The following is a 57,671-nucleotide window of genomic DNA, read 5'->3' as shown; positions in this document are numbered from 1 at the left end:
GTTCTTCGACTACTACGAGGGGACGGCGTCGGAGGAGCTGCTCGCCCTGGCGTCGGAGGTGGTCGACGACGGTCTCCGCCGCGGCGACGACCCGGACGAGGCCGTTTTCTCGGCCCGCCTGCTGGAGGCCAACATCGGACAATTCTGGCGCGCTGCCGCCGAATCCTGGTCCTGACCACGTGGACGGGAGGGGATCACCATGCGCGTCGGCATCGTCGGGGCCGGGATCGCCGGCCTGGTCACCGCCTGGCTGCTCGACCGGACGTGCACCGCGACCGTGCTGGAGGCCCGTTCCCGGGTCGGGGGGAACGCGCGGTCCGCGACGGGGTGCGTCGACGGCGTGGCCGGGGTGTTCGACCTGGGCACCCAGGAAGTCGCGGCGGACGAGTCCTCGCTGCACACCGCCCTGCTGACCGCCGTCGGCCTCGATGAGCGGCACCTGGCCGACGTCCCGTCCTCCCACACGTTCTCCGCAGCGGGGCACGCCTTCCCGCTGCTGGTGGGCAACCACCCCGACCGACCCGTTCACGTGGGCCGCGGGCCGGCGTGGGAAACGGTGCGGTCATTCCTCGAAGGCGTGGGGGAACCACCGGACTGGCACGTCCCGTTCGGTGCGGTGGTGGAGCCCTTCTCCCTGCCTCCGGAGGTGCGGGACCACGTCCTGTACGCCCTGCCCGCCAGTCTGTTCGGGTGCCCGGTGGCGGACGTGCCCGCGCTGTCGGCGCGTGTCGTCCTGACCGATCTGCTGGGTGTCGCGGACGACACGGTGCCGCGGGCGCGCATTCTGCGCAGCGGCATGGAAAGCCTCGCCTGGGCGCTGGCCGCGCAGCTCACGACCGCCGAGATCCGCACCGGGGCGGAGGTCGACCGCGTCGAACGCACCGACGACGGGTACCTGCTCATCGACACCACCGGCCGCCGCTGTGCGGTGGAGCAGCTGGTGCTGGCCGTACCGGCGCCGACCGCGCTGCGCCTGCTGCCCCCGTCGATGACCGGCCCCGGCACGCCGCTGCACGTGTTGCGCCGGTTCACCTACCGGCCGCTGCGCTACGCCCTGCACCTGGACCCCGCCTACGTGCCGCACGACCGCTCCCTGTGGTCCACCCAGAACCTGGTCAGCCACGACGGCTGGGCGGAGGCCAGCTACTGGTACGGACCCTCCTACGGCGTCGACGTGTTCAAGAGCCAGATCACCCACCGCTCCGCACCTCCGCGCCGGGTCCTGGCGACGAGCACCTTCCAGGCCCTGTCACCCACGACCGACGCGATCGGCGCGAGACAGGCGCTGGCAGCGCTGCAAGGACACGACGGCCTGCACTTCGCCGGCCACTACACCACCGGACCGGGTGACCAGGAGAGCGCGATCGCCTCGGGAGTCGACGTGGCCCGCCGGATCGCACCGGACAGCACCCGTCTGCGGCTACTGCCCACACCCTGACCCACTAGGGAGGACCTCATGTCCGGCACCGACTCCCCGACGCTCATCGACGTGCTCATCCCGTGCGTCGACGTGTCGGTCGGGCGTTCCACGGAGGCCACCGGCATCTCCGGCGTACAGGACCCGTGGAACCCGGTCGAGCTGGTCAGGCGCTACGCCGAAGCGGGCGTGCGACGGGTCCTGCTCGACTTCATGGACACCTGGGAGCGGGTCGACGAAGCGGTGCGGATCATCGCCGGCGTGGCCCCGTCCGTCGAAGCCGTGGTGTCGCTGCACCACGGCCGCATCCCCTCGGTCGAAGCCTGCGGGACGCTGCTGGAGGCCGGCGCCGCGGCGGTGTCGGTCAGCACGAGCGTGGTCACCGACCCGGACACCGTCTCGGCCGCCACCGCGCGCTTCGGATGCGACCGGGTGGTGGGCACGGTCAACGCCAGGGTCCGGCACGACGGGCACGGCGGGCACGACGGCTGGACGGTCTACGTGGACGGCGGCGAGGAGGCCACCGGGATCGACGTCGTCCCGTTCGGGCGGACGCTCGCCGAACTCGGCTGCGGGATGGTGATCGCCAACTGCGCCGACCGCGAGGGCACCGGGCTCGGCTTCGACCACGCGCTCACCCGCGCCCTGGTCGACGCCACCGGGCTGCCCGTGGTCGCCTCCGGCGGCAGCCGGAGCATCGAGGACCTGCACCTGGGCATCACGGCGGGCGGCGCTTCCTACGTGCTGGCCAACAGGATGCTGCACTCCGGCAGGGTCTCGCTCCAGGACGTCCGCCGCAGCCCGTTGCCCGGCGGGCGGTGACCCGTGCGCAGCGTCGTCTTCTCCCGCCACGGGCCCGCGTCCCGCGTCGTCGCCCTGACCGGGCGGCCCCGCCCCCGGCCCGGCGCCGGAGAGGTCCTGGTGAGAGTCCGGGCGCGCCCGGTCAACCCGTCCGACGAGCTGTACGTCGAGGGACGTTACGGCCGCCGGCCCGCCCTGCCCGCCGTGCCGGGCTTCGAAGGCGTCGGCACCGTCGAGGAGACCACGACCGGAAGCCCCGCCGTAGGGCAACGCGTGGCCGTGTCCGCGCAGGGAACCTGGCAGGAGTACGTGGTGGTGCCGGAAGCGGATCTCATCCCGGTACCCGACCGGCTGCCGGACCACGTGGCCTGCCAGCTCACCGTCAACCCCCTCACCGCGCTCCTGCTGACCCGCCGACTCGCGTTGCGCGCCGGCGACTGGCTGCTGATCACCGCGGCAGGCTCCGCGCTGTCCCGGATGGTCCTCCACCTGGTGCGCCGCGACGACGTCCGGTGCGTCTGCGTCGTCCGCGACGACCGTCACGACGACCTCACCCGCGCCGGAGCGTCCGCCGTGGTCAACGCCGCCACCGACGACGTGGTCGGTCGCGTGCGCGAAGTGACCGGCGGAGAAGGCGTGCACGCCGTGCTCGACGCCGTCGGCGGGGAACCGGGCAGCACGGCCCTGCGCTGCCTCCGCAGCGGCGGACAGGCGGTCGTGCTCGGCATGCTCGACGGCGGGACGATCGGCGTCACGCCCCACGCCCTGGTGTTCTCCGACCTGACCATCCGCGGCTTCTGGCTCCCCTACCACCTTTCCCGCCAGTCCCCCGAAGTCCGTGCCGAACTGGCGGAACGCGCCATCGACCTGCTGAGCGCACCCGGCTTCGCGGCGCCCGTCGCGGCCACCTACGACCTGGACGACGTCGCCGCCGCACTCGACCACGTCCACCGACCAGGCCGTCACGGCAAGGTGATCCTCACCGGCTGACCCGCTCCCACCTTCCCGGGGTCGACGGCCCACGCGGTTTCCACCTGTGGCACCAGCGGGCCAGTGCGATGAGTCCATTGGCAGTCGGGCCAAGGGCCGGAAAACTCGGGACAGCGGCTGTCAGGACTCCGGTCGGCAGCAGCCGGCGGGGTGGACGACATCCGTCCACCCGGCAGGCGGTACGAGCGGCACCGCGGCTCGGACCGCACCGGTGGAGGAGGCTGTACGGACTGGTTTGTAAGGCAGTGGTTCGCGAAGCGGGTCGGGAGGGCGGCGGTGCGCGCCACCGGGGTCACGCCCCGCGCATCAACTTGATGACCGCCTGCGTGCGATCGTTGACCGCGAGCTTGTAGAAAACCGCGTGCAAGTGGTTTTTAACAGTGTGTTCGGAGATTCCAAGGGACCGCGCGATCTGCCTGTTCGACAGCCCCTCGACCAGCAGTCGGGTGACGTGCTCTTCCCGGTCCGTCAGATTCCACTCGACCGGCGCTTCGCCTTCCGGGGACGGCTCCGCGCCGTTCCGCGGGTTGATCGCCTCCATGCGGTCGAGCATTTCCCGCGCGATACCCTGTTGGGCGCGGGCCAGGCGGATCAACTCGTCGATCGTCGACGCTCCGCTCGCGTCGCCTCGAGCAGCTTCGTGGTACAAGGGCAACTCCCGCCTGCTCACCACCACTTACGAGTCCTCACTGACTAGAAACTAATTTAGGGATCGTCCGCCGACGACAATATCGGCCATTCAGGCTGCTTTCCGGTGGGCGGGACAACCGCCGGTGACAACCGTGCCGATCACCACCGGCGGTTGTTCACACCGGTGCACGACGCCACCGCGCGGTTTCGTGGCGACTTCGTCCGCCACTCGTCGCACGGCATTCGCCGGCCCGGTGGCGGGACGTGGAACCGTTCGGGCGGTGCGCAAGCGAAGCCGTTCGGGCGGTGTCCGAGCGAAGCCGGCCGGGACGGCACGAAGGATCTCCGCCGTGCGAGCCGGTTCCTCCGGTTCAGCCCGTGCGTACCGGGCTTTCCGGTTCGGCCCGTGCGGGCCATTGCCGTGGGTTCGGCCATCACAGATGGTCGAGGTGCTGCCCGCGGCGAGAGGAGCATGCATGAGTGACGTCGGGGGCAGGTCGCGACGTGGCGGCCCCGATGAGACCGACCTGGCCGCGACGCCCACCCGACCGTCGCACGCCTACACCACCGGGGGACCGACCGTCCCCGCCCGTGAGGAGACCTACCGCGCCGTCGTCGTGGGCAGCGGCTTCGGTGGCTCCGTCGCCGCCCTCCGGCTCGCGCAGGTCGGAGTGCGCACGCTGGTGCCGGAACGCGGTGGCGCCCCTCCCCCGTCCCGACGACGTGCTGGCCCACGCCCGCTTCACCGCGGCCAGGCGCTTCCTGTCCGACGCCGGCGCGGGCCGTCGTCACCGGTCCGGTCATCGCTGCCCCGCTGCAGGTCGTCTGGGAAGCGGCGATGACGGGCGGAGGGCGCGCGGCACGCCGGCCGGGCCACTTCCTCACCTCCCGGTGGAACGGCGTGCGAAGAAGACCAACTGCCCGGACTGGACCACTTCGCCGGCACGGTCGCACAATTCGACGCGCCGCCTGACCAGAGCGGTTCCGGGCCGGGTCCGACCCGGTCGGCTGTCGAGCACCTCCATGCGTGCCCGCACCTCTTCACCGACGAGGAGGGGCTTGTGGAAACGCCATTCTTCGACCGCGAGGAGTGCGACTTCGTCCTCGGTGAGCATTCCGGCCGCCACCAGCAGACCGACGCCGACACCCATCCCCAGCAGACCGTGCACCACCCCGTGCGACCCGGCGTGCACCGGGTTCCGATCACCGGTGAGATCGGCGAACGCGGCGACGTCATCAACCGAAATTCTCCGGAATCCGGTGGACGTGCGCGGGATCGGCGTCGGCGCCCAGTCGGCGGAAGACATGTCACACCCATTCCCGGGCGGCCACCGCAACGGGTTCCCGCCCGACTCCGGAGGTTATTACCACATCCTTTCACAGCCCACCCCCCGGTGCTACAGTGGGAAACCAGCAGAGTACGCCGGGTTCATGATTGGAGTAACCTCCATGGACGGCGCCCACTCCGGTGCTTTTCCCGGCTCGCCCCCGGCGTTCCGACAATCGGGTCCGACGACTTCGAGCCGCGTATTCGGCCGCTGGTTGGAGGCGGCCGGTCTGACCAGAGGCGAATTGGCCCGCGTGCTGATCCGCCAGGCCCGCGTGCGCCGGTGGAGCGCGGAGGAGCTGTCGTCGTGCCTGTGCTGGGTCGGCGACGCCGCTGACGCCGGAGCGGTGCCGCCGAGGCTCGTCGAGGCGGTCTTCGAGCACACCGAAGCGTCCCTGGACGACGCCAGCACGACGATGCACCGGGCCGGGGTGCTGTACCAGCGCGGCGTGGAACTGGCGGTCGTCGCGATGAGGGAGCGGAAAGGCGCAGCGGGACAGGCGATCCCCGGACCCCGAGCGGGTGCCGGCGACGCGCCGGTCACCGGGCGGCCCGCGGTGGGGCGACCGGGCACCGCCCACCGCCGGTTCGACTTCCTCACCCGCCGCGAACGGCAGGTCCTCCAACTGCTGGGCATCGGCCAGTCCAACCGGCAGATCTCCCGGACCCTGGGTCTGGCCGAGAAGACGGTGAAGAACCACCTGAGTTCGCTGTTCGCCAAGCTCGACGTCGGCGATCGGACCACCGCCGTGCTCGTCGCCCTCCAGCACGGCCTCATCTCGGTGGCGTGACGGCCACTCCCGCCGACACCGACCGGCCCGCGGCGGGACTGCGTGTCAGGTGGGGAAGCCGGCGACGACCGCAGCCTGGAGGTGCGCCGTCTTGAGGAACAGGTAGGAGGCTTCGCCGTAGACACCGCCCGACACCCCGGTGCCGCCGTGGCTGGGCAGCGGTGGGACGAAGTCGAGGTGCGGCTGGTTCACCTTCAACATCGCACCATTGTGGACAGTGGCCAGGAACCTCTCCGCGATGGCGGGATCGGCGGTCCACAGGGAGTTGCGCAGACCGTAGGGGTTGGCGTTCAGGAAGGCGATCATGTCGGACAGCAGCGCGTCGTCGTCGCGCCGACCCGGGACGACGACGCTGAGTACCGGGCAGAAAGTCTCCTCCCGGGTGATCGGCAGCGACGCGGCGGCGTCCAGGCCGTCGACTCGCAGCACGGTCGGTTCCAGGAACGCACCGTCGCGATGAGGCTCGCCCGACACCGTCGAACGCCTGCCGCCGCACACCAGTGACGCGCCGCCGGCCACCGCGGCGCGCACTTCGGCCAGATGTCGCTCCGCCGGCACTGGGGTCAGCACCGTCACTCCGTCGTCGGAATACCCCGGGCGAAGGGCTGATGCCCGCTGCCGCACCGCCTCGACGATCTCGTCGGCGACCCGGGGGTGCACCAAGGCCCGGTTGGGAGCGATGCACAGCTGCCCGGATGCGTGGAACGCTTCCGCGAGCGCATCGGCGGCCGGCGCCACGGGGGCGTCGTGCCACACCACGACGGTGTCGTTGCCCGACAGTTCGAGCACGGCTTTCTTGCCGTGGCGCAGACATGCCTGCTGGAACCGCAGTCCGCGTTCACTGCTGCCGTAGTACAGGATGTCGTCCACCCGCGGATCGGCAAGCCATGCCTGCAACACCGGTCCGGCTTCTGCCCCGAAGAAGTTGAGCGCGCCGGGCGGGGCGCCCACCTGTTCCATCGCCGGCACCAGCACGTCGCGGAGGAGGAACGCGGTGCTCAGCGCGAACTTCCGGGGAATCCGGACGACCACCGCGTTGCCCGCCAGCAAGCCGTGCAGTGCGCCGGTCGTCGCGCTGAAGACCGGGGCGTTGGACGGCGGATGCACGGCGAGCACCCCGTCCGGCTTGTACCGCAGCACCAGCCTGCGATCCCCCTGGCGCCACTGACGATCCACCAGACCGCGGTACCACCGGCAAGCTTCGTCGCCGAACAACCCGAGCAACGAGTCCAGCTGCCAGTCCGCGATACGCGCCGGGCACCCCTCGGCGGTCATCAGCGACACCAGTTCCCCACGCAGGCGCTCGAGCAGCCGGCAGAACCGGCCTCCCAGCGCGAACCTCGTCGTCGTGGGTGTGTCCGCCCATCGGCGGGCCGCTGCGTGGGCCGCGGCCGTCGCGGCGCTCACGTCGTCCGGCGAAGCGATCGCGCAGTACCCGAGGATCGCGGGGTGGTCCCCGGGGGCGGTCGTCCCGCTCAACCGCTCGCAGGTCGCCGGGTCGTCCAGCGACAGCCGCGCCGACAGGACCGGTTCCTGTGCCACTCCCACATCGTGTCCGGCGATGTAGGACCGGGCGGTGCGCCGTTCCTCGCGGTTCACCGAGTCGTCCATGCCTGCTCCAGGATGCCCGCGCGGTGGCGTCCGTCCGCGAAGTCCGTGTGGTCGAGCACCGCCGTCACAGCAGGCGCGTTGTGCCGCACGCCGACACAGGTGAACTCGCCCACCGCCCCGAGCAGCCGCCGCCGCGCGGTCTCGCGATCCGGTCCCCAGGCGGTCACCTTGGCCAGCAGCGCGTCGTAGTGGGGCGGCACGCGAGTGCCCGGCGTCAGCCACGTGTCGACCCGGATGCCGGGCCCGCCGGGCAGTTCGAGATCGGTGACCGTCCCCGCCGACGCCGCCCAGTCGCGGCGGGGGTCCTGCGCCGTGATCCGCGCTTCGATCGCGTGCCCCCGGAGCTCCACCCGGTCCTGGTGCAGCGGCACGTCCGCTCCCGCCGCCTCCGAGATCATCCAGGTCACCAGGTCGCAGCCCGAGCGCGCCTCGGTGACCGGGTGCTCGACCTGGAGCCGCGGGTTGACCTCGGTGAAGAACGACTCACCGGCTTCGGCCACCAGGAATTCAAAGGTGGCGAGGTTGCGCAGGCGGAGGTGGCGCGCCCCCTGGACCGCCCAGTCGGTCAGCCTTCGCCGGTGCTGCGTGGAGAGCCGCGGTGCCGGTGACTCCTCGATGACCTTCTGGTTGAGGTGCTGCGTGGTGCAGTCCCGCTCACCGAGGTGGACGACGCCACCCCGCGCGTCGGCCAGAACCTGCACTTCGACGTGACGGGCGCCTTCGACCCACTTCTCCAGGTAGAGCCGCTCATCGCGGAACAGTGCCCGTGAGGCGTCCCGGATCCGGGGGAAGGCCTCGGCCAGCGCGTCGGGGGTGTCCGAGCGCGTGATCCCACGGCCTCCCCCTCCGGCCACCGCCTTCAACGCGACCGGGAAACCGAGGTGACGCGCGTGCCGCAACGCGTCGGCCACGTCGGTCAGCGGGCGGTCCGTGCCGGGCAGCACCGGCAGTCCTGCCGCCCGCATCTCGCTGCGGGTGGCGATCTTGTCGCCGAGCAGGGCGATGTGCTCGGGCGGTGGGCCCACCCACACCAGACCGCTGTCGCGGCACGCCGCGGCGAAGTCGGGGTCCTCGGCGAGGAACCCGTAGCCGGGGTGCACGGCATCGGCGCCTGCCCGAGCACAGGCGTAGAGCAGTGCCGGGATGTTGCGGTAGCTGTGATCGGGCGGCGCGGGGCCCACGCACACGCTGTCGTCGGCCAGCCGCACCGGCAGGCTGCGCCGGTCGGCGGACGAGTGCGCGACGACGCTCCGGATGCCGAGTTCACGGCAGGCCCGGACGATGCGCAGAGCCACCTCGCCCCGGTTGCAGATCATCAACGTGCCGATCATGTGCCGCTCCGCGGTGGAGCGGCCTCGTCCGGGACCAGTTCCACCAAGAGCTGTTCGTACTCGACCACCTCACCGTCACCCGCGTGGATTCCGCTCACCGTGCCGGCGTGCGGAGCGATGACCGGGGTGGACACCTTCATCGCCTCGACGAGGCCGAGGCGGTCACCGGCCGCGACCCGGCTACCCACGTCCACGAACGGCGGTTCGCCCTGGGCGGGACAGCGGTGGAACACCCCCACGGCGGGCGCTGTGACCGAGACGGACTGCCCGACCGGGGTCGGGAGGTGTCCGGGAGCGTGTCCGTTGCCCACGGCCACACCATGGCTTGGTGCCGGCCTCTCCCAGACGACGTCGACGTCGAACTGCCGGGTCCGGATCCTGACCCGCCGCACGCCGGTCGGCCTCACCAGGCCGAGAACCTCGCCCAGGACTTCGACCGCTGCCGCACCGGCCTCTCGCGGGTCGGGCAGGCGGGGTTCCGCGGCGTCACCGCACGAGTTCACGCCGATCCCCCTCCCGGTCGACGGGTCCGGTGACGTCGTCACCGGGCAGGCACCAGTCCCGGCCGAGGGCCCGCAGGCGGCGAGCGCGGGCGGCGACGATCGTCCGGACGGGCCTGGCCCGCAGCTCGTCGAGGTGGCGTCGCAAGGCGTGGCGCAGGAGATCGGCAGCGCGGGCGGGGTCGGTGTGCGCTCCACCCGGCGGCTCCGCCACCACCTCGTCCACCACCCCGTGCCGTCGGAGGTCGACGGCGCGCAGGCCGAGCGCACGAGCCGCGTCCGGGGCCTTGGCGCTGTCGGAGAACAGGATCGCCGCGCAGCCTTCCGGGCTGATGATCGAGTACGTGGCGTTCTGCTGCATCAGCAGGCGATCGCCGATCGACAGCGCGAGGGCACCGCCGCTGCCGCCTTCACCGATCACCGCGCACACCACCGGCGTGGCGAGCCCGGCAACGGTGATCATCGTCTCCGCGATCGCCTCCGACTGGTTGGCACGCTCGGACCCGGCACCGGGATGTGCTCCCGGGGTGTCCACGAGCGTGACCACCGGCAGGCCCCATCGCGCCGCGAGCACCATCAGCCGCGTCGCCTTCCGATAACCGCTGGGGCGCGTCATCCCGTTGTTGCGTCCCTCGGGAGGGCCGCAGGTGATCCGGTCGTGTCCGATCACCACGACGGCTTCGCCGTGCAGTCGGGCGAACCCGCCGAAAACGACGGGGTCTTCGCCACTCCGACGATCGCCGTGCAGCTCGAACACATCGGTGAACATCGCATCGAGGTAGTGGCGCAGCCGCGGCCGGTGGGTCGCGCGCACGCGCCGCACCGCCTCCCAGGGGTCGATGTCCTCGTCACAGGGCGGCATCGCGGGCGCGGGCGCCGGTTCCACGGTCGGAGGTGCGACACGCGTCCCCGCGTAGGAGACCAGTCGGCGCAGCACCCGCGGCAACTCCGGCCTGGTCGCCACCGAGTCCACGTGACCGTGCCGGAGCAGGAAGGACGCGCTTTGGAACTCCGGCGGGAGCTGCTGCCCCGACGTCTGTTCGATCACCCGGCGCCCGGCGAACCCCGCGCGTGCGCCGTCCTCCGCGATCACCACGTCACCGGCGCTGGAGAACGACACGTGCACCCCACCGAGTACCGGGTCGGTCAGCACGCTGATGTAGGGAATCCCGGCGTCCCGCAACGAACGAATGGCTGCCGCTGTCTTCGCGCCTTGCTGCAGGGCCAGGACGCCTTCCTGCATACGCCCACCACCGGACGCCGACACGGTCAGCAGCGGGATGCGCTCGGCCGACGCGATCTCCGCTCCGCGAGCCACCTTCTCCCCCACCACCACGCCCATCGATCCGCCCATGAAGTCGAAGTCCAGGACCACCAGTGCGACCCGGGTACCGCCGATGCCGGCGGTACCCAGCACGGCGGCTTCCGACAGGCCGGTCCGCGCACGGGCCTGCTCGTACCGCGTCGGGTAGGGAACGCGGTCGGTGAAGCGCAGCGGGTCGCCCGGTCGGAGCGTCGCGTCGTGTTCGACGAAAGTGCCCGCGTCGACGAGGAGAGCGATCCTGCGGCGCGCCGACATCCGGAAGGGCGACGCGCACCCGGGACAGGTCCAACAAGGCTCCAGCACCCGTCGCGACCACCAGCCGCCGCACGTCGGACATCGACGCCAACGGTCGGCGGTGGCCCGGATCCGGGCGAGCAGTGCGTCGGCCATGATCACCGCTCCTCGCCGTCGTCGTGGCGGAAGTCGCCGGTCCGATCGTCCCCGTCACGAGGAGGTCGCGCGAAGGGCGAAGGTCCTGGGTCTGCGGGCCCGCCGACCGCCGGGAGGCAGTGGTCCACTGCGTACTGCGCACCACCTCTTCGGTACGTCGAATCGAGGTAGCACGTGGCAGCAGGCAAGGACGGCGAGCCGATCGCGGTGGTCGGGATCGGCTGCCGGTTCCCACGGGTCCGAGGCCCCCGTGAGTTCTGGCGGGCGTTGTGCGACGGTGTCGACGCGGTGGACGACATCGGCGATGAGCGTCCCGGTTTGGCGGCGTTGCTGGTGCCCGACGCCCAGAGCCGACACCGGCCGGCCCACCGCATGGGCTTGTTGGAGGACGTGTCGGCGTTCGACGCGGAGTTCTTCGGCATCAGCCGCCGCCAGGCCGCCCACATGGACCCGCAACAGCGCCTGATGGTGGAGACCACGTGGGAAGCGTTCGAGGACGCCGGGATCGTTCCCGGCACGCCCGCGGTGACCGGGGTCTGCACCGCGCAGCTCGCCGGCCACTACTGGCCGTCGCTGGTCCGCGACGGGGTGCTGGACATGTACGGGTCGCTCGGCGGCGGCATGCGCGGCGCGTTGAGCGGGCAACTGTCATTCTTGTTCGACCTGCGCGGACCCAGCTTCGAGGTCGGCAGCGGCTGTTCGGCCGGCCTCGTGGCCGTGCACCTCGCTTGCCGCAGCCTGCGGGACGGGGAGTGCGACACCGCGCTGGCCGGCGCGGTCCACCTGATCCTGGGCCCGGACGAGAACATCGCCTACGCCCGATCGGGAGTCCTCAGCAGGTCGGGGCGGTCCGCGTTCGCCGACGCCTCGGCCGACGGGTTCGCGCGTGGCGAGGGTTGCGCGGTGGTCGTGCTCAAACGGCTGTCGACCGCGCTCTCGGACGGCGACCGCGTGTACGCGACCATCCGCGGCACCGCCGTCAACAACGACGGTGGTGCCGCGGCGAGCATGCTCGCCCCCGCAGGGGTGACGCAGGAGCAGGTTCTGCGGAACGCGTATCGCGACGCGGCTACAGCTCCGGCGGAGGTGTCGTTCGTCGAAGCGCACGGTGTCGGCACACCGGTTGGCGACCCGGTGGAGATCGGGGCCCTCGCAGCGGTTCTCGGTGCGGGAAGACCACCCGACCGACCGCTGTTGTTGACCTCGCTCAAGGGCAACTTCGGACACCAGGAGCCGGTCTCCGGGCTCGCGGGATTGGCAAAAGCCTGTCTGTCACTCCACCACCGTGTGCTTCCCCCGACCCTGCACCACTCGACTCCCACACCGGCCATCGAGTGGGACGGGCTTCCGTGCTCGGTCGCCGTTGCCGCCACGCGTCTCTCCGGGAACGGTGAAACGCTGGTAGCCGGAGTGAACTCGTTCAGCGTGACCGGCACGAACGCACACGCCGTGATCGCCTCCGCACCGCGTCGGGCACACCGTGACCAGCGCCGTCCCGGACCTCACCTGCTCCCCCTGTCGGCACGGCACCGCGACAGCCTGACGCAGTTGCTCCTGGCATACGCGGACTTCGTGGACGAAGCGCGGGACGTGCCGTTGGCCGACATCTGCCACACGGCGGCCGTTCGCCGGGCACACCACAAGCACCGGCGTGCGGTGTGGGCCTACGACCACGCGGGGATGGCCGTTGCCCTTCGACGCGCCTCGGAAGACCTTCGTGCTCCGACCCCACCTCGGGATGTGGTGTTCGTGCTGCACCACGGTCAGTCGGATCCGCACCTGGTCGCGGAGTTGAGCCGACGCAGCAGGCCTTTCCGTGAGGCGTACGAGACCGGGGCGGCACGAGGTGCGGGCTCCGGCGTCGGCCGGTCGCCGCTGTCGGATGGCCTCGTCGCGCTGTGGCGCAGTTGGGGCGTCGAGCCCGCTTCTGTGGTGGACGACGACTCCGGACCGGTTCCGGGGACCACTGGTGAACTCGTGCTTCGGCTCGGGCCTTTCGGAGCGTCGGTCGGCGAGGTGCCCGGACCAGGTTCCAGTCCGCTTGAGTCCCTTGTGGACAATGCCGGTTCGCTCTACGAATCCGGGTGTGAGTTGTCGTGGGATGTGGTGTCGGGTGCGGGCGAACTGGTCGACGTACCGCTCTATCCGTGGCGCAGGACTCGTTACTGGGCTCCCACCACAGGCGGACCGGCCGAGCGCCCGCATCCCTTGCTGCCGGATCACGGCACCGAGCACCGGTCCGTGGAGTGGTGTGCGCCGCTGCCCGCCGATGCGGGACGCACACCGCTGACACCGGGTGGTCTGGTGGAACTGTCGATCGCCGTCGCTCAGCGGCTGTGCGGGGGAAGCAGCCCGCAGGTGCGCGACCTCCGCGTGGTGCACAACCCGAGACTCGTCGCGCCGACCGAACTGCGGGCGATGGGAACGACTGACGCACCAGGCAGATGGCGGTTCAGCATCGGCATCGCCGCCACCGGGTCCAACGGCGGAACGCCTGCGGTCGCGTCATCCGCGGTCGGCGTCGCACATGTCCTGCGCGCCCGCCCGTCGAACCTCGCATCGGAACGGGAGGACCTGTGGAAGCGGTGCCCGGAGCACGTGCGACCGGACGAGTTCGAAGCATGGCTGCGCCACTCGGGTGTGCCCCAGGGCCCCGGCGTGCTGAGCTTGAGCCGTGGCCCGGTCGATGCGCTGGTCGACATGACGACCGCACATCCGAACGCGCATCTCTTGCGTTTCGCAGTGCTCGACGTGCTGCTCGCAACTGGTGCCATGCTCCGTGGACTGCCCGGCGAGGAGACCACGGAGGTGTTCCTCGAACACGTCACCATGGCCGAGCGGCTGCCGCACAGGGTGCAGGGTCTGGTGTCGTCCGCCGACGACCACGTGGACATCCGGGTCTGTGACGACAACGGCACGCTGGTGACTCACTTGGCTGGTGTGCGGTGGGTGAACGCTTCCGTCGATCAGCGATCGACGGAAGCCTGAGCCAGGCGGCCGCGTCATCCTGCTCCCGCGTCACCCCGGTTTCGTGTCACCCCGCTTTTGCGTCATCCCACTCTTCGTGGAAGCAGTCGAGGAACAGCGCCGGGTCGGTGACCGCCTCGGGATCGAGGTTCACCCCGATGTGGCAGTTGCCGGCGTAGGACACCATGACAGTGGTGGCCGCACCCCGGATGACCGGCGCGAACGGCAACACCTCCAGCACCTCCGCGTCCCCCAGGCGCACCCGGCGAGGCACACCGGGGAAGTTGGACGCGAGCAGGTCGTTGCCCTGGAACAGCGACTTCGCGACGAGGACCACCAGCGCCGGGGGCAGGGGCCGGGTGGAGCGGGCCAGCACCTCCAGCGCCCGCAACGTCCCGGCCCGCCGCACGATCGAGATCTCCGCGCGCACCAACCGCACCCGTTCGCCGAAGTCGCCGGTGTGCATCGGGCCCGACACCCGTGAGCTGGCGAACTCGTTACCACCGCGAGCGGAGGTGGCGGAACGCGTGCTGATGGGTATCAGGACCGGTAGGGAAGCGGGAATCGGGCCGAAGTGCTCGTGGTAGCGGCGGAAGGCGCCGAGCAACAACGCGAGGTAGACGTCGTTCATCGACCCGCCGGTGCGCTTGCCGATCAAGCGCAACTCGTCCGCGGGCAGTGTCAGCGACTCGAAGCGCCAGGACCGGCCACGTCGCGCCAGCAACGGGGACGGCGGTGCCACCGGCACGACGGTCGCCCTGAGCACAGTCTCGCCGAACCGCACCGCCGCGCCGATCGACCGGACCGGGTGGGCGACGCGACTCCGGACGCTCACCGCCTCGTCCCGCTCGGGCACCCGGGGAAGACCGGGCAGCTCGTACTCCGGCCTCTCGGCCGGTTCGCCCGGCATCCCGCCACCCGGCACGGGCGTGTGCAGCATGGCGAGGAGCTGCGCCGCGGCCAGGCCGTCGCACAAGCTGTGGTGCAGCTTCATCACGTACGCGGCACCGTCGGCCAGGCCTTCGACCAGGGTCGCCTCCCACAGCGGCCTGGCCCGGTCGAACGGTGTCATCGCCCACGTCTGCGCCAGGTCCAGCACTTCCCGGCGCGTTCCGGGCGCCGGCACCCGTACCCGGCGCAGGTGGTAGTCCAGGTCGAAGTACGGGTCGTCCTGCCAGACCGGCCCACCCGTGCGCGAGTCGACCACTCGTCGCCGCAGCCCCGGTGCCGCCTCCACGAGTCGCCGGTGCGCGCCCAGCACGTCATCCCAGTCCGGGGCGTGGTCGAGCAGTTCGACCGCCATGACGACCGGCCGCATCAGGGGGTCGCGCTCGGCTCGCCAGAACATCGCTTCGAGCGCGTTCATCCGCCGGGAGGCTCCCCACAGGGGCGGCGACGTGTCGGCGTTCGGCATGCGTCCTCACTCGGTTCCGGGCACCGGCTGCGCACCAAGGGACGTCAACAACACGTGACGCCCCCGTCCACCGACCAAGCGCTGCCGGTGACCGCGGCGGCGGCGTCCGAGGCGAGGAAGACTGTCGCCATGGCGACTTCGTCCGCCGTGGTGGCCCTGCGGATCGCACTCCGCTCGGTGAACACCGTCACGAGCTGGTCGAAGGTCATGCCCATCGCCGCCGCGATGGCCCCGCCCTGCGACCGCAGCAGGTCGGTGAACACCATCCCGGGACAGACGCAGTTCGCCGTGACCCCCGACGGGCCTACTTCACGTGCGAGCGAGCGCATCAAGCCGATCACCGCGTGCTTCGCCGCCGCGTATGGTCCCATTCCGGGGTCGGCGTGCTTGCCCTCCATCGAGGAGATGGTGATGATCCGGCCGGATCCCTGCGGCACCAGGTAGGACAACGCACGGCGCGTCGCGTAGAAGACGCTGTGCAGGTTCAGGGCAATGGTGTCGTGCCACGCGTCGTCGGTCATCTCGGCCAACGGTGCGAACGCGGCTCCCCCGCCCGCGTTGTTCACCAGCACGTCCAACCGCCCGTAGGCACCGATCGCGCTGTCCACCATGCGCTCGGCATCGGACCGGGACGTGACGTCACCCTCGACGTACAGGGCGGGTCCGTGAACGCCCAACTCCTTCTCCGCCCGCTCCCCCGCGTCCCGCCCGCGACCGGTCACCACCACCGAAGCGCCGTGCTCGACGAACTTCCCGGCGATCTGCCGCCCGATCCCTCTGGTACCACCCGTGATCACCGCAACCTTGCCGCCGAGGTCCACGACCGCGCTCCTCACCGATTAGTCCCCGCCACGATTATGTGAGGACCGAGTCGACGAGCCTGCGACCTCCGACCCAGGACCAACGGGCCGCCGACCCGAGTCCGCGACACCGTCCGGCGATTGCGCCCCGCGGCGAGCGGGTAGCACTTGCTGGACGTGGGTGCGTGGGTCCTGATCTGCTGTACGGCTTGGCGTCCCCAGCGTGGGGATGTCGGCAGGTAACGGTGATGGGATTCAGAGTGGCGATTCGTGAGCCCGAACGGCCGTCCGACATCGTGACGGGTGCCCAGTCCGAGCTGCCTGCGGGCAGTGTGGCCGGTCGTGGTCGCGAGGTGCGCAACGAGTTGACCGCAACCGTCGGCGGCGACGTTCTACAGGCCGGGGTTGTGCACGGCGGGGTGCATTTCCACCAGCGGTCGGAGGTGACGCCGCCGCGACAGTTGCCCGCGATGCCTGCCCTGTTCACCGGGCGGGCGCGGGCGCTGGTCGCCCTCGACGACACGTTGCACGGTGCGGCGTCGATCGAGTCGACGGGGCGTGCGGTGTCACCGCCGATGATCTCGGTGATCGGCGGAGCGGGCGGGATCGGCAAGACGTGGCTGGCTCTGTGTTGGGCTCATCGGCGACCGGACTGGTTCCCGGACGGGCAGCTGTTCGTGGACCTGCGCGGGTTCAGCCCGGAGGGTGAGCCGATGTCGCCGGGGGTGGCGGTGCGCGGCTTCCTCGACGCCTTGGGCGTCGACCCGGGCCGCATTCCCCCGGACCTGGACGGACAGGCCGCGCTGTACCGCAGCTTGACGGCGGACAAACGCGTGCTGGTCGTCCTGGACAACGCCGCCTCCACCGAGCAGGTGGAGCCCTTGCTACCCGGCGGGCGGTCGTGTGCCGTGGTGGTCACCAGCCGTCGGATCCTCAGGGGGTTGGTGACCCGGCACGGCGCCCGGCACCTCGCGCTCGACGTGCTCTCCGACGACGAAGCCCGCGCGGCGCTGGAACTGCGGCTCGGGAGCCGGCGCCTGAACGCGGAACCAGACGCGACAGCGCGATTGCTGGCACTGTGCCGCGGCTTCCCGTTGGCGTTGGCGATCGTGGCCGGACGTGCCCACACCAATCCGGGGCTGCCGCTGGCACACCTCGTCCTGGAGCTTCACGAGTCCGGTGTGGGCGCCTTGGACGACGACGATCCCACCGCCAGTCTGCCTGCGGTGTTCGCGACCTCGTACCGCGCGCTGACTTCCGGACAACAACACATCTTCCGCCTGCTTGCCATCGCACCCGGCCCGCACATCGGCCTTGACGCGGCCGCGTCCCTGACCGGGTTGCCCAGAGCGGAAGCATCACGGAGCCTGCGCGCCCTCCACGAGGCCTCCCTACTGGACCAGAACACGCACGGTCGCTACACCATGCACGACCTCATCCGCCGCTACACCAACGAATCCGTCCACCACCTGCCGGAAGCCGAGCGCACACGGGCACTGTCGCGCGTGGTGGACCACTACCTGCACACCGCCCACGCCGCAGACCAACTCCTGTACCCCCACCGAGAACCGATGCGGTTGACGCCTCCGTCGCCCGGAACCCGACTCCACCGATTACCCGATGCGGAAGCGGCGATGGCGTGGTTCGACGCCGAACACCTCAACCTCCTCGCCGCGTTGCACACCGCCGCGGGCCAGAAACGGCACGAGGTCGTGTGGCAGCTTGCCTGGGCTTTGGACACCTTCCACTACTGGCGCGGCCACCTGAACGAACGCGTGCTCGTCTGGCAGGCCGCGCTGGACGCCGCCCACCACTTGGTCGACCCCGCGATCCGCATCAGCACTCACCTGAACCTCGGTATCGCCCACGCCGTCCGGGAGTGCCCCGAGGCCGCGGTCGAACACCTCCACCAGGCCCTCGTCCTGGCCGAGCGGCACGACGACCCCGCCCAGCAGGCCCGAACCCACCAGATGCTGGGCTGGGCCTGGCAATGGCGGGGGAACTCCCGACGCGCCCTGGACCACGCCACCCGGGCCCTGGCGCTCCACGACACCCTCGACCAGCCCGTGCGCCGGGCCGACACGCTGAACCAGATGGGCTGGTACGCGACCCGCCTCGGCGACCACGACATCGCCCGCGCCCACTTCCGGGCGGCACTCGCCCTGCAGCGGCAGCACCACAACCCCGATGGCGAGGCCACCTCCCTCGACGGCCTGGGTCACATCGCCCACCACCTCGGCCGACACCGCGAGGCCGTCCACCACTACGGGCAAGCCCTCGCCCTGCGCCGCGAACTCGGCCACGTCTACGGGGAAGCCGACACCCTCGAACGTCTCGGCCACGCACACGCCGCTCTCGGCGAGCAGGATCGGGCCGAAGCTTTGTGGCGGGAGGCACTGCACGGGTACCGACAGCAGAAACGGGACTTGGACGCCGCGCGGATCCGGCGACTACTGGACACGACCCGGTACCCACCCGACCACCGTCCTACCGAGTCGGCACGGTGAACCGCCTCTGGGGTGGACCGGCCGCTGAGTTGCACCGGCCGCTGGGTCGAACCGGCCTCTGGGCCACGAACCGACACCACCCGACCGGGCGGCTGTGGTCACACGGGGGTCCTGGGCGCCTGGTCGGGATCGCCGTGCCGGCTTCGTGCCTTGCGCACCCGGATGCGGTCCAGCAGCCGTATGGACGGGGTCGCGGTGATCCCGTGCAGGATGATCGAGCCGATCACCACCAGGCCGACCACCCGCCATATCGCGTCCTGGTCGGCGAACTGCCCGGACTGGAGCGCGTACGCGACGTAGAACAGCGATCCGACTCCCCGCACGCCGAAGAACGAGATGACGGCTCGCTCGCGGGGGCCGGTCTTGCCGCGTGCCAGGCCGATCAGCCCGGTCAACGGCCGCACCACGAGCAGGATCGCCAACGCCACCAGCACGTCCCGCCAGCCGGTGCCCGCCAGCAGGCCGCTGACGGCCGCCCCGCCGAGCAGGAAGATGATCAGCACCGTGAGCATGCGCTCGATCTGCTCGACGTACTGGTGCAGGACGCGGTGGTAGCCGTGGGACCGCTCGCCCGCCCGGATCGTGCAGGCGCACACGAAGACCGCGACGAAGCCGTATCCCTCGGCCAGTTCGGTCAGGCCGTAGGCCAGGAACGTGGCAGCGAGCGCGACGAACCCCTCCGCGTGCTCCGCCAGCCGGAACTTCTCCGACGGCGCGGAGAAGAACAGCTTGCGCAACGCCCACCCGGTGAGCAGGCCGACCAGCAGACCACAGGCCAGTCGCCACAGCAGGTCCACGGCGAACCAGTGCGACAGCCAGGCGTCCGGGGCCGCGCCGACGAGGCTGATGGCGATCGCGGCGTAGGTGAACGGGAACGCCAGCCCGTCGTTGAGACCGGCCTCGGAGGTCAGCGCGAACCGCGCCTCGTCCTCGGCCTCGCCGGGGTCGTCCGGGTCCTCCGCGGGCTCGGCCACCTGGACCTCGCTGGCGAGCACCGGGTCGGTGGGCGCCAGCACCGCGGCGAGGAGCACCGAGGCGGCCACGCCCCAGCCGAGCAGGCCCCGTCCCAGCGCGCCGACCGCGAGCATGGACAGGGGCATCGTGATGGCCAGCAGCCGCCACGTGGTCGACCAGCGGCGCAGACCGACCGGCCGGTTGAGCGCGAGCCCCGCGCCCATCAGGGAGATGATCACGCACAGCTCGGCGAGGTGCAGGGTGATCGAGTTGTACCGGACCGGATCGGGATCGGGCAGCGGGCCGATAACCGTGAACGCGATCGCTCCCGCGGCCAGGAACACCATGGGCATCGAGATCGGTGCCCTGCCCAGGATGCGCGGCAGCAGCGCGGCCAGCAGGGTCGCGACGCCGACGCTGGCGTAGACCACGGCGCCCGAACCCACCACGAGGCTCCTCTTCGCTCGTTGACCGGTCGGACGAGGATTCGGCCGCCTCCACCGGGCCAGATACCCGGCGTGGAGGGGCCCTAACCCAGTCCGGCGGATTCGGCAACGAGCGGAGCCGCGGCACCTGTGCCGGGCTTGACCAGGCGATGCGGGCCTGACGCGCGCTCGGTCGCGGTCAGGCGCCGGCGATGAGGCCGAGGCGGGCGTCGTGGAGGTGGGCGGTGGGCAGGACGGCGACCACCGTGTTGCCGCCGACCTCGGTCACGACGCCGGTGTGGTCGCGGCAGTGCACCGCGACGACTTCGCGCACCCCGTCGGCGACGTGCAACCGCACCGTCGTGCGCTCGGCCGCGTCGATCTCGGCCCGCACGGTGTCGCCGAATTCCATGAACCGCGCTGTGGCCCGCAGCGCGGCGTCCACGTCGAATTCCTCGCGCGTTCCCGGCGGCGCGTCGGCACCATTCCGGTTGGTGAGGAATTGCCCGAGCGCGGTGGCCAGCAGCGAATCCGGATCGGTGTCCTCGACACGCACACCGAGTCGCCGGATCGTGCGCGCGACGGCGTGCGACTCAAATCCCCGGACGCTTTCCGCGTCCACCGACCACAGCCGGCCGTCGATCCCCTGCCAGCCGAATCGGTGCGCCGCGCCGATGTGCGGCAGCTCCACAATGGCCACCGGTGCGTCGAAACGACTCAAGAGGTCGGACAAGCCGGGTAGCACGATTGATGCACCCGACTCGTCCAACCACATGAATCCGAGATTACCCATCCGGCCAGTTCATGTCAACGGGATTCAATTGTCGGCAGATCCGGCCGTCAGGAGACCCAACCGCTCTCGGCGTGGGTCGCGGACCTAAACAGACCCAGATCATCCTGACAATTCTCCGGTCCATCCCGATCGCAACAGGCACCACCGGACCTGCCTCTCGATCGAACCGTCCCTGCGTCCAATCGGGGCCATCCAGCCACGTAGGCTCGGCGACTGGGGAAGTGAAGCGGGACACTTCGGCAATGGAGCGCAACCCTGGTGTTCCGTCGATCGGCGTAGACAACATGATCGCCGGCGACGCGCCCGGCTTTTCCGTCCAGGCCGGCATCGTCGAAGGCGGTCTGCACCTGCACTGCTCCACACGGTCCGCCGTGCCGCGGCAACTTCCGGCCGGTACGAGGCACTTCACCGGCCGCGACGCCGAATTGCGAGCGTTGACCAGGCTGTTGGGACAGGCCGATGGAGCACGCGGCACGCTCGTCATCTCCGCGATCCAAGGGACGGCGGGGATCGGCAAGACCGCGTTGGCCGTCCGGTGGGCACACCAGGCGGCGAGCCACTTCCCCGACGGCCAGCTCTACGTCAACCTGCGTGGCTTCGACCCCGCGGGCAGCGCGATGAGCAGAGCCGAGGCGATACGCGGCTTCCTCGACGCGTTCGAGGTTCCGCCGGAGCGGATCCCCGTCGGCCTCGACGCCCAGGTCGGCTTGTACCGGAGCTTGACAGCCGGTCGACGGGTGCTTGTCGTGCTGGACAACGCGCGCGACGCCGATCAGGTTCGTCCATTGCTGCCCGGTGGCGCTACGTGTCTGGTCGTCGTCACCAGCCGCAATCGCCTCACCGGTCTCGTCGCCGCGCAGGGCGCTCGTCCACTGACCTTGGACCTGCTCGGCGACGACGACGCGAGGGCACTGCTGCTCGAACACATCGACTCCGAGCGGGCCGACGCCGAACCCGAAGCTCTCACGGAGATCATCACCTTGTGCGCGGGCCTGCCGTTGGCCCTGAGCATCGCGGCAGCCCGCGCGGTCATCCACCCGGAGTTCCCGCTCACCGTGCCGGCGGAGGAATTGCGCAACGCCCACACCGACCTGGAGGTGTTCGGGACGGGCGACGGCTCCGTCGATGTCCGAGCCGTGTTCGACTGGTCATACCGCCGACTGCGCCCCGATGCGGCGAGGTTGTTCCGCTTGCTCGGCATCCACTCCGGACCGGACATCACCACAGCTGCCGCAGCGAGCCTTGCCGGTGTGCCGATGAAGTCGGCGCGACGCTTGGTGTCCGAACTCGACAGAACGCACCTGCTCCAAGAACTCAGCCCCGGCCGGTTCGCGTTCCACGACCTGCTGCGCGCCTACGCCCGTCAACGGTCCACCACACTCGACACCGGACCGCAACGGCACGCTGCGACAGGCCGGATGCTGGACCACTACTTGCACACCGCACATGCCGCCGCGCGTCTTCTGCACCCCCGCCGGTTACCGGTCGCCTTGGCCGTCCATCGCGAAGGAGTGACCCCCGAGCGCTTCGCCGACCTCCCTGCGGCGCTGGCGTGGTTCGACCACGAGCACGCCGTCCTGATGGCCGCCATCCAGGTCGCCGCCGCCGAGCACCCCACGCACACCTGGCAACTGGCGTGGACGCTCGGCGAGTTCTTCGAAAGACGCGGACACTGGCATGACAACGCGACGACGAACGAGAGCGCCCTGTCCTCGACGCTGAAGCACGGCGACCGACTGGGACGTGCCCACGCCCACCGCGGCCTCGGCCGCGCATATCCGTGGCTCGGGCGCTACGACGAGGCTCGCGAGCACTTCGAATCAGCGATCGACCTGTTCACCGAGATCGGGGACCCGCACGGTCTGGGGCACACGCACGTCGAATTGAGCTGGCTGTTCGAACACCAGGACCTCTGCACGGAATCCATCCGCAACAGCACACGCGCACTGGCACTGTTCGATGCCCTCGGTGACCGCACCGGCCGAGCCGCGGCCCTGTGCCGAACCGCCTTCGACCACACCGCCCTCGGAAACCACCACGACGCATTCGCCCACTGCCAGGAAGCCCTTGGCCTCTGCCGGGAACTGGGCAACCGTCGCAGCGAATCGCACGCGCTGAGCATCCTCGGGGTGATCCACTACAACACCGGTCACTACCGCGAATCGATCACCCACTACCTCCAGGCGATCGCCTTGCACCACCAGTTGGACGACCGCTACCACGAGGCCAACGTGCTGAACCGCCTCGCGGAAGCACACCTGGCCAACGGCGACCCCGGCGCCGCCCGGCGCGCATGGCAACGAGCACTGCCCATCCTCGAACATCTGGGCCATGCCCTGGGTTCGAGCGTCGGCTACCCGGACGCGACCCAGATCCGTGCCCGACTTCGCCAACTCGACCGAACGGCGCGGTGACTGCGAGGGTCTCCGAATCCTGCGTCGAGCCGTCGCGATGTGCAGGCCCCGCGGTACGGGCTCACCTCGCTGCGGCGGGGTCGCATCTGGCGCTGCGACGGATGCAGGCCCCCAAGGGTGTCGTCCAACACGCGGCGTCCTCGGAGCTTGCCGAACCGGCAACTTAGTTTGCGCGATCGACCGGGTTGTCCGCATCGTGTCCACAGGAGGTGGTCATGGTGACCGAACAGCTGGAGAACAGCTACGACGTGGTGGTGGTCGGCGGTGGAGCTGCGGGGTTGAACGGGGCGTTGATACTGGCCCGGTCACGGCGGTCGGTGTTGGTGGTGGACGCCGGGGCGCCCCGGAACGCGCCGGCGGATGGCGTGCACGGGTTGCTGGCCCGGGACGGGATGCCGCCCTCCGAGCTGGTGGCGCGCGGTCGGGAGGAGGTTCGTCGCTACGGCGGCCAGGTGTCGAGCGGTGAAGTGCGGGGTGTGGTCCGCGAGGCCGACGGGTTCGCGGTGGCGCTGGGCGACGGTCGGTCGGTCCGCGCGCGGCGGCTGCTGGTGGCCACCGGGTTGGTCGATGAACTGCCGGACGTCCCGGGGCTGCGGGAACGGTGGGGGCGTGACGTGCTGCACTGCCCGTACTGCCACGGGTGGGAGGTCCGCGACCAGGCCGTCGGCGTGCTCGCGACCGGCCCGATGTCGGCGCACCAGGCGCTGATGTTCCGGCAGTTGAGCGACGATGTCGTGTTCTTCGCCCACACCGCCCCGCCCCTGTCCGACGAGCAGGCCGAGCAACTGGCCGCGCGCGGCATCCGCGTCGTCACCGGTGAGGTGGTGTCGGTGGAGTCCGCCGGCGACCGGCTCGCCGCGGTCCGGCTCGCCGACGGCACGGTGGTCGGCCGCGAGGCACTGGTCGTCTCACCGCGCATGGTGGCGCGCGGCGGGTTCCTGGCGGATCTCGGCCTGCGGCCGGTGGAGCACCCCGCCGGGATCGGCGAGCACTTCCCCGCCGACGCGACCGGCCGCGCCGACGTGCCCGGCGTGTGGCTGGCGGGCAACGTCACCGACCCGGTCGCCCACGTCGGGGCCTCCGCCGCAGCGGGCGCCGCCGCCGGTGCCCAGATCAACGCGGACCTCGTCGCCGAGGAGACCCGGCTGGCCGTCGCCGCTCATCGTGAGCCGATCCCGGCGGGTCCGGGGCGCGGCTGAGCGAGGCCGCAGCCGGACCCGCCGGCAGGGCTGGCACCCGACGAAGGGTCGAAGGTCAGGCGCGAGCGGGTCGGGGAAGGAGGAAGTGGACGGCGAAGGCGGCGGCGGTGGTGAGAACGGCTTGGTACAGGGTCGAGAGTTCACGTTGCGGGGCGACGACGAACAGCGAGTCGAGCCCGGTCGTCACGATGCCCGCGAGGGTGACCAGGCCGGTGACGTGCCAGCCGAAGAAACCGGCCGCCCACGCGGTCAGGGGCCAGCGGCTGTGGGTCGGGCGGCGCAGGAGCCAGGTGGCCGAGCCGACGGCCGCGGCGTCGAGCGCCAGCGCGATCACCATCGGGCTTCCGGCCGGACCGGCGAGCACCACCGCCAGCGCCTGAACCGTTGCCAGGGTGATCATCAGCCACGAGCCGAGTCGGGTGCGGTCCACCGCGCGGATGCTAGTGGCAGGTCCCGGAAGACCGATCGCGCGGTGCGGACGCCGTCGGCCGGGGTGGCGAGGAGGTCCGCCACTCGACGGACGTAGGTCCCCGCACGGCAGGCGCGCCGGCACCAGGACCGGCAACCCCTGCCGCGCAGGTCGGCTTCCGCCAACCTGATCCGATCAGCCACCGTGATCCGATCAGCCACCGATGCCGGCCCAGCCCAGGGTGCGACTGGACGGGTCGACGACGGCAGAGTCGGCCCGCACATCGTCCCATCGGCGGCTGTGGTCGGCGGGGCTCACCGGATCACTGCTGGTAGCAGCTCGACTGGATGATCGTCTTGCGCTCGATCTGGCCCACGGTCCCGTCGTAGCGGGCGAGGTAGTGGACCGGCCCCCGGTAGTCGAGGATTCGGACCAACGCGCCCTTGGGGACGTGGATCCCCGAGGTCGGGCTCGTGTAGAGGGTCGTGGCAATGTTGGTGCGGCACAGATCGTTCGGAACGGTCGCCTCGGCGCCGGTCGCCACCGACATGACGAGGGCTGAGGCCAGGGCGGCAGATGCCGCGCCGCGCAGGAGAGTACGCATGCAATTCCTCTTTTCGTGACAGATTCGACGTGATCAGGTCTCGAGCGAGACGACTGTCGACGTGGTTCAGTTCGTCGGGAACGCCAACTCCTGGCGCTCTTCGGTCTGAGCCCAGGACTGCTTCATGCGGACGAAGTGGATCTGGTCCGCGGCGTCCTCGGCGACGGGGACCACGCCTTTGTAGGAGCCGAACGAGCCGCGCCCCAGGTAGCAGCGCAGCGGCCAGCGTGCACCCGGCGCCATCGTGAAGGACTCCTCTTCCAGGTTGCTGAGATCGGCGTCGCCGAGGGGCAGGTCCAGCCGGTAGCAGGCGGCGTAGTGACCGCAGAACCCCGGCAGTCCCTCGTCGCAGAACGGCAGTCGGCCATCGTCGGCGGCCGTTTTCGGGACTTGCAGGTACCAGCGCTCCAGGTAGTCCTCCAGCGGACCGGGCCGGTCGGCCTGGAGGTTGGTCACGAAGAGGTCGGCGTAGACGAACACCTCGCCGGGCGGCGCGCTCTGCTCGCCGTCGTGACCGATGTCGGGCACCGTGGCCGATCGGCCCACCGCCGTGCCTTCCAGACGGAAGCGGAAGCCGTCGTCGTCGGTGATGTCCAACGGTGGTCCGGTGCGCACCGGTGCCTCGGACTGGTTCGACGCGGGCGGCGCGCCGTCGGTCCGGGCGGGTTCGCCGGCGGCACACGCGGTGAGCACGGCCAGCGCGATGAGTACGGCGGGAACCATCTTGGGCATCATGGTGGTCTCACCCTGTCGCGAGGCGGAGTGGGCGATCCCAGGATCACCGCCCGGCTCGGGTGAGTCGCGCGGCGCGGGTCGGGGTGGGACGGAAGCGCCTTCGGGTGAGTGGGGACGGGTGGTGAGCGGTGCGGAACCCGCCTGCTGAGGTCGGTTGGCTGTGGGACGAACTGGGACGACGGCTCGTGCGGGCCAAGTCCGGTGACGGGCTGAGCTACCAGCGGCTCGCGGAGGCGGCGGGCGCGAGCAAGAGCACCGTGCAGCGGTGGTTCACCCGCCGCGACCACGTACCGCCGTGGGACACCGTGCGGCGGCTGAGCCGGGCCATCGACGACGGGGCGTCCGAGGTGGCGGTGCACCAGGTGTGGAAGGTCGCGTGGAACGCCGCCGACGCACAGCTCAGCGTGTCCCGCAGCAACACGGCCAGGCACGCGTCCGAAGAAGCCCCCGACCGGCTCGGAACGCCCGCGCACCTCCCGGCCGACATCGGCGAGTTCATCGGGCGTGAGGCGGAGCTCGACCAGTTGCGGCTGCTGCTGGCCGCACGGCGGGGCCGCGGGGCGGTGCCCGTCGCGGCGATCACCGGGATGGCGGGCGTCGGCAAGACCAGGCTCGCGGTGCGCGTGTCCCACCAACTGCGGGACGACTACCCCGACTCCCAGCTCTACGCGGACCTGCGCGGCCACGCCGACGGTGTCGCCCCGGCGGACGCGGTCTCGGTGCTGGAGATGTTCCTGCAGCTGCTCGGCGTTCCGGGTAGCCGGATCCCTCGTGACATCGACGCCCGCGCCGCGCTCTACCGCGCCCGCTTAGCGGGCCGGCGGACGCTCGTGCTGCTCGACAACGCCGCGGACGAGGACCAGGTCCGCCCGCTGCTGCCCGGCCACCCGGACTGCGCCGTGGTGGTGACCAGCCGCCGGCCGTTGTCCGGCCTGGACGGGGCCGAGGTGGTGCGGCTCGGCGTGTTCACGCCTGCCGACTCGCTGGCGCTGATGGCGAGGCTGGCGGGGCCCGACCGGGTGGAAGCCGAACTCGCGGCCACCCGGGAGGTCACCCAGGTGAGCGGACACCTGCCCCTGGCGGTGGCCATCGCCGCGCGCCGACTGCAGAGCAGGCCCTCCTGGCGGGTCGCCGACCTGGCCGACCGGCTGCGCGACGAGGACGACCGGCTCGGCCAGCTGCGGTTGCGCGACCGCGAGGTCCGGACGGTGTTCGCCACGTCCTACCGGTGCCTGCCGGACGACGAGCGGGCGGCCTTCCGCAGGCTCACCCTGCTGCCCGGGCACGACTTCACCGTCGAACCGGTGGCCGCGCTGCTGGGCCTGCCCGCGCGCCGGGCCGAGCAGCTGCTGGAATCCCTGCTCGACGAGCACCTGCTGGTCCAGCACGACGCCGGTCGCTACCGCTTCCACGACCTGGTGCGCCGGTTCGCCCACGAGCGGCTGGTCGCCGAGGACCCGCCCGAGGTCGTCACGCGGTTGCGCGTCGACGTGCTCACCTGGCACCTGCACGCCGTGAACCTGGCGGACCACCTGTTGGTCCCCCGCCGCAGGCACATGCTGCCCGACCCCGCGCCGCACCCGACGCCCGGCTTCACCGACTACGGCGGAGCGCTGCGCTGGTGCCAGGCAGAACGCGCCAACCTGGTCGCCGCCGTGGACCTCGCCACCACGCACGACCTGCACGCGCTCGCCTGGCAGCTCTCGGCCTCCCTGTTCTCGTTCTTCCACATCTGCGTGCACACCGACGACCTGCTGACCACCAGCCTCCAAGGGTGGGCTGCGGCTCGCGCGGACGGCGACCGCGACGGCGAGACGTGGAACCTGATGAACCTGGGGATCGCGTACGCCCGGATCCGCAAGCCGAGCGAAGCGCTCGACCACCTGCGCGCCGCACTGGCCATCGCCCGTGACATCGGCGACGCGCACCGGGTGGCGTGCGCGCTGAACAACATCGGCGAGGTGCTTCGCTCGACCGGGCGGTACCGGGAGGCGATCGGGCACTACCGGGAGGACCTGGCCATGTGCCGGGCCGCGGGCGACCACCAAGGCGTGGCGATCAGCCTGGACAACACCGGCAAGGCGCTGCTCGCCCTCGGTGAGGCGGCGGACGCCCTGGTGCACTTCAGCGAGGCGCTCGAACGCAGCAGGTTCGCCGAGGACCACCACACCGAGGCGGAGGTGCTGACCGACCTCGGTGACTGCTACCGCAGCCTCGGCAGACCCGCCGACGCGAGCGACGCCTACACCCACGCCTTGCACATCGCCCACAACCGAGGCGACCGGCTGCGCATGGCGTTGTCCCACGACGGCCTCGCGACGCTCCGCCACGAAGAGGGCGACCTTCCCACCGCCCACCACCACTGGCGACAGGCCCTCGACATCTTCACCGCCATCGGCGATCCCCGTGCCGACGAGATCCGCGGGCACCTGGCCGACGTCGTGGCCGATGTCGTGGCCACAGTGGACCCATGCTCGCCAGGGCCGAATCGCGGGTGAGGACGTCGAGCACCTGGCGGGCTGCGGATCACCGGTCCGTGGTGGGCGGGCACAGGTTTGCGGCTCGGCAGGACGGGAAACCGGGACGGTCACGTTTCGCGGGGAGGGGTCGATGTGCCGGGAGTTCGGCGATTCGCACTGGTCTGGCCGCTGTTGGCGCTGATCGGCGCGTGCACCGCAGGGCCGGCCGAGACCCCCGCGACGTCGACCTCGGCATCGACGAACGGCAGCGCGCCTCCCGCCGAGCGCGTGTACGTGTCGTTGGGCGACTCGTACGCGACCGGCTACCGGCCGGCGGACGCAGGTGCACCGGCCGGTGCTTCGCGGGACGGCTTCGCCTACGTCGTCGCCGGGCAGTCGGACCTGCGGCTGATCAACCTCGCGTGCAGCGGCGCCACGTCCGCGCAGCTGCGCGGCGAGCCCGGCTGCGCCCCCGGCAACCGCGCCCCCGACGCCCCCGATCCGGCGGGCCGCACCCAACTCGACGCAGCCGTGCAGACGCTGCGCGAGCACCAGGGGCGAGTGGGCCTGGTGACGGTGGTGATCGGCGGCAACGACCTGGCACCGTGCGCGCGGGCGTCGGACGCGGTGGCGTGCGCGTCCCGAGCGGTGGCCGACATCCGCGCCAACCTGGCCGCCATCCTGCCCGCCCTGCGCGAAGCCGCCGGCGACACCCGGATCGTCGGCCTGACCTACCCGGACGTGTTCCTGGGAGCGTGGGTGTCCCCGGCGTTCCCGGACGGCCAGAACCTCGCGCGCCTGTCGGTGACCTTGTTCCGGGACGTCCTCAACGCCGCCCTCAAGGCCGAGTACGAGAAGATCGGGGCGGACTTCGTGGACGTCACCGCCGCGACCGGAGGCTACGGGCCGTTGACGGAGACGACCCAGGACCCGACCTACGGGGCGATCCCGACACCGGTGGCGAAGGTGTGCGACTTGACGTACTTCTGCCGCCACACCGACGTACACCCCACGGCCGAAGGCCACCAGGCGATCGCCTCCGCCGTCCTTGAGGCCACCCGTCGCTGACCCGGCGCACAAGCCGCCGCAGTACCGGCCAGTCACGGGTGCCCGCCCACAGTCGCGTGGGCAGGCACCCGCGGCGTCCGCTAACAGGGCCGAACGGAACTGACCTTGCCGCGGATGTGATCGGCGATCCGGCCCTGGAAGCTGTCCGGGATCGTGTCGATCGGCGTGTCATATCCCGCGTGCTCGTACAGGCACCACGCCTTGCCGCTGATGTTGCGCGCCGAGTAGACGTGGTCGTTGAGCTTGCCGCCGGAGATGCCGCCCAGGTCGTAGGCGCCCTTCTTCATGCCCAATCGCGGCGATTCCCCGTTCTCGCCGTAGTAGATGCAGAACGACCATTCCTCGCACTCCCAGTTGGCCGGTGCGGCAGAGGCCGGCACGGTCAGGGCCGTCGTCGCGCCGAGTGCCAGGGCGATCGCGGCGATCACACGTCGGATGCGCATCATTGCTCCCCCTTTGCTGTTCCCCCGACCGGCATGGGTCCGCCGGTCGTTGACGACGCTAAGCGGGTTCAACTACTCAGCGTTACAACTTTGGTTGTGGACCAAAGGAGGACCGCCTCGCGTCGAGGCAAGGAAGCGGCACCCCGGACGACGTCACAGCGGTGGGCAGCGTCGCGAGGTCACTCCAAGGGCACTCCCACCCGGCCACGTGGTCACGCTGCGCACTCCACCGGACCCGCTCGATCGGCCGCAGGAACCTGCACCTCCACGGGCGGTCTCAATTGGCACATGAGCGTCGCTTCATTAGCCGATTCGTTCGATCGGTGCATCCGGACTTGTTCGGCCAGGCATTACGCTACTTCCAGCGCGGTCGCCGGGCCCGACGCTCCACCGCAGAGGGAATACGATGACACTCAGCACATCGGTACCGTCGGGCCGGGACCTTCGTCAACGCGTGGCGGATATCTCCGGGTTGATTCGGGACAATGCGGTCCGTGCCGAACGAGAGCGGCGAATTCCCGACCAGGTCGTCGAGGCGCTGACCGCGACCGGGCTGCACCGGATGACCGTTCCGCGCCGCTACGGCGGTTACCAGACCGGGGCGACCGCACAGGCCGAGGTGTTCACCACGATCGCCGAGGCCTGCGGTTCCACCGCGTGGGTGGAGGTCATCCACGTCTCGGCTGCCCGGATCGTCGCGCTGTTCCCCGACGAGGCCCAGGACGAGGTGTTCTCCACCCCCGACGTCCGCGTCTCCGGCGTGTTCAACCCGACCATGACCGCGACCCCCACCGGCGACGGCTACGTGGTCGACGGCCGGTCCTCGTTCAACACCGGCTGCCTGCACGCCCAGTGGGACACGCTCATCACCACCACCGCACCGGTCGACGGCCGTCCACCGGAACTGCTGTGGGTGCTCGTGCCCATGTCGGACCTGGAGGTCCTGGACGACTGGGACGTCACCGGCCTCATCGGCACCGGCAGCAACACCGTCGTCGCACACGACCTCTTCGTCCCCGCCCACCGCGTGCTCCCCGTGGCCCCGGCCCTGGCCGACGGGCGGTTCCGGTCCGAGACCAACTCGCAGGACCCGTACTACCGGGCCGCCCTCATGCCGTACCTCTGCGCGATCACCTGTGCGACCTTCCTCGGCCTGGCCAACGCGGCACTGGCCGACTTCACCGAACGGATCCACCGCCGGGGCATCACCTACACCGACCACCAGGCGCAGCACGAAGCTCCGATCACCCACTTCCAACTCGCCGAAGCCACGATGAAGACCGCGTGCGCCGAGCACCTCACCACCCACACCGCCCGGCTGGCCGAGGCCGGTGAGACCGACCGCACGTCCCCGACCGTGCTGGACAGGGTGCGTGCCAGGGCCAACATGGGCTACGTGGCCCGGATCGCGAAGGAAGCCGTCGACGTCGTCAGCTCGGCCAGCGGCGGGTCGTCCCTCCGGACGACCGCACCCATCCAGCGCATCAGCCGCGACATCCGCGCGCTCAGCCTGCACGCGCTGGTCTCCCCCACCACCAACCTCGAACTCCTCGGCCGCACGCTCGCCGGCCTCACGCCCTCGACCACCTTCCTCTAGCCGACAGCCCCTGGTTCACGGCCCCGCGGGTTCGTCGCCGTCGACCTGACCGAGTGCGTCGAGTTGTCGCTGCACTCGTTCGGCTTCGTCGTCACGGCTTTGTCGCCGGAACAGTTCGAGCGCTTCTCGCCACACCGCGCGGGCCTTCTCGTGCCGGCCGAGCGCGACGTAGGGGTGGCCGAGGTGGTCAAGGGTGTCGGCGGCCTGTGAGGTGTTGTTCAGGTCGCGGAACAGCGCGAGTGCCTGCTCGTAGTGGTGGGCGGCTTCGGCATGACGGCCGGTGCGGTGGTCGACCAGGCCGAGGCTGTCCAAAGTGGATGCTTCGCCGGCCGTGTTGTGGTGGCGGCGGTGCAGGACGAGTGCGGCGTGGCAGTGTTCGCGCGCGGTGTCGTGGTCACCGAGGCGGGTGGCGAACCAGCCCACGGCGTTGAGCGCATCGGCTTGCCACACCGGCAGGTCCAGCGCCCGGTAGAACTCCAGGGCGCGGGTGGCGTGGTCGAGGGCTCGCCGGTCGTCCCCCTGCGCCTCGGCGGCCAGCGACAGCACTTGGTGGGTGTGGGCCTGGTGGAGGGGCAGGTGGTGCCGGTCGGCCAGGGCCAGGGCCTGGTGCAGGTGTCGGGCCGACTCCTCGTGGCGCCCCAGCCGGGCGAAGGCGCGACCGAGGAACCGGTGGGCGCGGATGCGGGTGCCGGGTTCGGGCAGGTGCTTGGTGGCGTCCAGTGCCGCCTGCCACACGGCCAGGTCGTCGTGGCGGTGTGCCCGCCGGACGTGGAAGGTGAGCAAGGTCCAGGCCAGGTCCCACACCGGTTGGTACCACCGGTGGGTGTCGGCGGTGCGTTGGGCGGCCAGCAGGTTGGCGTGTTCGGTGTCGAACCAGGCCATCGCGGCGGGGTCGTCGGCCGGCGGGTGGGGACGGCTGCCGGGCGTGGGCGGGGCGAGCGGGATCTTCTCGGCGTGGGGGTTCAGCAGGCAGGCGGCGGCGTGTGCGGTGTGCAGGTAGTGGCTCATCACCCGCCGCAGCCCCGTCTCCCGGGCTTCCGCCGTCAGGTGTTCGTGGGCGGTGGTGACGGCTTGGCGGCGGATCAGGTCGTGCATCCGGTAGCGCCCGCGTGCGTGTTGGCTGACCAGTGATGCCTGTTCCAGTCCGCGCAACACCGCCCTGGTGGTGTCCCCGGGCAGGCCGAAAAGGCTCGCAGCGGCGTGCGGGCCGATGTCGCGGCCGGGAGCGATGCCGAGCAGGGCGAACGCCGTGGCCTGGTCGGGAGCGAGGTTGCGGTAGGACCAGGACAGGATGGTGGGCAGGCTGGCGGCGGGATCGTCGTCGTCGAGCGCTTCCAGGCCGAGTTCGCGCAGTTCGTCGGCCAGCGCCGCCAGCGGCAGGCGGGGGCGCATGTGCGCGTGGGCGGCGACGATGCCCAGCGCCAACGGGTAGCCGTCGCACAGGTCGACCAGCTCGCGCACCGCCGTCGGTTCCGCGGCGATCCGCGCGGCGCCGAGCCGGTCGGTCAGCAGGGCGCGGGCGTCGGCCTCGGGCAGCACGTCCAGCGACAGGTGGCGGGCACCGTGGCCGGTGACCAGGCCGGGCAGGTGGTTGCGGCTGGTGACCAGGACCGCGCACGTCGTGCCGCCGGGCAGCAGCGGCGCGACCTGCGTGGTGTCGACGGCGTTGTCCAGCACGACGAGCATCCGCCTGCCGCTCGCCAGGCTGCGGAACAGCGCGGTCTGGGCGTGCGCCTCCACCGGGATGCGGTCCTGCGCCACTCCCAGGGCGTCGAGGAACCCGCGGACTGCCACGGCCGGGTTCATCGGCTCGCTGTCCGGGCTGAAGCCGCGCAGGTCGACGAACAGCTGCCCGTCGGGGAACCGGTCGGCGTGGCGGTGCGCCCAGTGCAGCGCCAGCCAGCTCTTGCCGATGCCCCCGGCACCGCCAATGGCGGAGATGAGCACGGTGGACGCCCCGTCCGCGGCGGCCACCGTGCTGTCCAGCCGAGCCAGTTCGTCCCGCCGGCCGACGAACGGCGCCGGCGCGGTGGGCAGTTGGTGCGGGACCTGCGCCGGGGGGTGCGTGACCTTCGCCGGGGGTGCCACGTCGGCGGGTGTGGCGGCCAGGGTGGGGTCGGCGGTGAGGATGCGGTGGTGCAGCCGTCGCAGCGCGGGGCCGGGGTCGGTGCCCAGCTCCCCGGCCAGCCGCTGCCGGGTGTGCCGGTAGTGCTCCAACGCCTCGGCTTGGCGGCCGCCGCGGTACAGCGCCAGCATCAACAGCCCGGTCGGCCGCTCGCGCAGGGGGTGGTCGGACACCAGCCCGCGCAGTTCCGGCACCGCCTGGGCGTGTCGCCCGCTGTCGACCTCGGCTTCCAGGCAGTCCTCCAGCACCGCCGACCGTTCCTCGGCCAACGCCTGCCGCACCGACTCCAGGCCGTCGACGTCGGCGAGCGGCTCACCCCGCCACAGCTCCAACGCCCGCCGCAACGAAACAGCCCGATCAGCGGCGCCGCGCGCCTGCCCGACCAGCGACCGGAACCGGTGCAGGTCCACCCGCTCCGGCCGCACCTCCAGCAGGTAACCGGGCGGCTTGTGCGCCAACCGGACCTGCGGGTCCACGGCGAGCAGCTTGCGCAGATCCGACACGCACCTCTGCACGACGTTGCGTGCTGTGCGCGGCACCGCGTCGTCCCGCCACAACGCGTCGACCAGCCGCTCCAGCGACACGACACGACCGGCGTCCAGCAGCAGCAGCGCCAGCACGCACCGCTGCTGCGCACTGCCCACCACGAGTTCCCGTCCCCGGTGCCGGACCGCCACCGGCCCCAGGACCCCGAACTCCAGCCCGTCCGACCCGGCTTCGGGGTGACCGACGTCGACGCGGTGGTCCAGGACTGCGGGGTCGGCGGGGTAGGGCTGGTCGGGCAGCGCGATCCAGGCGGTACCACGGGTTTCCTTGACCGCTACCGGCACCGGCCGGAAGGTGGTGGCGTCGAGCACGGCGGAGTGCCGCACGACCTCGTCGAAGATCCAGCGGGACACGATCAGGGCGACCGTGCCGGGGGAACCGGCCAGGGCCTGCCCGAGCGCCGGGGCGCCGAGCAGGCGGAAGGCGGTGGTCAGCGCGGTGGAGGTGACGCCGTGGTCGTCGAAGGCGACCTCGCCGGCGTGCACGGCCACCCGCAGCCGCACGTGCTGCTCGGGCGGGACGGTCACGTTGTGCTCCCGCAGCGACCGTGCCAGCGCCTCGGGCACCACCTCCACCAGCGGCCCCTTGGAGACCTCCGGCGGCACCAGGACGAACACGCTGTCGCCGCGGTCCTCGTGGTAGCAGTCCCGCCACCGCACCCCGACCGCCCGCAATGCCCGGTCGACGACCCGGTACAGGCCCTCGCGGGTGCCCAACTGGTGGGGCAGCGTCCGGTGGGGGTCGCCGAAGCCCTCCACCCCGACCACCACGATCGTGCGGTGCACCGCCGAGCTCGAAGCCGCCATCCCCACCGTCACACGACCCGAACGGCGACGTCTTCGATTCCCGTGCGCGACGCTGCCACACCGGACATCGTGCCGGGTTCCGCGGCCCGTCCGCAGTACGGCCCGGGAGCTGCACCCGAACGACGCAACACCGGTCCTCTGCCCGGTGGTCGACCAGATCCAGGTGGTGAAGCCTCGGAACCGACCGGTCAGCCGGTCAACGCGGTGATCAGTTCGTGGCGGCCGTCGGCGGCGGTCTTCCGGAAGATGGACTTGAAGTGGGCGTCGACGGTGTGCGGGGACACGTCGAGGCGGCGCGCGATCTGCTTGGGCACCGCTCCGTCGAGCAGTTCGGCGATGACCTGGCGTTCCCGGGCGGTGATGCCGTACCAGTCGGAGAAAGCGGGGAGCAACCGGGCACCGGAGGCCGCCTGGAGGACCACCACGACATCGCCCGCGCCCTCAGGGTCGGTGGGCTGCGCGTGGAAGGCGACCCACCGGCCGAAAGTCGCGGCGGGCCCGTAGACGACGGCGGCCGGGGTGCCGGGATCGCGGGCGTGCCGACGCGCCTCGGACGAGAGCGCGGCGAGAAAGACCTTCCCCATCCAGTCCTGCCGCTGTCCGCCGTCGCACGGGCGCCACCGGTCCGCCTGGGGTGTGGCTGCCCGCGTCGTGTTGTCGGGGCCCATGATCACCACACCCGGTGGCTCCGCCGGCCCGGCCGGGGTCAACGGACCGCCGACGACGTACCCGCGCAGCGCGGCGATCAACGACGGTCCCAGGCAGGCCGCCCGGCGTACGTCGTCGGCGTCGAACGACCTCCCGCCCCGCGCCCGCAGCAGGCTCAGGGATCCCCACACACCACGGGTGTCCCGCAGCAGCAGCCGCAACTCAGCACCGACCCCGTGATCGGTGAACAGGCGCCGAGCGGTCGGGTCGCCTGGCGGATCACCACCGTCAGCGGCGATCACCCCCACCGGTACCGGACGTCGGGCCAGCGCCTCCCACCGCAACGGGTCCGCCGCGCTCATGCGGTGCAGTGGCCACGCACGCGCGAAATCCGCCCCGTACCCGTGCGCGAAACCCAAGGGCGCCACGCCGTTCACCGCAGAAGGGGTGGTGCCGGTCAGTCGCACGCCGTCATGCGCCACCACGGGGGCGACGGCCCGCGAGACCTCCTGACCCAGTTCAGCCGCGCTCGCCTGCTGCACCGCCACCGCGGACAACTCTCGCAGCAGCCGATCCCCCGACCGAGTCACATGGTCGAGTCTGGCGTGCCGACCGGCGGAGGGGGCGATGACCGGTTCACTTCACCCACTCGGGCCAGCGGGCGTCGGACCGCTGCTCCGGCCCGGTGTCCGCGGAGACGGCAACGCCGATGACGAGGCAGTGGTGGGGCTCCCCCGTCACTGCGCTCAGGTGGTGATCGCCGCGACGAGTTCGTCGCGGCCGGAGGCGCAGGTCTTGCGGTACACCGCCTTGAGGTGGTCGTTCACGGTGTGCGCGGACAGGCCGAGTCGCCGGGCGATGGACCTGGGTGGCGCACCGTCGCAGAGCTCGGCCACGACCTGCTGTTCCCGCCGGCTGATGCCGTACCAGTCGCAGAACGAGGGCAGCAGCTGGGCGCCGGCGGCTTCCACGAAGAACGCGACGTGGTCGGCATACCCGTCGCCGTGCAGCGCCTCGGCGCGGAGGACCGTCCAGCGCCCCTGTTCGACCGCCGGCACGCAGAACACCGCGGGTGGTGTCCCGGGGTCTTGGGCGTGCCGGCGGGCCTGGGTCACCAGACCGCCGGCGAACCACGGGTCCTGGGTCATGTCGGTGTTGCACCGGCGGCGCTTCAGCTGCTCCTGCCAGGCGAGTGCCTGGTCGGTCGCGGAGACCGCCGTGTTGTCCGGGCCGAAGACCACCAGGCCCGTGGGCAGTGCCGGGGCGTCCGGTGCCAGGGGCCCGGCCGTCACGAACGCGCGCAGTCCTTCGACCAGCGCGGGAACCAGACTCGCCGCGCGATCGGCGTCGGCGGCGTCGAACGGCGGACGGCCCTTGGCGCGCAGCAGCCCGAGCGTCCCCCACACTCCCCGGGCATTGCGCAGCGGCAACCGGAGTTCGCCGCCGACATCGTGTTCGTCGGACAGCGTTCCGGCGTCCTCCCGGCGTGGAGCCTGCCGGAACACGGCAGGCGGTCCGAGGCGGATCGGCGGCTGCGCTGCGGCAAGCGGTCGGGCGCTGTCGTTCTGCTCGCACCGCAACGCCTGCACCATCGCGGACGGGTACCCGTGCCAGTACCCCAGCGCTCCGGGGCCGGGCGTGGAAGGCGGGCTGATCCCGGACAGGCGCACCCCGTCGTGCGGAACCCACGGCGTGATGGCAGTGGAGAGCATTTCCGCGATCGTGTGCCGGTCCGCGCCCTGGCCGGCCGCTTCCGAAAGCCCCCACCGCAGGCGTTCGCCCCATCGTGTCATCACCGCAGTGTTGGGCCGGCGCACCGGCGAGGACAACCGGATTTCGCTGCCACGGTGGACTTTCGTCCGAAGTGTCACCCGTTGGTGTGCGGGTCCGCGCCGCCGGAGGCGGGACCGGGCCACGGATCGACCTCAAGGGGCAGCGGAGTCGTTCCCCCGGTCCGCTTCTGCGGCGGCGGTGATCGCTCGAACGCGGTATTCCCGAGGAGAGAGCCCCGTCGCCCGACGGAAGGCACGGCTGAAATCGGCCGGCTGGACGAAACCCCACCGCGCGGCGATGTAGCCGATGCCGCGGTGCTGCAGGCTCGGATCGGCCAGGTCCCGTCGACAGCATTCCACCCGGCGGGACCTGATGTAGGCGTGCACGGTCCGGTCGTTCTGCTGTTGGAATATCCGGTGCAGGTAGCGGAGCGATATCCGGTGGGCCGACGCTATCGCCGGAGGGGTCAAATCCGGCCGGTGCAGGTGTTCGTTGATGAACGAGGTGATCCGCAGGTAGAGCACGCGTTGCGGTGAGCGCAGCGGCGGCTCGCCCGCGTCCAGGTGGTGGGCCAGCGCGACCGCCGCCAGGTCCACCGCGGTGTGTTCCAGCCGAACCGCGTCCCGTGCGGTGCACACGACCTGTTCGTCGGCCAGTGCCGTCAGGAACTGCGACAGCAGCCGTACGACGCCGTCGCCCGGCGGCAGCGGGTTGGCCAGCAGGCGGGCGACCCGTGCGTCCGGCAACGGCAGCAACCGCTTCGGGAACTGCAGCACGACCGACCGCACGACCTCGGGGCCCGTGTCGACCCAAGCGTCGAACGCCCGTGAGCTGTCGTAGGCGACGACCTCTCCGGGTTCGACCAGCGTGCGGGTCCGGGCCTGGTCGATGCCCTGGTGCCCGGTGCGGATCAAGGCGAGTTGGTATTGCTCGGGATCCGACCGGCGGATCAGGGTGGGGGTCCGCCTGGACAGCAGTGAATTGTAGGACAGCGCGGTCACCTGCGCGGTTCCCAGCGACGTGGATTTCAGAGCGGCCACGAAGTTACCCGGATCGGGCACCCGGAATTCCGTGGTGACCAGCGCCGAAGCCGTCGTCGCCTCCCATGCGTCCACCCGATCGCGAATCGGGAGCGTTGCACTGTCGAAAACCCTCTCCACGAATCCCCCTCGCGCCGGCTCCCCGCGAGGAGGATCCCATAGCCCCCGAGGAGGCGGTAGTGCGCCGAGGGCCAACATCCGTGCACTGGACGCGAGCCGCGCAGCCGAGCACGGTGACAGCATTCCGATGAGACCGCCGAGAAGAGTTCGCCGGGGGAAACTCATCCGGCCGGTTTGGGTGTTGCCGAAGTCCGAAACCCTTTCATCAAGGGCAGGAGGAATGCACAGGGCCGGGTTCGCGAGCCTGTCACCGGGGCTGCCGCTGTAGTTCCGCCGGGAGCCCCACCGCCTCCGGCGCTCCGCCACGGCGGGTGACGTCCGAGGTTCGCTGAACCACCGCTCGCGGCAACCGACTCCGGCACCGCGTCCACCAAGGGCGCGGTGCCGGGGTGTGCAGGTCAAGCGCCACAACGGTGCCGAAGTGTCTACAAGGGACTCGTTGCGTGCCGGCCACCAGGATTGCCCGAGTGGGCAGTTCCGGTGGCCGAACGCACCAGGGGAATCGAACGGCCGTGGACGGTGGCCGTGGGCCGTGGTCCGATCCTCGTGTTTCGCAGGTCTGCCGTGAACCAGTCGCTGTGACGCTCAGCCGGCCTTCAGGCCTCCACAGCCACACCCCGCCGCCACGGTATCCGAGGTTGGGAGTGCAGATGACCCCTTTGACACGTCGGCGTTTCCTGGAGGCTGTCGGCATGGCCGGCGGCGCGGGCGCGCTGTTCCACACGATGGGTGCGCTGGGTTTGACGCCCGAGGCCGATGCCACGCCGTTCGTCCCGCCGTCGGCCGGGGATCTGGATCCGCGCGAGCGCGGCCGTCGGGTGGTGGTGCTGGGTGCGGGCATCGCAGGGTTGGCCACGGCGTACGAGCTGGGCAAAGCCGGGTACGAGTGCGTGGTCCTGGAGGCGGGCGAGCGTCCGGGAGGCCGGGTCTGGACCTTGCGGGGCGGGGACCGGGCGCGGGACCTGGACGGGCGGGTGCAGACCGCGGAGTTCTCGCGGGGGCAGTACTTCAACGCCGGTGCCGCCAGGCTGGCGCAGTCCATGATCACGCTGGACTACTGCCGGGAGTTGGGCGTACCCATCGAACCCTTCGCCGGCCAGAACGCCAACGCGCACCTGTACGAGGAGAGGGTGGAGGACCGCCCGACCACGATACGGGCGGTCAAGGCCGACACCTTCGGCTACGTCTCGGAGTTGCTGGCCAAGGCCACCGACCGGGGCGCGTTGGACGGCGAGCTGTCGGCCGTGGACAAGGAGCGGTTGCTGTCGTTCCTGGAGTCCTTCGGCGGCATCGGTGGTCGGGCCGACGGGTTCGCCTACCGGGGCGGCAGTCGCCGGGGCTACTCGGTGCTGCCGGGCGCGGGCACGGAGAAGGGCACGGTGCTGGGTCCGCCGGAGGCGCTGTCCCAGGTCTTCTCCCGCAACCTCGGTCGGCTCTTCGCCTTCGAGCTCAACTTCGAGTACGCGATGATGATGTACCAGGTGGTCGGCGGCATGGACCGGATACCGGTGGCGTTGGCGGCGGCCGTGGGCGCGTCGAGGATCCGGTACCGGTGCGAGGTCCGGTCGATCACGAATCACGATGACGGGGTGGAGGTCGCCTACCGGGATCCGCACGGCGTCATGAGGGTGGAACGGGGCGACTTCTGCGTCGCTGCCCTGCCGCCGCACATCCTGGCCCGGCTCCGGCACAACCTCGGCCAGGAGGTGTCCGCGGCACTGGCCACCCCGACACCGAACCCGGTGGGCAAGCTCGGACTGGAGTACGGCCGTCGTTGGTGGGAGGAGGACCTGCGGATCTACGGCGGGATCAGCCGCACCGACCTGGACCTGTACCAGATCTGGTTCCCGTCCTCCGGGTTGCACACCGAACGCGGTGTGGTCCTGGGTTACTACAACATCGACGCGGAAGCCCAGGTCTACGACCGGTTGACGCCGGAGGAACGAACCCGCCGCGCGCTGGCGCAGGGCGCGAAGATCTACGGCGACGCGTACCGGCGGGACGTGCGGTCGTCGTTCTCGGTGGCGTGGTCGCGGACTCCGTTCATCGAAGGTGGCTGGGTGACATGGCCCTCCCACGACTCCCCCGAGTACCGGCTGCTCACCCGTCCCGCCGGCCGCGTCCACTTCGCCGGTGACTGGCTCAGCCACTGGATCTCCTGGCAGGACGGCGCATTCCTGTCCGCCCGCAAGGCCGTCACCGAGATCCACCACCGCGTCGCAGCCGGCTGAAGCTCCCGCCGGCCGCGGGCGGTGTTCGGCCGCGGGCCCAGGAATCGTCGAGCAGGCGTTCGACTTGGAGTTGCGGTAGTTTGCCGCTCGGCCGGCACCGCAGGGCCATCTTCCGGAAACGTGACTACACCGCGCACCGACGCACGGCCGTCCACGAGTTGCCCGAAGTGGTGGCGGACGACGAGAGGTCGCGATTGCGGGACCGGCGCGAAGCCGCCGGCCGGGAACAGATCCGCGTGGCGGTTCGCGACTCGACGGGATGATTTCGGAGATGGTCGACGGATGGGAGTGGGACAGCTCCCTGTTCGAGGGATCTGCCGCCTACTACGAGCGCGGACGCCTTCCGTACGCTCCGGGCTTCGTCGAGACGCTGGTCGCGGCGCTCGGGCTGGACGGCACCGGCCGCCTGCTCGACGTCGGCTGCGGCCCGGGGATCGTGGCGCTGGCCCTCGCGCCGCACTTCGCCGAGGTGGTCGGCATCGACCCGGACGAAAGCATGGTGGCCGAGGCGGCGCGGCAGGCCGCGCGCCGCGAGGCGACCAACGTGCGGTGGGCGACCGCCCGCGCCGAGGACCTGCCCGCCGACCTGGGCGAGTTCCGGGCGGTGGTGTTCGCCCAGTCGTTCCACTGGACGGACCGGGACCAGGTCGCCGCGACCGTGCTGGAGATGCTGGAGCCGGGCGGCGCGTTCATCCACATGAGCGACCTCAAGGACCCGCCCGCCGAGTCGACGCCGCTGCCGGCGCCGACCCCTCCGTACGCGGAGATCCGCGAGCTGGTGCAGCGGTACCTCGGGCCGGGTCGGCGCGCGGGGCGGGGAACGCTGGTCAACGGGACGCCCGGCCGGGAAGACCTGGTCATCGAGCGAGCCGGGTTCGAGGCGTTCGAACGCCACGTCGTGCCTGCCGGACAGGTGGTGGACCGCGCACCCGACAACATCGTGGCGTGGGTGTTCTCCCGCTCCGACTCCGCGCCGCACCTGTTCGGCGACCGGTTGGCCGACTTCGAACGGGACCTGCGAGCGCTGCTGGACGGGGTGTCGCCAGACGACCGCTTCGCGGAACACCTCCCGCCTACCGAGATCATGACCTGGCGCAAGCCGCAGGGCGAGCGCTGACGACGAAGCACGCGGTTGAACGGTGCCCCACCGGCCGCAGCCCTCGCGGGGCATCGAACGGGGTCACTGGTCGGGCTGGATCGGCACCAGGCGGTGCCACGTCCCCTCGCAGCCGTCGACGGGGCCGTGTTCGTCGGCGGGCCGCCACCCGGTCGGCCAGGTCGAGCGGCTCGGCCTCGGGTGGACGGTCACGGCACCGCCGAACTCACCGCCGCGGGCGAAGTCCGCACCGCCGAACAGGGCGTCCCGGGCGAACATCGCCCCGCGGAAACGGGCGTCCCCGGCGAAGGTCGCCCCGCCGAACACGGCGATCCCGGCGAACCTGGCCCTGATGAACACGGCAGCGCGGCTGAACGTGGCACAGGAGAACCCGGCGTCGCCGGCGAACGTGGCCCCGCCGAATCCGGCGTCCCCGCCGAACGTCGCTCCACCGAACGTGGCGTCCCCGTGGAAGGTCGCGACGCCGAACATCCCGGCCCCGGCGAACCTGACCCGGAAGAACCCGGCGTCACCGGCGAAGGTCGCTTTGACGAACGCGGCGGTCCGGGTGAACGTCGCACCGGCGAAGCCGGCGTCACCGGCGAACCTCGCTCCACCGAACCCGACGGGCCCGGCGAACGTCGCGCCGCCGAACCGGGCGTCCCCGACGAAGGTCGTCTCGGAGAACCCGGAGAGGCCGGCGAACACCGCCCCGCCGAACTCCGCCTCCGCGGCGAACGTCGTCCCGCCGAACCGGGCGTCTCCGGCGAACGTCGCGCCGCCGAACCGGGTGTGGCGGGGTCGGCAGCCGGTGAGGTCGAAGTCGACGAGGGTGGCGCCGGTGAGGTCGAGGTCGGTGTCGGGCCAGAAGGCGTCGACCGGGCGGTCGGGATCGGGTCCGGGGCGCAGGTGGTCGCGCAGGACCCGTTGGGCGGTCAGGCGGACCTCACGTTCCCGGACCCGGCCCTCGTGCAGGGCCCGGGCCTGCTCGTCGGCGGTGGGCGGGGCGTCAGGCGGGGCGAAAGGCATCCTCAGGTACGCGCACAGCACGTTGACCACGGTGGGCCGCTGGTGGGGGTTGTCCTGGGCGAGGCGTTCCAGCGCGTAGAGCCCGGCCATGCGGACCGGAGCCTTGTCCGAACCGAGCTGTTCCGATGCCCTGGTGAACAGCTCGGTGACGCGGCGGGCCGCGGCGTCGTCACGGGTGTCCGCGGCGACCTGCTCGGCGTGCCGCCGGGTGGTCTCGGCAACCTGCTCGGCGTGGTCCTGGGCGTGGTCGCGCTGGGCGAGTTCGAGCTCCTGCGTGCGCTGCCGCCGGGCCGCCAGGTACAGCGCGAACAACCCGCCGCCGCCCACCGCGATGGCCGAGGCGGTCTTCACCGCGTCCAAGTGCGCGGTCGCCTTCTTCTCCGGCTCGACCAAGGCGAGATCGTCGATCCACCGCCACAGCACCACCAGCACCAGCCCGGCGACGGCGAACACCACCAGGCCGACCACCGGCACCGTCCAGCGCGGCAACGGCGATCCGCCGCACCGACCACCGGACGGTCGCCCCGGACCGAGCGACGACTTCCACGCGGCGGGGTCGTCGGGCACACCACAGATCATGACCACGACCCGCGCACACGGCACACTCGAAGCAGCCCACACCACCCGATCGCGAACCAGGACCGGCGGGGATGCCGGAATCCCCACATCAGGATCAATGCGACGTGACTGTCCTGCCGGCCAAGTGCCGGCAGGACGGTCATAGGCGTGTTGTCACCTGTCGCTGGTGCACACGCTGGGGATGTAGCCGGACCACCCGGCGGAGCCGTTGTGGCGCAGGATTCCGTCCTGCACCAGGATCCACCCGTTGGCACCGGTGTACCCGCAGGCCCCGTAGCCGGCACCGACGACCAGCTTGCGACACGGGAAGGTCTCGCCCGCGTAGACCGTGAACACAGCGGGCGACGCGGCGTCGGGCCTGGCCTTGGCGACGACCTTGTCGTGCACGTCGACCCAGGACCCGGTGCACTGGCCGCCTGCCATGACGCCCGGCGCCCCGCCTTGTGGTTCCGCCGCGGCGCTCGCCCCGACCGTCGACACCGCCGCCATCACGGAGGCAGCCGCCAAGAGTGAGAACAGCTTGGTCTTCCGCATTGTCGAAACTCCCTGTCAGTAGAGGACGATCGATGCTTCGAGCGCGGCGCTGATGTCGAAGACCGAGGTGCAGTAGGTGATCGCGCCGACGCCCGCCTCGGGGCCGACGATCTGCCCCCTGTCCATCGCCGTGTACGGCCGGCCCTTGGCTGAGGAGAAGCACGGGCCGCCCGAGTCACCCGCGACACGCCGAGTGTGGGACAAGGCGGTACAGCGCCGGTCCACGCGAAGTCCAGCCGCTGCCGGACCGCTGCGTTATGTTGGCCACGGGGGTGCTCGATGCTGTTCGAGGTGTTCGGCCCGACGGGTCTGGTGTCCCCTGGCGGAAACCGGACGCCGATCCCGGCTCGGAAACCGCGGGTGCTGCTGTCCACGCTCCTGTTGCACGCGAACGAGCAGGTGAGCGTCGAGCGGCTGGTCCGCGCGCTGTGGGAGGACAGCCCACCGGCGTCGGCGGTCGGGAACGTCAAGACCTACGTGTGGACGCTGCGCCGCCTCCTGGCCTGTGGCACGACCGGCGACGACGGGCGGATCGCCGCCGACCGGAACGGCTACCGCATCGAGGTGCGACGCGACGAGGTGGACGTCTTCCTCTTCGAGGACCGGGTGTCCGAAGGCTGTCGCGAGTGGGTGGACGGCGAGCCCGGCCGTGCGGTGGAGGTCCTGTCCCGGGCGTTGCCGCTGTGGCGCGGCGAGCCGTTCCCGGAACTGACCGGCGCCGCGGTCGACGCCGTCCGGACCCGCCTGGCCGAGCAGCGGCTCACCGGCCACGAGTACCTGGCGCGCGCCCTGGTCGCCTCGGGGCGTGCCGCCGAGGCGGTGGCCGCGTTGAGCGGTCTGGTCGCCGAGCACCCGTTCCGCGAGCACCTGCGTGCGGTGCTGATGACGGCGCTGCACCGGTCCGGTCGCCCGGCGGAGGCGCTGAGCCTCTACGAGGACACCAGGAAGGTGCTGGACCGGGAGCTGGGCGTGCTGCCAGGTGCCGAACTGCGTCGGCTCCACGTCGCGATCCTGGCGGACGACGACGTCGGGGACGGGACCGCCGGCCTCTCGCGCCGGGCCCAGCCCGTCACGACCGTCGCGCAATTGCCGACGGCGCCTCAGGGTTTCGTCGGCCGTGCGGACGTCGTGCACATGATGGACCGCCTGCTGGGCGATCCGGGCACCGACCCGGTGCTGTGCGTGGTCACCGGCACCGCGGGGGTCGGCAAGACGGCGTTGACGCTGCACTGGGCCCACCGGGTGCGGTCCCGCTTCCCCGGCGGGCAGTTGTTCGTGGACCTGCGAGGCCACAGCGCCGAGGCTCCGCTGTCGGCGAAGCAGGCGCTGGACGAGGTGCTGCACGCCCTCGGCGGTGGCCAGGCCGACCTGCCGACCAGTGTGGGCGCAGCCGCCGCGGCCTACCGGTCGGCGCTCGCGGACCGCCCGATGCTGGTGGTGCTCGACGACGCGGCGGACGTCAGGCAGGTGCGGCCCCTGCTGCCCGGCTCGCCCGGCAGCGCGGTGGTGGTGACCAGCCGCAACCGGCTCGACGGGCTGGTGGCCCGGGAGGGCGCCCGGCAGGTCCGGCTCGACGTGCTGGCGCCCGGTGACGCGCTGGACGTGCTCGGCGGGATCGTCGGCCCCGCGCGCCTCGCCCGCGAGCGCGGCCCGGCGCTGGAACTGGTGGCGTTGTGCGGCGGCCTGCCGCTCGCCCTGCGCATCGCCGCGGCGCACTTGGCCGCGCGCCCGGACCGGTCGATCGGCGACTACGTGACCGGGCTGCGCACCGGTGACCGCCTCGCCGCCCTGGAGCCGCAGGGAGACCCGGACTCAGCCGTCAAAGCCGCGCTCGACCTGTCCTACGCCTGGCAGCCCGCCGACACGCAGCGGTTGTTCCGCCTGCTGGGCTTGATGCCCGGACCGGACACGGCCGCGCCTGCGGTGGCGGCGCTGGCCGGGGTCGGAACCGCCGAAGCAGAACGCGGGTTGCGGGCGCTCGTCGCGGCTCATCTGGTGGAGGAACCCGCGCCCGGCCGTTACGCGCTGCACGAACTGCTCCGCCTGTACGCCGCCGATCGCGCGGCGGTCGACGGGCGGGCGCCCCTGGACCGCCTGATCGGCTGGTACGTGGCCACGGCCGACCAGGCCGCCGACGCCCTCGACGGGGGCAGGCACCGGCTGCCCCACCCCGCCGCCGAGTGGGGTGGTCCCGACCCGCTGTCCTTCGCCGACGCCGGGACGGCCCTGGCCTGGCTCACCGACGAGGCCGCCAACCTCGCCGCGACCGTGCGATCGACCGCCGAGACCGGACCCCGTTGGGCCGCCTGGTACATCGCCGACGCCATGAAGGGCTTCTTCGTGCGCGGCAACACCGCGCAGTGGTCGGCCGTGGTGGATCCGGCGTTGCGCGCCGCGGTCGGCAATCCCATGGCGACGGCGGCGATGCGCAACAGCGCGGGCGTCCTCGGACTGACCCGCGGCGACCACGCCGCCGCGGTCGGCCACTTCACCGAGGCGCTGGAAGCCGCCACGGTCGCCGGGTGGAACCTCGGGCGGACCGTCGCCCTGTCCAACCTCGGCGTCCTGCACCTCTACAACGGTCCGCTCACCTCGGCCCTCGAATACCTGGACCGGGCGGACGCGCTGGCCACCAGCGACCCCACCTGCCTGGTGCACGCGGGCACGATCCGGCTCAACCTGGGCGCCGCCGCGTGGCTCCTCGCCCGGCCCGCCGAGGCGATGGACCACCTCGCCGGCGCCTTGACCTTCCAGCACGAGTCCGGGCACGACCGGGGCCGCGGCATGGCGCTGCTGCTCCTCGCGGAGACGCACCTGCAGGTGGGCGACCTGAAGCGGGCGGCACACCTGGCCGAACTGGCCTCGTCGCACGTGCGGCAGCACCGCATCGACCACGAACTGGCCTGGTGCCTGGAGTTCCGCGCCCGCCTGGCCCTGCTGGACGGCAATCACCGACGCGCTCTCGACCTCCTCGCCGAGGCCGCGCAACTGGCCGAGGGGCACCACTTCCCGGAGACGGACACGCGCAACACCACTGCGGTCGCCTACCGCCTCCAGCACCGCTTGCCCGAGGCCGCCGCCCTGCACCACCGGGCGCTGGAGGCCGCGAACCGTTCCGGCTACCTCAGAGGACAGGTCGAAGCGCTGCTCGGCCTGTCCGCCGTGTGCCTGGACCGTGGCGAACCGGCTGAAGCGTCGACCCACGCCAGTGCCGCGCTCGACCACGCACACTGCGGCGTCCTGCGGACCCACGAGGCACAGGCGCGAGCCGCACTCGCCGCCGCCGAAGGCACTGCGGCAGGCACTCGGCCGGCGGGCGCACCTCTGGCGTGATCCGCGCTCCGGGTACGCCCGTCGAAGACCCGCACGGCTGCCCGGGTCCGAAGCCCTCGGGAAGGACCGTCGGACCGACGAGCCGAACTCGAACCGGAGCGACGCCGGTACCGATCGGCAGTGTCGCAACCGCCGGAGACGACTGCGGCGTCGACCTGCTGATGCGGTACCGGCGTCGGGCCCCTCCCGGACGAGCCGGGGTCAGGACCTACAACCGCTGCCAGAGGGAGGCGACGTTCGGCGGCTCCCAGCCCGCCAGCGAGGTGTGGGCCTGGAGGCAGCGGTACGACGCGCCGCCGTAGGTCGCCTGCGAGCCGGCCGTGTACGAGATGCCGGCTGCCCACGGGCCGCTCACCGGCGGCGTGGTGGTCGTGGTCGTGGTGGGCTGGGTGGTGGTGGTCGGCGTCGACGTGGTCGTCGGGCCGGGGCCACCGGGGCCGACCTGGAGGTCGACGCAGTTGTAGAACGCCATCGCCGTGTCGGCGATGTTCCACACGGCGAGCAGCTTGATGCGGCCGGTGCGGCCACCCAGGCTCACGTTGTGGTTCACCGTCCGGCCCGGCTGGCGACCGCGGTCGTTGAACTCGGCGATCTTGCTGCCGCCGACGAAGTACTGCCACGTGCTGGTGGCGTGGTTCGCCGTGATCAACCAGTTGAACGAGACGTTGTCGCCCACCGACGTGGCGGGCCACGCCTTGCGGTCGTCGTTCAGGGGCGCCCAGCGGGCGTCGCCGCCGTGGCAGTTCTGCTGCCCCTTGAGGCCTTCCACGCTCGCCGGCTCGTAGATGATGTCACCGCAGTTGGAGACCTTGCCCGCGGCGCAGACCGCCTGCCGGCTGGCCGGCGAGGTGATGTAACCGTGCGCGCTGGCCGTTCCCGCCGACACCACGACGATCAACGGGGCGATGCCCACGCCGGCGAGCACCGCCGCGAGCTTCCGTTTCAGGTTCATTGTCCAGCTCCTTCGGAGGAACCCCGGAGGGGGTTTCCCTGGGCAGGGTCCAAATCCGCGGCGACCGGATCACGCCGGGCGCGACCGCCTGCGAGGGGGCGGACCGCATCCGGCAATTGGTCTAGACCATATCGGTTCGGTGTCGTTCACGTCAAGATCCGACCCGACTGGCCCGATCGGCCGAACCTCGTTGTGCCACATGACAGAACGGGCCGGCGCAACTCCAAGGTGCCACAGCCGGGGCTTTGCCGACACTCGACCGGCCCGCTACCCTCCCATGGTGTCAGGACGAGCCTGACAGCATGGGGGTGTCGTCGTGTCCGACCGGGCCTTTCCTCCGGTGTGCTCGTTCTGCGCCAAGGCCGCCGAGGAGGTCGGCAGGATCATCGCGGGTGCGGGCGTCTACATCTGCGACGAGTGCGTGGCCAGGTGCAACGAGATCCTCACCGCCGACCGGGGGGCGGGCGAGGCGAACGTCCCGGAGTGGTCCGTCATGTCGGACGAGGAGTTGTTGGGCCAACTCCCCCGCATCGCGGCGAACGCCGACCGGATCGAGGTGGGCCTCCGGGATCGGGTGGCGGAACTGCGCACGCGCGGCGTGACGTGGGCCCGCGTCGGGGAAGCGCTGGGCATGACCCGGCAGTCGGCCTGGGAGCGGTTCTCCGCGTGACCACGCGGCCGGAGGGAGGCCCGGTGGTGGCCACCGGCGAAGCGGCCACCATCTGGCGCAACCGGGACTTCCGACTGGTCTGGTCCGGGCAGGCGCTGTCCGAGTTCGGCAACGGCGTGTCCCAGCTCGCCTATCCGCTGCTGATGCTCGCGATCACCGGCTCGCCCACGGCGGCCGGCGCCCTCGCGGCCGTGCGCGCCCTGCCGTACCTGCTGTTCGGGCTGGTCGCCGGCGCGCTGGTGGACAGGTGGAACCGGAAGCGGACGATGATCGCCTGCGACTTGCTCAGAGCGGTCAACATGGCCACCATCCCGGCCGCGTTGTCGGTCGGTGCGCTCACACCCGCGCACGTGTTCGCAACCGGTTTCGTCGGCGGCGTGCTGTACGTGTTGTTCAGCGCCGCCGAGGGCGCGTGCCTGCCGAACGTCGTGCGCGAGCACCAGTTGACGGCGGCGGTGTCCGCCCAGGGGACCGCGCAGTCGGCGTGCGGCGTGATCACCGGCCCGGTCGGCGGCGCGCTGCTCCAGTTCTCCCGTGGCCTGCCGTTCCTGGTCGACGCCCTCTCCTTCCTCGCCTCGGCGTTGTGCCTGTCGTTCGTGCGGGGCGACTTCCGCGACCAGGGGACCGGACCGGGGAAGCGGGGTTCGCTGCGCGCCGAGGTCGTCGAGGGGGTGCGCTGGTTGTGGAACCACACTTCGCTCAGGTTGATCGCGATCGTGGCGGCGGGCCTCCAGGTCGCCATCTCCGGCATCGCGTTGGTGGCGATCGTGGTGGCGCGGGACTCGGGGGCGTCCTCCGCGACGATCGGGGTGCTGTTCTCCGCCCTGGGGGTGGGCGGTGTCGTGGGCGCGCTTCTGGCCCCGCGGCTGAAGAACCGGCTGGGGCTCGGCGGTTTGCTGTTGTCCGTGCTCTGGTCGCAGGCCGCATTGTGGGTCCTGATGGCGTTCGCGACATCGCTGGCGGCGGTCGCGCTCGTCCTGGGGCTGTTCATGTTCTCCATGCCGTGCTTCGGCATCGCTGCGCTCACCTTCCAACTGGAGGTCACGCCCGACGCACTGCGCGGCCGGGTCGGCACGGCGTTCAGCCTGCTGATCTGGACCGCGACCCCGATCGGCGCGTCGGCGGCGGGGCTCCTGCTGGACACCACCTCCCCGCGCACCGCGTCGTCGGTCTTCGCGGCGTGGGTCCTCGCGCTGTCGGTGTCGACGTCGATCAGCGCGGCTCGCGGTCGCGTGCCGAAGCCTTGACGCCCACCCGCCGTTCGTCGGCTCCCGACAACCGGAAGTACACCAGCGGCAGGACGAACTCGCTCACGGTGAGCGCGACCTGGAACCAGTGCGGCTGTCCGTGCACGGCCATCGACAGCAACCGGCCCACGCCGCCGAGCAGGAGGATGCCGGCCAGCCACCGCACCGCCGCAGCGGGAACGGGCGACTGCCGGGCCGCCCACAGCCAGGCCAGGCCGTACCCGAGGAAGATCGCGTTGTAGAACCGCTCGCGGCTGTCGACGGTCGCCCCGGCGGTGTCCTCACCCGGCACGGAGTCGATGCCCAGCGCGATGTGGAACAGCCCGATCGCCACGCAGGTGACCCCCATGGCCGCCACCAGCCACTTGAGAACCCTCGCCATCGCCCCGCCTTAGTAGACGTGTGACTACTAAGCGGACGCTACGGACGCTGGTAGACGTGTGTCAAGTAAGGTGTGGTGCCATGGCCGCCAGACGCCGCCTCGACCCCGCGCAGCGGCGTGCCGAACTGATCGACGTGGGCGCGCGGCTGTTCGCGGCCAAGCCGTACGAACAGGTGCTGATGGAGGACGTCGCCGAACGGGCCGGCGTCTCCCGCGCGCTGCTGTACCGCTACTTCCCCACCAAGCGGGAACTGTTCGCGGCGATCCACCGGCAGGCCACGGCCCGGTTGCTGGCCGCGTCGGAATTCGACGGGACCGGTCCCCTGGTCGAACAGCTGACCGCCGCACTGGAAGCGCACATCGACTACTTCGCCGCCAACAGCCACGTCGTTCTCGCCGCGAACCGGGAACTGGCGGGCGACCCGGTGGTCCAGGCCGTCATCGCCGACGAGTTCGCGGTGCTGCGCCGACGCCTGCTCGACGCCACCGGCCTCGAAGGACGCCCGCGCGAGGTGGTGTCGGCGGCGGTGACGGGGTGGCTGGTGTTCGTCCGGACACTGTGCGTGGACTGGCTGGCCAACGACACGTTCTCGCGGGCCGAGCTGCGCGACGTGTGCGTGGGGGCACTGCTGGGCGCACTGGACCCGGTCGTGGACATCCGGCCTCTGTAGACACCCCGACAGCCGGGCGTTGTCAGCCGGACTCCGCTGTCGCCGTTGTCGGGCAATCGTTTCCGACCCGATACATCACCGGCGGAGACCACAAAGCACGAAGGAACCCCATCTCGACACCTTCGGCCACCCTCCCCGACCGAAGCGCATTTTTCGGGCCGGATCCGCCATGTGCACGCGTTTCATCGACTCGAGCGGCTATCGCCGAGCCCGATGGACAGGGAGACAGACATGTGCGGTATCACCGGTTGGGTCGCCTACGACTCCGACCTGACACTCCGTCGGGAGGTCGTCGACGCCATGACGGCGACGATGTCCCTCCGAGGCCCGGACGAGTGCGGCACGTGGGTGCGCCCGCACGTCGCCCTCGGCCACCGACGGCTCGCGGTCATCGACCTGCCCGGCGGGCGTCAGCCGATGACCGTGACGACCCCACGCGGCGAAGTCGCCCTGGTCTACAGCGGTGAGGCGTACAACTTCGCCGAGCTGCGCGCCGAGTTGACCGCGCTCGGGCACACCTGGCGCACGTCCAGCGACACCGAGGTCGTCCTGCGGGGCTACCTGGAGTGGGGTGACGCGGTCGTGGACCACCTCGGGGGCATGTACGCGTTCGCGATCTGGGACGAGCGCGACAACCGCCTGGTACTGGTCCGCGACCGCATGGGCGTCAAGCCGCTCTACTACCTGTCCACCCCGGACGGTGTGCTGTTCGGCTCCGAGCCCAAGGCGATCCTGGCCAACCCGCTGGCACCGCGGGTGGTCGGCGTCGAGGGCCTGCGCGAGCTGACGGTGTTCACCAAGAGCCCGGGCTGGGCGCTGTGGCGCGGGATGCGCGAGGTCGAGCCCGGCACGGTCGTCACGGTCACCCGGGACGGCATCCGTGCCCGGACCTACTGGAAGCTCGACGCCAGGCCGCACACCGACGACCGGGAGGCCACGGTCGCCCGCGTCCGCGAGCTGATGACCGACACCGTGCGCCGCCAACTCGTCGCCGACGTGCCGCGCTGCCTGCTGCTCTCCGGTGGGCTCGACTCCAGCGCCATCACCGGCCTGGCCGCCGCTCGACTGGACGAACGGGTGCGCACGTTCTCGGTCGACTTCGTCGGGCAGGAGGAGAACTTCCGACCCGACTGGGTGCGCGACACCCCGGACACGCCGTACATCCGCGACGTGGTCCGGCGGATCGGCTCCGACCACCGGGACGTCGTGCTCGACCCGGCCGCCCTGACCGACCCGGAGCTCCGGCGCGCCGTGCTCCGCGCCCGCGACATCCCGGTCGGCCTCGGTGAACTGGACATGTCGCTGCTCCTGCTGTTCAAGGCGATCCGGGAGGAGTCGACCGTGGCGCTGTCCGGTGAAGCGGCCGACGAGCTGTTCGGCGGCTACAAGTGGTTCCACGACGACCGGGTCGACGTGGACACGTTCCCGTGGATCGCCTACCTCAACGGGGGGAACGCCGGCCACGTCCCGCCCTTCGAGCCGGGCCTGCTGGCGGAGCTGGAGCTGGACACCTACGTGGCCGACCAGTACCGCACGGCGGTGGCGCGGGTCGACCACCTCGACGGCGAGTCGGCGCGCGAGGCTCGCATGCGCACGATCTGCAACCTGCACCTGACCCGGATGGTGCCGCTGCTGCTGGACCGCAAGGACCGCGCGTCGATGGCGGTCGGCTTGGAGGTGCGGGTGCCGTTCTGCGACCACCGCCTGGTGGAGTACGTCTACAACACGCCATGGTCGCTCAAGTCCTTCGACGGCAAGGAGAAGAGCCTGCTCCGCCTCGCCGTCGAACACGTCCTGCCCACCTCGGTGCGCGACCGCGTCAAGAGCCCTTATCCGTCCATTCAGGACCCGGTCTACGCGGCGGCGTTGCAGCAGCAGGTCAAGGAGGTGACGACCGAGTCCGGACACCGCGTGTTCGACCTCGTCGACCGCGCGTGGGCGCACCGCGTGTCCGAACTGGACCCGACCCGGATGGCGCCGACGGACCGGGTCGACCTGGACCGCTTCCTCGACCTCTACCACTGGATCGACCTGTACCGACCGGAGTTCGCGCTGTAGGGCGCGGCACGCGGAACCGGCTCAACCCACCGCCTGCCGGACGAGGGCGGCGATGCGTGCCTCCACTTCGGCCGTCACCTCGGTCAGCGCGAAGCTGGTGGCCCACATCGTGCCCTCGTCCAGCTGCGCGAGGTCGTTGAACCCGAGCGTCGCGTAGCGCGCCTTGAACTTGTCCGCGCTCTGGAAGAAGCAGACGACCTTGCCGTCCAGCGCGTAGGCGGGCATCCCGTACCAGAGCTTCGGCGCGAGCGTCGGGGCGTTGGCCGTGACGACGGCGTGGACGCGTTCGGCCATGATCCGGTCGGAGTCGGGCATCTCGGCGATCTTCGCGAGGACGTCGCGTGCCGCCTCTGCCGCCTTGTCCGCACGCGAACCGCGGCGCGCTTCCTTCTTCGTCTGTTCGGCGTGCTCCTTCATCGCGGCCCGTTCCTCGGCCGTGAAACCCTCGTACGTGCTGGTCTTGTCGCGGCTCATCGCGGATTCTCCTCAGTGGACGTGGTGTGCGGGGCTTGGTCCTGGTTCGTCGCGCCGACCAGGTGTTCTCCGGTGGCCGGAGGCGCGGTGTCGGCAACGCCGGGTCGGCGATCGGCGGGTGTGGCGGCGGTGGGCCCGGCGCTGTCCCAGGCGAGCGCGGCGGCCAGGCCGGGCACGAGGTAGAGGCACATCAGGACAGCTCCGCCATCGAGGTGGTCTCCCAGGCGAAGCCGTCGGGGTCGGTGAAGGGCTCGGCCGCGCCACCGACGGCGATCCGGTGCGATCCGGTGCCCTCGGGAGGAACCCCGGCGTCCTTGGCCAGGGCACGACGCCGGTACAGCGCCAGCGTGACGGGACTCGTCCCGGTGGCGAACTCGACGTACACCCGGCTGAAGCTCTTCGCCACGGTGAGCCCCCGCCCGACGTAGAACCGCTTGCTCGCGGCCATGTCCGACACTCCCAGCAGGAGCACGATGCCGTCGACCCGCCGGGTGGCCGGGCCGGTGTTCTTCTTCGCCGACGTCGCGACCTTCCAGATCGTCCCGTCCGGGGCTTGGAGGACCCCGGCGTAGCCCCACAGCGACTTCGCGGCGGGCTTGAGCACCGTTGCCCCGGAGTCGAGGACGGCGCCTACCAGGGCGTCGACGTCGGCCGGCTGGGACACCACGAGGGACAAAGTGAACCCCCGGAAGCCGGTGGTCGGTTCCTGCGAGGCCCGCAGGCGCAGCCGGGTGCCCAGGCCGAAGGCGGCGGTGTAGAAGCGTTCGGCGGCCGCGGGGTCGGCCACCTCGAGGGTGATGCTGTCGACGGAGGTCATGGCGGCAACGCTAGGCGCGACCCGGTGGCCGGTGCTTCTCCATTCCTGACCGGTCTCGGCGCAGCGCCCGGCGGCCCTCGGACCCCTGGCCACCGGCCGCGGCTCGGGATTGTCGGTGTCGCTCGAACCGCCACAGCACCGGTGCCTGGTGGGCGGTCGAGCCGGTGCTGACGATCTCCCGCCGGCTCACCGCCCGCCGCCCGCGCACCCCCCTGACGGCGGGGGCGTAGCCCTTGCGCACCTTCTCGCCGATCTTCTTCTCGGCGGCCTTGAGCGCCTTGGCGTGGTCGGCGAAGGTCGCACTCCTGACCTGCCCCTGTTCCCCGATGCGCCCGTAGGTGATGGTGACCTCGGTGTCGTCGACCCGCACCTCGTAGAACTTGGGTTGCCCGACGCCGTCAAGTGCATCGTGGCCGACGACTTCTGGATCTACGCTGGGTGTGACGACGGCCAGGTGTACGACCTCGGCGCCAAGGTGCCCCGGGTCGCCTACGAGATCGCCGACGACGTCGACATCTACTGGCTCGACATCCACGACGGCGTGCTCGGCGTGTCCGACCGGCAGGGCCGGGTGACCGTGGTGGACCACGAGGACGAGTTCCAGTGGTCGTGCCCGGCCATCGGCGACAGCGCCTGGATGGTCCGCTGCTCGGCGGAAGGCGTCTTCCACGGCCACTCCCGGGGCGTCACGCACTACACCGGCCGGGGTCACCGGGCGTGGCACGCCGACACCGTCGGAGGGGTGCTGTTCGGCTGGCAGGAGCGCACCGAGGTCTTCGCGGGCACCAGTCGGGGCCGGATCCACCGGTTCGCCAAGTCGGACGGGCGCGCGACGGGCGAATACCGCTGCGACGCACCCGTGTTCTCCTGCGCGACGTCGCCCGACGGCGAGTTCGTCTTCGCGGGCGACAACCAGTCCTCGGTGTACTGCTTCGCCGCCGACGGCACCCGGCTGTGGAAGCTCGCCACCGGGTGCGGCTCGGCGTTCTCCATGCAGTACCGCGACGAGCGGCTCTACCTCGTGACGACGGACGGCTCGCTCGCCTGCCTGGACGCCAGTCCCGCCGCCGTGCGCGCGGCGGAGCAGGGGCAGCTCCCGCCGCGCCAGGACATCAAGGCCGGCGCCATCGACCGCGTCGAAGCGACCGCCGAGGTGGAGGTCGTCTCGCACGTCGCCCCCGGCGAGGGCGTCGTCGTCGAGCGCGTGCAGGAGGGCGGCCGGGTCAGGGTGCACGTCGTGTCGGACGGGTACGACCGCACGTGGGGCGTGCAGTTCCCCAAGAACATCCGCGTGCCCGGCGCCCGGTACCTGGTCTCCGAGGTGCTCACCTCGGCCGGCGGGTCGTTCTACCGCACCCGCGGCGAGATCAAGCGCCTCCGCTGAACGGCGGCGCCCCGTCCGCCGCCACACCGGCGGTGGCTGCGGACGGGGGCGCACGAAGGCGGTGCCGGGGGGCAGAGACACCCCCGGCACCGCCGTTCCCGCGGCCTGCCCACCCCGGTGTTCCGTGGACACGACCAAGTGCACGAGCGGAGCGTGCCGGACACCCCTCGTGATCCGGCCGGACTCAGCTCCGTCACCGAACTCCGGGCGACATCCGTCCTGCGCGGATCAGGCGAACGTCCAGACGTGGTCGTCGGTCCGCGAGCAGTGCCAGAGGGTCAGCCGTGCGTCGGGGCCGCCGGAACCGTTGAGGCCGTCGACGTCCAGGCACAGGTTGGGGTCCTTGGCGTGGTGGAAGAGCCAGCCGTTGCCCACCCACTCCAAGCTGAACATCTGGTTGTCCGACGGGCCCAGGACGCAGTGGTACTGGCTGATCTTCGTGGCTGCGGGGACGGCTCCGAACAGGGGCACGTCCATGCAGTAGCCGTCCTTGACGTTCTGGATCGCGTAGGTGCCGTCGGGGTAGGGCAGGAGGCGCCACATCTGGTTGTCGATCGGCCCGGGGTTGCAGTACCACTGGTTGACCGGGCCGTCGATCGTCCCGGCGCCGAATCCCGGCACGTCGGCGCACAGGCCGGTGCGGACGTTGAGGAGCAGTTGGTCGGCGTTGACCGCGGGTGCGGGTGCGCTGCCGGCATGAGCGGGCACCGCTGACAGCGCGAGTGCGGTGGCGACGGCCGCGACGGCGACCTGGAACAGCCTTCGCGCCTGAGTTGTGGTCGACATGGTTCCTCTCCCTCGTGTCTGCTGCGTGCCGGACGACCGTGGCAGCCGGGAATTGCCCGAACCTTGCCGTTCCGGTGGCGCGCGCTCGGCGCGGTGCAAGGTTTCGCCAAGGTCGGCGCCGGAGCTTTGCCGCGATGCCCGACCGCAGGTGTGCCTCCTGCGAAGCGCCCGGGGGTGAAGGCTTGTGCGAAGCGGCAGCCTGGTGCTCGATCCCGACTTCACCATCGGTCCGGTGGACCGCCGGCTGTTCGGCTCGTTCGTCGAGCACATGGGCCGGGCCGTGTACACGGGGGTGTTCGAACCCGGCCACCCCGAAGCGGACGAGAACGGCTTCCGCGGCGACGTCCTGCGGTTGGTCAGGGAGCTGGGTGTCAGCGTCGTGCGCTATCCCGGCGGCAACTTCGTCTCCGGGTACCGCTGGGAGGACGGGGTCGGCCCGGTGGGTGAGCGGCCGAACCGGCTCGACCTCG

The 57,671-nt window shown here is 71.4% G+C and carries 48 protein-coding genes (2 of these 48 running past the window's edge); 21 read left to right on the top strand and 27 right to left on the bottom strand.

The window, feature by feature from the left end; translation table 11 throughout:
* The 4 genes in view from FHS29_RS31535 to FHS29_RS31520 are tightly spaced (at most 24 nt apart) and all read left to right on the top strand, a layout consistent with a single transcriptional unit that may run on beyond the window.
* Positions 1-175, top strand: the end of a protein-coding gene (locus tag FHS29_RS31535) for a hypothetical protein (protein WP_184697047.1). It extends 488 nt beyond the left edge of the window; only the last 175 of its 663 coding nucleotides appear in the window; its start codon lies beyond the left edge, outside the window; it ends in the stop codon at positions 173-175.
* A 24-nt stretch (positions 176-199) separates the two neighbouring features.
* Positions 200-1,438: an FAD-dependent oxidoreductase gene (locus tag FHS29_RS31530; RefSeq protein WP_184697044.1), complete on the top strand. Its 1,239-nt coding sequence runs from the start codon at positions 200-202 to the stop codon at positions 1,436-1,438.
* An 18-nt stretch (positions 1,439-1,456) separates the two neighbouring features.
* On the top strand, positions 1,457-2,239 hold the full coding sequence (locus FHS29_RS31525; RefSeq protein ID WP_184697041.1) for a HisA/HisF-related TIM barrel protein: 783 nt from the start codon (positions 1,457-1,459) through the stop codon (positions 2,237-2,239).
* A gap of 3 nt (positions 2,240-2,242) precedes the next feature.
* The gene (locus FHS29_RS31520; protein WP_184697025.1) at positions 2,243-3,208 is read left to right on the top strand and encodes a zinc-dependent alcohol dehydrogenase family protein; all 966 of its coding nucleotides are present in this window, start codon (positions 2,243-2,245) and stop codon (positions 3,206-3,208) included.
* 292 nt (positions 3,209-3,500) lie between these two features.
* Here the strand turns inward: FHS29_RS31520 and FHS29_RS31515 are convergent, their stop codons facing one another.
* Together FHS29_RS31515 and FHS29_RS31510 are read right to left on the bottom strand one after the other, a co-directional pair.
* Positions 3,501-3,884 (bottom strand): response regulator transcription factor, encoded by a 384-nt coding sequence (locus FHS29_RS31515; protein WP_312865185.1) that lies wholly within the window; start codon positions 3,882-3,884, stop codon positions 3,501-3,503.
* 835 nt (positions 3,885-4,719) lie between these two features.
* Entirely contained in the window at positions 4,720-5,145 is a 426-nt protein-coding gene (locus FHS29_RS31510; protein WP_184697022.1) for a MaoC family dehydratase, read from the bottom strand.
* Between the two features lie 274 nt (positions 5,146-5,419).
* Here FHS29_RS31510 and FHS29_RS36380 point away from each other — a divergent pair, with 274 nt between their 5' ends.
* The gene (locus FHS29_RS36380; protein ID WP_312865189.1) at positions 5,420-5,956 is read left to right on the top strand and encodes a helix-turn-helix transcriptional regulator; all 537 of its coding nucleotides are present in this window, start codon (positions 5,420-5,422) and stop codon (positions 5,954-5,956) included.
* A gap of 45 nt (positions 5,957-6,001) precedes the next feature.
* Here the strand turns inward: FHS29_RS36380 and FHS29_RS31500 are convergent, their stop codons facing one another.
* From FHS29_RS31500 to FHS29_RS31485, 4 genes are read right to left on the bottom strand one after another with little or no spacing between them, the layout of a single operon-like run.
* Complete coding sequence (locus FHS29_RS31500; RefSeq protein ID WP_184697014.1) at positions 6,002-7,567, bottom strand: aldehyde dehydrogenase family protein; 1,566 nt, start codon at positions 7,565-7,567, stop codon at positions 6,002-6,004.
* Positions 7,552-8,898 carry an acetyl-CoA carboxylase biotin carboxylase subunit gene (locus tag FHS29_RS31495; protein ID WP_184697012.1) on the bottom strand — a complete coding sequence of 449 codons (1,347 nt, stop codon included), beginning with the start codon at positions 8,896-8,898 and terminating at the stop codon, positions 7,552-7,554. The genes FHS29_RS31500 and FHS29_RS31495 overlap by 16 nt, the downstream gene beginning before the upstream one ends.
* Positions 8,895-9,401, bottom strand: a complete 507-nt coding sequence (locus FHS29_RS31490; protein WP_184697010.1) for an acetyl-CoA carboxylase biotin carboxyl carrier protein — start codon at positions 9,399-9,401, stop codon at positions 8,895-8,897. Before FHS29_RS31490 ends, FHS29_RS31495 begins: the two co-directional genes overlap by 4 nt.
* Positions 9,385-11,112 (bottom strand): acetyl-CoA carboxylase carboxyltransferase subunit alpha/beta, encoded by a 1,728-nt coding sequence (locus FHS29_RS31485; RefSeq protein WP_184697008.1) that lies wholly within the window; start codon positions 11,110-11,112, stop codon positions 9,385-9,387. Before FHS29_RS31485 ends, FHS29_RS31490 begins: the two co-directional genes overlap by 17 nt.
* Positions 11,113-11,286: 174 nt before the next feature.
* Between FHS29_RS31485 and FHS29_RS31480 the strand changes: the two genes are divergently transcribed.
* On the top strand, positions 11,287-14,100 hold the full coding sequence (locus FHS29_RS31480) for a beta-ketoacyl synthase N-terminal-like domain-containing protein (protein ID WP_184697006.1): 2,814 nt from the start codon (positions 11,287-11,289) through the stop codon (positions 14,098-14,100).
* 46 nt (positions 14,101-14,146) lie between these two features.
* Here FHS29_RS31480 and FHS29_RS31475 read toward each other — a convergent pair whose 3' ends face one another.
* Positions 14,147-15,445, bottom strand: coding sequence for a wax ester/triacylglycerol synthase domain-containing protein (locus FHS29_RS31475; RefSeq protein ID WP_184697004.1), 1,299 nt, complete (start codon positions 15,443-15,445; stop codon positions 14,147-14,149).
* A gap of 92 nt (positions 15,446-15,537) precedes the next feature.
* Positions 15,538-16,329: an SDR family NAD(P)-dependent oxidoreductase gene (locus FHS29_RS31470; protein WP_221456923.1), complete on the bottom strand. Its 792-nt coding sequence runs from the start codon at positions 16,327-16,329 to the stop codon at positions 15,538-15,540.
* 224 nt (positions 16,330-16,553) lie between these two features.
* Between FHS29_RS31470 and FHS29_RS31465 the strand changes: the two genes are divergently transcribed.
* Positions 16,554-18,800 carry an ATP-binding protein gene (locus tag FHS29_RS31465; RefSeq protein WP_312865184.1) on the top strand — a complete coding sequence of 749 codons (2,247 nt, stop codon included), beginning with the start codon at positions 16,554-16,556 and terminating at the stop codon, positions 18,798-18,800.
* Positions 18,801-18,898: 98 nt separating this feature from the next.
* Here the strand turns inward: FHS29_RS31465 and FHS29_RS31460 are convergent, their stop codons facing one another.
* Positions 18,899-20,200, bottom strand: coding sequence for a cation:proton antiporter (locus FHS29_RS31460; protein WP_312865183.1), 1,302 nt, complete (start codon positions 20,198-20,200; stop codon positions 18,899-18,901).
* Positions 20,201-20,378: 178 nt separating this feature from the next.
* Entirely contained in the window at positions 20,379-20,954 is a 576-nt protein-coding gene (locus tag FHS29_RS31455) for a hypothetical protein (protein ID WP_184696998.1), read from the bottom strand.
* Between the two features lie 89 nt (positions 20,955-21,043).
* Here FHS29_RS31455 and FHS29_RS31450 point away from each other — a divergent pair, with 89 nt between their 5' ends.
* A complete protein-coding gene (locus FHS29_RS31450) occupies positions 21,044-23,386 on the top strand; it encodes an ATP-binding protein (RefSeq protein ID WP_184696996.1) in 2,343 nt (780 codons plus the stop codon).
* Positions 23,387-23,601: 215 nt separating this feature from the next.
* Positions 23,602-24,585 (top strand): NAD(P)/FAD-dependent oxidoreductase, encoded by a 984-nt coding sequence (locus FHS29_RS31445; RefSeq protein ID WP_184696994.1) that lies wholly within the window; start codon positions 23,602-23,604, stop codon positions 24,583-24,585.
* A 55-nt stretch (positions 24,586-24,640) separates the two neighbouring features.
* On the opposite strand, the gene FHS29_RS31440 is transcribed toward FHS29_RS31445, so the two are convergent.
* The 3 genes from FHS29_RS31440 to FHS29_RS31430 all read right to left on the bottom strand — a co-directional run bounded on the left by FHS29_RS31440 (position 24,641) and on the right by FHS29_RS31430 (position 26,321).
* Positions 24,641-25,015: a hypothetical protein gene (locus tag FHS29_RS31440; protein WP_184696992.1), complete on the bottom strand. Its 375-nt coding sequence runs from the start codon at positions 25,013-25,015 to the stop codon at positions 24,641-24,643.
* Between the two features lie 301 nt (positions 25,016-25,316).
* Positions 25,317-25,598: a hypothetical protein gene (locus FHS29_RS31435; protein ID WP_184696990.1), complete on the bottom strand. Its 282-nt coding sequence runs from the start codon at positions 25,596-25,598 to the stop codon at positions 25,317-25,319.
* Positions 25,599-25,664: 66 nt separating this feature from the next.
* Positions 25,665-26,321 (bottom strand): hypothetical protein, encoded by a 657-nt coding sequence (locus FHS29_RS31430; RefSeq protein WP_184696988.1) that lies wholly within the window; start codon positions 26,319-26,321, stop codon positions 25,665-25,667.
* 140 nt (positions 26,322-26,461) lie between these two features.
* On the opposite strand from FHS29_RS31430, the gene FHS29_RS31425 reads away from it, so the two are divergent.
* Positions 26,462-28,831, top strand: coding sequence for an ATP-binding protein (locus tag FHS29_RS31425; RefSeq protein WP_184696985.1), 2,370 nt, complete (start codon positions 26,462-26,464; stop codon positions 28,829-28,831).
* A 114-nt stretch (positions 28,832-28,945) separates the two neighbouring features.
* Positions 28,946-29,860: a GDSL-type esterase/lipase family protein gene (locus tag FHS29_RS31420; RefSeq protein WP_184696983.1), complete on the top strand. Its 915-nt coding sequence runs from the start codon at positions 28,946-28,948 to the stop codon at positions 29,858-29,860.
* An 80-nt stretch (positions 29,861-29,940) separates the two neighbouring features.
* Here the strand turns inward: FHS29_RS31420 and FHS29_RS31415 are convergent, their stop codons facing one another.
* Positions 29,941-30,303 (bottom strand): peptidase inhibitor family I36 protein, encoded by a 363-nt coding sequence (locus FHS29_RS31415; RefSeq protein WP_184696982.1) that lies wholly within the window; start codon positions 30,301-30,303, stop codon positions 29,941-29,943.
* A 472-nt stretch (positions 30,304-30,775) separates the two neighbouring features.
* Between FHS29_RS31415 and FHS29_RS31410 the strand changes: the two genes are divergently transcribed.
* Entirely contained in the window at positions 30,776-31,900 is a 1,125-nt protein-coding gene (locus tag FHS29_RS31410) for an acyl-CoA dehydrogenase family protein (protein WP_221456922.1), read from the top strand.
* 15 nt (positions 31,901-31,915) lie between these two features.
* On the opposite strand, the gene FHS29_RS31405 is transcribed toward FHS29_RS31410, so the two are convergent.
* The 4 genes from FHS29_RS31405 to FHS29_RS31390 form a co-directional block, all read right to left on the bottom strand.
* A complete protein-coding gene (locus tag FHS29_RS31405; RefSeq protein ID WP_221456921.1) occupies positions 31,916-35,377 on the bottom strand; it encodes an AfsR/SARP family transcriptional regulator in 3,462 nt (1,153 codons plus the stop codon).
* 188 nt (positions 35,378-35,565) lie between these two features.
* A complete protein-coding gene (locus tag FHS29_RS31400; RefSeq protein WP_312865182.1) occupies positions 35,566-36,615 on the bottom strand; it encodes a helix-turn-helix transcriptional regulator in 1,050 nt (349 codons plus the stop codon).
* A 156-nt stretch (positions 36,616-36,771) separates the two neighbouring features.
* The gene (locus FHS29_RS31395) at positions 36,772-37,818 is read right to left on the bottom strand and encodes a helix-turn-helix transcriptional regulator (protein ID WP_184696977.1); all 1,047 of its coding nucleotides are present in this window, start codon (positions 37,816-37,818) and stop codon (positions 36,772-36,774) included.
* A gap of 132 nt (positions 37,819-37,950) precedes the next feature.
* Positions 37,951-38,913, bottom strand: coding sequence for a helix-turn-helix domain-containing protein (locus FHS29_RS31390; RefSeq protein ID WP_221456920.1), 963 nt, complete (start codon positions 38,911-38,913; stop codon positions 37,951-37,953).
* A gap of 695 nt (positions 38,914-39,608) precedes the next feature.
* On the opposite strand from FHS29_RS31390, the gene FHS29_RS31385 reads away from it, so the two are divergent.
* Together FHS29_RS31385 and FHS29_RS31380 are read left to right on the top strand one after the other, a co-directional pair.
* Entirely contained in the window at positions 39,609-41,189 is a 1,581-nt protein-coding gene (locus FHS29_RS31385; RefSeq protein ID WP_184696973.1) for a flavin monoamine oxidase family protein, read from the top strand.
* A gap of 271 nt (positions 41,190-41,460) precedes the next feature.
* Positions 41,461-42,306: a class I SAM-dependent methyltransferase gene (locus FHS29_RS31380; RefSeq protein WP_184696971.1), complete on the top strand. Its 846-nt coding sequence runs from the start codon at positions 41,461-41,463 to the stop codon at positions 42,304-42,306.
* Positions 42,307-42,369: 63 nt separating this feature from the next.
* On the opposite strand, the gene FHS29_RS38345 is transcribed toward FHS29_RS31380, so the two are convergent.
* Both FHS29_RS38345 and FHS29_RS31370 read right to left on the bottom strand, forming a co-directional pair.
* Complete coding sequence (locus tag FHS29_RS38345) at positions 42,370-43,881, bottom strand: pentapeptide repeat-containing protein (protein ID WP_184696969.1); 1,512 nt, start codon at positions 43,879-43,881, stop codon at positions 42,370-42,372.
* A 165-nt stretch (positions 43,882-44,046) separates the two neighbouring features.
* The gene (locus FHS29_RS31370; protein WP_184696967.1) at positions 44,047-44,427 is read right to left on the bottom strand and encodes a hypothetical protein; all 381 of its coding nucleotides are present in this window, start codon (positions 44,425-44,427) and stop codon (positions 44,047-44,049) included.
* Positions 44,428-44,706: 279 nt separating this feature from the next.
* Between FHS29_RS31370 and FHS29_RS31365 the strand changes: the two genes are divergently transcribed.
* Complete coding sequence (locus FHS29_RS31365) at positions 44,707-47,760, top strand: AfsR/SARP family transcriptional regulator (RefSeq protein ID WP_184696965.1); 3,054 nt, start codon at positions 44,707-44,709, stop codon at positions 47,758-47,760.
* 208 nt (positions 47,761-47,968) lie between these two features.
* On the opposite strand, the gene FHS29_RS31360 is transcribed toward FHS29_RS31365, so the two are convergent.
* Complete coding sequence (locus tag FHS29_RS31360; RefSeq protein WP_184696963.1) at positions 47,969-48,712, bottom strand: lytic polysaccharide monooxygenase; 744 nt, start codon at positions 48,710-48,712, stop codon at positions 47,969-47,971.
* Positions 48,713-49,028: 316 nt separating this feature from the next.
* On the opposite strand from FHS29_RS31360, the gene FHS29_RS31355 reads away from it, so the two are divergent.
* Both FHS29_RS31355 and FHS29_RS31350 read left to right on the top strand, forming a co-directional pair.
* Positions 49,029-49,382 (top strand): ClpX C4-type zinc finger protein, encoded by a 354-nt coding sequence (locus FHS29_RS31355; RefSeq protein WP_184696961.1) that lies wholly within the window; start codon positions 49,029-49,031, stop codon positions 49,380-49,382.
* Positions 49,379-50,629, top strand: a complete 1,251-nt coding sequence (locus FHS29_RS31350; protein WP_184696959.1) for an MFS transporter — start codon at positions 49,379-49,381, stop codon at positions 50,627-50,629. Before FHS29_RS31355 ends, FHS29_RS31350 begins: the two co-directional genes overlap by 4 nt.
* On the opposite strand, the gene FHS29_RS31345 is transcribed toward FHS29_RS31350, so the two are convergent.
* Positions 50,595-51,011, bottom strand: a complete 417-nt coding sequence (locus FHS29_RS31345; protein WP_184696957.1) for a DUF4345 domain-containing protein — start codon at positions 51,009-51,011, stop codon at positions 50,595-50,597. The genes FHS29_RS31350 and FHS29_RS31345 overlap by 35 nt on opposite strands.
* An 80-nt stretch (positions 51,012-51,091) precedes the next feature.
* Between FHS29_RS31345 and FHS29_RS31340 the strand changes: the two genes are divergently transcribed.
* Entirely contained in the window at positions 51,092-51,682 is a 591-nt protein-coding gene (locus tag FHS29_RS31340) for a TetR/AcrR family transcriptional regulator (protein ID WP_184696955.1), read from the top strand.
* Between the two features lie 231 nt (positions 51,683-51,913).
* Positions 51,914-53,740: an asparagine synthase (glutamine-hydrolyzing) gene (asnB, locus tag FHS29_RS31335; protein WP_184696953.1), complete on the top strand. Its 1,827-nt coding sequence runs from the start codon at positions 51,914-51,916 to the stop codon at positions 53,738-53,740.
* 21 nt (positions 53,741-53,761) lie between these two features.
* Here the strand turns inward: asnB and FHS29_RS31330 are convergent, their stop codons facing one another.
* Genes FHS29_RS31330 through FHS29_RS31315 form a run of 4 tightly spaced genes read right to left on the bottom strand, consistent with a single transcriptional unit; the run spans position 53,762 to position 55,401 of the window.
* A complete protein-coding gene (locus FHS29_RS31330) occupies positions 53,762-54,214 on the bottom strand; it encodes an iron chaperone (protein WP_184696951.1) in 453 nt (150 codons plus the stop codon).
* Positions 54,211-54,405 carry a hypothetical protein gene (locus FHS29_RS31325; RefSeq protein ID WP_184696949.1) on the bottom strand — a complete coding sequence of 65 codons (195 nt, stop codon included), beginning with the start codon at positions 54,403-54,405 and terminating at the stop codon, positions 54,211-54,213. Before FHS29_RS31325 ends, FHS29_RS31330 begins: the two co-directional genes overlap by 4 nt.
* A complete protein-coding gene (locus tag FHS29_RS31320; RefSeq protein ID WP_184696947.1) occupies positions 54,405-55,031 on the bottom strand; it encodes a VOC family protein in 627 nt (208 codons plus the stop codon). Before FHS29_RS31320 ends, FHS29_RS31325 begins: the two co-directional genes overlap by 1 nt.
* A gap of 10 nt (positions 55,032-55,041) precedes the next feature.
* Positions 55,042-55,401 (bottom strand): WGR domain-containing protein, encoded by a 360-nt coding sequence (locus FHS29_RS31315; protein ID WP_312865181.1) that lies wholly within the window; start codon positions 55,399-55,401, stop codon positions 55,042-55,044.
* 15 nt (positions 55,402-55,416) lie between these two features.
* On the opposite strand from FHS29_RS31315, the gene FHS29_RS31310 reads away from it, so the two are divergent.
* Positions 55,417-56,415, top strand: coding sequence for an outer membrane protein assembly factor BamB family protein (locus FHS29_RS31310; RefSeq protein WP_246441036.1), 999 nt, complete (start codon positions 55,417-55,419; stop codon positions 56,413-56,415).
* Positions 56,416-56,643: 228 nt separating this feature from the next.
* Here FHS29_RS31310 and FHS29_RS31305 read toward each other — a convergent pair whose 3' ends face one another.
* Complete coding sequence (locus FHS29_RS31305) at positions 56,644-57,201, bottom strand: RICIN domain-containing protein (RefSeq protein ID WP_184696945.1); 558 nt, start codon at positions 57,199-57,201, stop codon at positions 56,644-56,646.
* 184 nt (positions 57,202-57,385) lie between these two features.
* Between FHS29_RS31305 and arfA the strand changes: the two genes are divergently transcribed.
* On the top strand, positions 57,386-57,671 hold the beginning of the coding sequence (gene arfA, locus FHS29_RS31300; RefSeq protein ID WP_184696943.1) for an arabinosylfuranosidase ArfA. The gene runs 1,229 nt beyond the window's last position; 286 of the gene's 1,515 nt are visible here — the first part of the coding sequence; the start codon lies at positions 57,386-57,388; the stop codon falls past the right edge of the window.

This window comes from Saccharothrix tamanrassetensis, assembly GCF_014203665.1.
GTDB lineage: Bacteria > Actinomycetota > Actinomycetes > Mycobacteriales > Pseudonocardiaceae > Actinosynnema > Actinosynnema tamanrassetense.
Note: the sequence above shows the minus strand (reverse complement) of the source record. Positions and strands in the feature narration are given on the sequence as shown.

What these genes read in the sequence shown, in the direction of transcription:
- FHS29_RS31305 (WP_184696945.1), bottom strand. Translation starts at nt 57,201, where the DNA reads ATGTCGACCACAACTCAGGCGCGAAGGCTGTTCCAGGTCGCCGTCGCG.
- FHS29_RS31430 (WP_184696988.1), bottom strand. Translation starts at nt 26,321, where the DNA reads ATGGTTCCCGCCGTACTCATCGCGCTGGCCGTGCTCACCGCGTGTGCC.
- FHS29_RS31370 (WP_184696967.1), bottom strand. Translation starts at nt 44,427, where the DNA reads ATGCGGAAGACCAAGCTGTTCTCACTCTTGGCGGCTGCCTCCGTGATG.
- FHS29_RS31445 (WP_184696994.1), top strand. Translation starts at nt 23,602, where the DNA reads ATGGTGACCGAACAGCTGGAGAACAGCTACGACGTGGTGGTGGTCGGC.
- FHS29_RS31365 (WP_184696965.1), top strand. Translation starts at nt 44,707, where the DNA reads ATGCTGTTCGAGGTGTTCGGCCCGACGGGTCTGGTGTCCCCTGGCGGA.
- FHS29_RS31405 (WP_221456921.1), bottom strand. Translation starts at nt 35,377, where the DNA reads ATGGCGGCTTCGAGCTCGGCGGTGCACCGCACGATCGTGGTGGTCGGG.
- FHS29_RS31495 (WP_184697012.1), bottom strand. Translation starts at nt 8,898, where the DNA reads ATGATCGGCACGTTGATGATCTGCAACCGGGGCGAGGTGGCTCTGCGC.
- FHS29_RS31325 (WP_184696949.1), bottom strand. Translation starts at nt 54,405, where the DNA reads ATGTGCCTCTACCTCGTGCCCGGCCTGGCCGCCGCGCTCGCCTGGGAC.
- FHS29_RS31435 (WP_184696990.1), bottom strand. Translation starts at nt 25,598, where the DNA reads ATGCGTACTCTCCTGCGCGGCGCGGCATCTGCCGCCCTGGCCTCAGCC.
- FHS29_RS31475 (WP_184697004.1), bottom strand. Translation starts at nt 15,445, where the DNA reads ATGAACGCGCTCGAAGCGATGTTCTGGCGAGCCGAGCGCGACCCCCTG.
- FHS29_RS31455 (WP_184696998.1), bottom strand. Translation starts at nt 20,954, where the DNA reads ATGTGGTTGGACGAGTCGGGTGCATCAATCGTGCTACCCGGCTTGTCC.
- FHS29_RS31415 (WP_184696982.1), bottom strand. Translation starts at nt 30,303, where the DNA reads ATGCGCATCCGACGTGTGATCGCCGCGATCGCCCTGGCACTCGGCGCG.
- FHS29_RS31385 (WP_184696973.1), top strand. Translation starts at nt 39,609, where the DNA reads ATGACCCCTTTGACACGTCGGCGTTTCCTGGAGGCTGTCGGCATGGCC.
- FHS29_RS31395 (WP_184696977.1), bottom strand. Translation starts at nt 37,818, where the DNA reads ATGACACGATGGGGCGAACGCCTGCGGTGGGGGCTTTCGGAAGCGGCC.
- FHS29_RS31360 (WP_184696963.1), bottom strand. Translation starts at nt 48,712, where the DNA reads ATGAACCTGAAACGGAAGCTCGCGGCGGTGCTCGCCGGCGTGGGCATC.
- FHS29_RS31330 (WP_184696951.1), bottom strand. Translation starts at nt 54,214, where the DNA reads ATGAGCCGCGACAAGACCAGCACGTACGAGGGTTTCACGGCCGAGGAA.
- FHS29_RS31380 (WP_184696971.1), top strand. Translation starts at nt 41,461, where the DNA reads ATGGTCGACGGATGGGAGTGGGACAGCTCCCTGTTCGAGGGATCTGCC.
- FHS29_RS31320 (WP_184696947.1), bottom strand. Translation starts at nt 55,031, where the DNA reads ATGACCTCCGTCGACAGCATCACCCTCGAGGTGGCCGACCCCGCGGCC.
- FHS29_RS31345 (WP_184696957.1), bottom strand. Translation starts at nt 51,011, where the DNA reads ATGGCGAGGGTTCTCAAGTGGCTGGTGGCGGCCATGGGGGTCACCTGC.
- FHS29_RS31510 (WP_184697022.1), bottom strand. Translation starts at nt 5,145, where the DNA reads ATGTCTTCCGCCGACTGGGCGCCGACGCCGATCCCGCGCACGTCCACC.
- FHS29_RS31485 (WP_184697008.1), bottom strand. Translation starts at nt 11,112, where the DNA reads ATGGCCGACGCACTGCTCGCCCGGATCCGGGCCACCGCCGACCGTTGG.
- FHS29_RS31500 (WP_184697014.1), bottom strand. Translation starts at nt 7,567, where the DNA reads ATGGACGACTCGGTGAACCGCGAGGAACGGCGCACCGCCCGGTCCTAC.
- FHS29_RS31340 (WP_184696955.1), top strand. Translation starts at nt 51,092, where the DNA reads ATGGCCGCCAGACGCCGCCTCGACCCCGCGCAGCGGCGTGCCGAACTG.
- asnB (WP_184696953.1), top strand. Translation starts at nt 51,914, where the DNA reads ATGTGCGGTATCACCGGTTGGGTCGCCTACGACTCCGACCTGACACTC.
- FHS29_RS31530 (WP_184697044.1), top strand. Translation starts at nt 200, where the DNA reads ATGCGCGTCGGCATCGTCGGGGCCGGGATCGCCGGCCTGGTCACCGCC.
- FHS29_RS31525 (WP_184697041.1), top strand. Translation starts at nt 1,457, where the DNA reads ATGTCCGGCACCGACTCCCCGACGCTCATCGACGTGCTCATCCCGTGC.